46 protein-coding genes and 1 riboswitch (1 of these 47 running past the window's edge) are annotated in these 45563 nt (G+C 54.3%); of the genes, 11 read left to right on the plus strand and 35 right to left on the minus strand.

The features are described from left to right. On the plus strand, positions 1 to 881 hold the 3' portion of the coding sequence (locus ACFSW5_RS02625; protein WP_379269452.1) for a LysR family transcriptional regulator. The gene continues 16 nt to the left of window position 1, outside the view; the window shows 881 of its 897 coding nt (coding positions 17-897); its start codon lies beyond the left edge, outside the window; its stop codon occupies positions 879 to 881. A gap of 110 nt (positions 882 to 991) precedes the next feature. Here the strand turns inward: ACFSW5_RS02625 and ACFSW5_RS02630 are convergent, their stop codons facing one another. After that, positions 992 to 1657 carry a potassium channel family protein gene (locus ACFSW5_RS02630; protein ID WP_379269454.1) on the minus strand — a complete coding sequence of 222 codons (666 nt, stop codon included), beginning with the start codon at positions 1655 to 1657 and terminating at the stop codon, positions 992 to 994. A gap of 13 nt (positions 1658 to 1670) precedes the next feature. After that, a complete protein-coding gene (locus ACFSW5_RS02635; protein ID WP_379269456.1) occupies positions 1671 to 3023 on the minus strand; it encodes a TrkH family potassium uptake protein in 1353 nt (450 codons plus the stop codon). Between the two features lie 140 nt (positions 3024 to 3163). Next, positions 3164 to 3372: riboswitch (cyclic di-AMP (ydaO/yuaA leader) on the minus strand. 243 nt (positions 3373 to 3615) lie between these two features. Here ACFSW5_RS02635 and ACFSW5_RS02640 point away from each other — a divergent pair. Then, on the plus strand, positions 3616 to 5223 hold the full coding sequence (locus ACFSW5_RS02640; RefSeq protein ID WP_379269459.1) for a CPBP family intramembrane glutamic endopeptidase: 1608 nt from the start codon (positions 3616 to 3618) through the stop codon (positions 5221 to 5223). Between the two features lie 32 nt (positions 5224 to 5255). Here ACFSW5_RS02640 and uvrC read toward each other — a convergent pair whose 3' ends face one another. Further along, entirely contained in the window at positions 5256 to 7115 is a 1860-nt protein-coding gene (gene uvrC, locus ACFSW5_RS02645) for an excinuclease ABC subunit UvrC (RefSeq protein ID WP_379269462.1), read from the minus strand. Between the two features lie 187 nt (positions 7116 to 7302). On the opposite strand from uvrC, the gene ACFSW5_RS02650 reads away from it, so the two are divergent. Further along, complete coding sequence (locus ACFSW5_RS02650) at positions 7303 to 7455, plus strand: YqzM family protein (protein WP_379269464.1); 153 nt, start codon at positions 7303 to 7305, stop codon at positions 7453 to 7455. Positions 7456 to 7568: 113 nt separating this feature from the next. Here ACFSW5_RS02650 and ACFSW5_RS02655 read toward each other — a convergent pair whose 3' ends face one another. From ACFSW5_RS02655 to ACFSW5_RS02735, 17 genes are all read right to left on the minus strand, one after another. Next, entirely contained in the window at positions 7569 to 7793 is a 225-nt protein-coding gene (locus ACFSW5_RS02655) for a YezD family protein (protein ID WP_379269466.1), read from the minus strand. A 157-nt stretch (positions 7794 to 7950) separates the two neighbouring features. After that, positions 7951 to 8817 (minus strand): sulfate ABC transporter permease subunit CysW, encoded by an 867-nt coding sequence (gene cysW / locus ACFSW5_RS02660; protein ID WP_379269468.1) that lies wholly within the window; start codon positions 8815 to 8817, stop codon positions 7951 to 7953. Between the two features lie 11 nt (positions 8818 to 8828). Beyond that, on the minus strand, positions 8829 to 9677 hold the full coding sequence (gene cysT, locus ACFSW5_RS02665) for a sulfate ABC transporter permease subunit CysT (RefSeq protein ID WP_379269470.1): 849 nt from the start codon (positions 9675 to 9677) through the stop codon (positions 8829 to 8831). A gap of 31 nt (positions 9678 to 9708) precedes the next feature. Next, entirely contained in the window at positions 9709 to 10824 is a 1116-nt protein-coding gene (locus ACFSW5_RS02670; RefSeq protein WP_379269472.1) for a sulfate ABC transporter substrate-binding protein, read from the minus strand. Positions 10825 to 11092: 268 nt separating this feature from the next. After that, a complete protein-coding gene (locus tag ACFSW5_RS02675) occupies positions 11093 to 12058 on the minus strand; it encodes an ABC transporter ATP-binding protein (protein ID WP_379269474.1) in 966 nt (321 codons plus the stop codon). Next, positions 12059 to 13045, minus strand: coding sequence for an ABC transporter ATP-binding protein (locus ACFSW5_RS02680; RefSeq protein WP_379269476.1), 987 nt, complete (start codon positions 13043 to 13045; stop codon positions 12059 to 12061). Between the two features lie 24 nt (positions 13046 to 13069). Continuing rightward, on the minus strand, positions 13070 to 13993 hold the full coding sequence (gene opp4C, locus ACFSW5_RS02685) for an oligopeptide ABC transporter permease (RefSeq protein WP_379269478.1): 924 nt from the start codon (positions 13991 to 13993) through the stop codon (positions 13070 to 13072). Between the two features lie 13 nt (positions 13994 to 14006). Continuing rightward, positions 14007 to 14969, minus strand: a complete 963-nt coding sequence (locus ACFSW5_RS02690) for an ABC transporter permease (RefSeq protein WP_379269480.1) — start codon at positions 14967 to 14969, stop codon at positions 14007 to 14009. A gap of 176 nt (positions 14970 to 15145) precedes the next feature. Beyond that, positions 15146 to 16915, minus strand: coding sequence for an ABC transporter substrate-binding protein (locus ACFSW5_RS02695; RefSeq protein WP_379269482.1), 1770 nt, complete (start codon positions 16913 to 16915; stop codon positions 15146 to 15148). Positions 16916 to 17345: 430 nt separating this feature from the next. Next, on the minus strand, positions 17346 to 18305 hold the full coding sequence (dnaI, locus tag ACFSW5_RS02700; RefSeq protein WP_379269484.1) for a primosomal protein DnaI: 960 nt from the start codon (positions 18303 to 18305) through the stop codon (positions 17346 to 17348). A gap of 58 nt (positions 18306 to 18363) precedes the next feature. After that, the gene (locus tag ACFSW5_RS02705; protein ID WP_379269486.1) at positions 18364 to 19878 is read right to left on the minus strand and encodes a helicase DnaB; all 1515 of its coding nucleotides are present in this window, start codon (positions 19876 to 19878) and stop codon (positions 18364 to 18366) included. A gap of 133 nt (positions 19879 to 20011) precedes the next feature. Then, positions 20012 to 20728, minus strand: a complete 717-nt coding sequence (locus ACFSW5_RS02710; protein ID WP_379269489.1) for a GntR family transcriptional regulator — start codon at positions 20726 to 20728, stop codon at positions 20012 to 20014. 9 nt (positions 20729 to 20737) lie between these two features. Then, the gene (locus ACFSW5_RS02715; RefSeq protein ID WP_379269491.1) at positions 20738 to 21754 is read right to left on the minus strand and encodes a sugar kinase; all 1017 of its coding nucleotides are present in this window, start codon (positions 21752 to 21754) and stop codon (positions 20738 to 20740) included. Further along, positions 21747 to 22502 carry a 2-dehydro-3-deoxy-phosphogluconate aldolase gene (gene dagF / locus ACFSW5_RS02720; protein WP_379269493.1) on the minus strand — a complete coding sequence of 252 codons (756 nt, stop codon included), beginning with the start codon at positions 22500 to 22502 and terminating at the stop codon, positions 21747 to 21749. Before dagF ends, ACFSW5_RS02715 begins: the two co-directional genes overlap by 8 nt. A 1-nt stretch (position 22503) precedes the next feature. Further along, positions 22504 to 23607 (minus strand): DgaE family pyridoxal phosphate-dependent ammonia lyase, encoded by a 1104-nt coding sequence (locus tag ACFSW5_RS02725; protein ID WP_379269496.1) that lies wholly within the window; start codon positions 23605 to 23607, stop codon positions 22504 to 22506. Then, positions 23585 to 24688, minus strand: coding sequence for an amidohydrolase/deacetylase family metallohydrolase (locus tag ACFSW5_RS02730; RefSeq protein ID WP_379269498.1), 1104 nt, complete (start codon positions 24686 to 24688; stop codon positions 23585 to 23587). Before ACFSW5_RS02730 ends, ACFSW5_RS02725 begins: the two co-directional genes overlap by 23 nt. A 462-nt stretch (positions 24689 to 25150) precedes the next feature. Beyond that, complete coding sequence (locus ACFSW5_RS02735) at positions 25151 to 25438, minus strand: YuiB family protein (RefSeq protein ID WP_379269500.1); 288 nt, start codon at positions 25436 to 25438, stop codon at positions 25151 to 25153. 174 nt (positions 25439 to 25612) lie between these two features. On the opposite strand from ACFSW5_RS02735, the gene hemQ reads away from it, so the two are divergent. After that, positions 25613 to 26356 carry a hydrogen peroxide-dependent heme synthase gene (gene hemQ, locus ACFSW5_RS02740; protein WP_379269502.1) on the plus strand — a complete coding sequence of 248 codons (744 nt, stop codon included), beginning with the start codon at positions 25613 to 25615 and terminating at the stop codon, positions 26354 to 26356. A gap of 147 nt (positions 26357 to 26503) precedes the next feature. Here hemQ and ACFSW5_RS02745 read toward each other — a convergent pair whose 3' ends face one another. The 3 genes from ACFSW5_RS02745 to ACFSW5_RS02755 form a co-directional block, all read right to left on the minus strand. Next, on the minus strand, positions 26504 to 28342 hold the full coding sequence (locus ACFSW5_RS02745) for a PAS domain S-box protein (RefSeq protein ID WP_379269504.1): 1839 nt from the start codon (positions 28340 to 28342) through the stop codon (positions 26504 to 26506). 179 nt (positions 28343 to 28521) lie between these two features. Next, positions 28522 to 28791 (minus strand): hypothetical protein, encoded by a 270-nt coding sequence (locus ACFSW5_RS02750; protein WP_379269506.1) that lies wholly within the window; start codon positions 28789 to 28791, stop codon positions 28522 to 28524. Next, positions 28791 to 29984, minus strand: a complete 1194-nt coding sequence (locus ACFSW5_RS02755) for an NAD(P)/FAD-dependent oxidoreductase (protein WP_379269508.1) — start codon at positions 29982 to 29984, stop codon at positions 28791 to 28793. The genes ACFSW5_RS02750 and ACFSW5_RS02755 overlap by 1 nt, the downstream gene beginning before the upstream one ends. Before the next feature lie 386 nt (positions 29985 to 30370). Here ACFSW5_RS02755 and ACFSW5_RS02760 point away from each other — a divergent pair, with 386 nt between their 5' ends. Together ACFSW5_RS02760 and ACFSW5_RS02765 are read left to right on the plus strand one after the other, a co-directional pair. After that, positions 30371 to 31345, plus strand: a complete 975-nt coding sequence (locus ACFSW5_RS02760) for an NAD(P)/FAD-dependent oxidoreductase (RefSeq protein WP_379269831.1) — start codon at positions 30371 to 30373, stop codon at positions 31343 to 31345. A 135-nt stretch (positions 31346 to 31480) separates the two neighbouring features. Then, entirely contained in the window at positions 31481 to 31720 is a 240-nt protein-coding gene (locus ACFSW5_RS02765; RefSeq protein ID WP_379269510.1) for a hypothetical protein, read from the plus strand. Positions 31721 to 31757: 37 nt separating this feature from the next. Here ACFSW5_RS02765 and sda read toward each other — a convergent pair whose 3' ends face one another. From sda to ACFSW5_RS02780, 3 genes are all read right to left on the minus strand, one after another. Beyond that, entirely contained in the window at positions 31758 to 31919 is a 162-nt protein-coding gene (gene sda / locus ACFSW5_RS02770; protein ID WP_379269512.1) for a sporulation histidine kinase inhibitor Sda, read from the minus strand. 269 nt (positions 31920 to 32188) lie between these two features. Next, entirely contained in the window at positions 32189 to 32860 is a 672-nt protein-coding gene (locus tag ACFSW5_RS02775; RefSeq protein WP_379269514.1) for a YheC/YheD family protein, read from the minus strand. A gap of 321 nt (positions 32861 to 33181) precedes the next feature. After that, positions 33182 to 35329 (minus strand): DNA topoisomerase III, encoded by a 2148-nt coding sequence (locus ACFSW5_RS02780; protein ID WP_379269517.1) that lies wholly within the window; start codon positions 35327 to 35329, stop codon positions 33182 to 33184. Between the two features lie 274 nt (positions 35330 to 35603). On the opposite strand from ACFSW5_RS02780, the gene ACFSW5_RS02785 reads away from it, so the two are divergent. Continuing rightward, complete coding sequence (locus ACFSW5_RS02785; protein WP_379269519.1) at positions 35604 to 36767, plus strand: metallophosphoesterase; 1164 nt, start codon at positions 35604 to 35606, stop codon at positions 36765 to 36767. A 32-nt stretch (positions 36768 to 36799) separates the two neighbouring features. Here the strand turns inward: ACFSW5_RS02785 and ACFSW5_RS02790 are convergent, their stop codons facing one another. From ACFSW5_RS02790 to ACFSW5_RS02800, 3 genes are all read right to left on the minus strand, one after another. Then, the gene (locus ACFSW5_RS02790) at positions 36800 to 37036 is read right to left on the minus strand and encodes a hypothetical protein (protein ID WP_379269521.1); all 237 of its coding nucleotides are present in this window, start codon (positions 37034 to 37036) and stop codon (positions 36800 to 36802) included. Next, the gene (locus tag ACFSW5_RS02795; protein ID WP_379269523.1) at positions 37033 to 37221 is read right to left on the minus strand and encodes a hypothetical protein; all 189 of its coding nucleotides are present in this window, start codon (positions 37219 to 37221) and stop codon (positions 37033 to 37035) included. The genes ACFSW5_RS02790 and ACFSW5_RS02795 overlap by 4 nt, the downstream gene beginning before the upstream one ends. Before the next feature lie 127 nt (positions 37222 to 37348). Beyond that, positions 37349 to 37600, minus strand: a complete 252-nt coding sequence (locus tag ACFSW5_RS02800) for a hypothetical protein (RefSeq protein WP_379269525.1) — start codon at positions 37598 to 37600, stop codon at positions 37349 to 37351. A 557-nt stretch (positions 37601 to 38157) separates the two neighbouring features. Here ACFSW5_RS02800 and ACFSW5_RS02805 point away from each other — a divergent pair. Further along, the gene (locus ACFSW5_RS02805; protein ID WP_379269527.1) at positions 38158 to 38424 is read left to right on the plus strand and encodes a hypothetical protein; all 267 of its coding nucleotides are present in this window, start codon (positions 38158 to 38160) and stop codon (positions 38422 to 38424) included. 89 nt (positions 38425 to 38513) lie between these two features. Here ACFSW5_RS02805 and ACFSW5_RS02810 read toward each other — a convergent pair whose 3' ends face one another. The 3 genes from ACFSW5_RS02810 to erpA all read right to left on the minus strand — a co-directional run bounded on the left by ACFSW5_RS02810 (position 38514) and on the right by erpA (position 40449). Beyond that, on the minus strand, positions 38514 to 39326 hold the full coding sequence (locus tag ACFSW5_RS02810; protein WP_379269529.1) for an alpha/beta hydrolase: 813 nt from the start codon (positions 39324 to 39326) through the stop codon (positions 38514 to 38516). Between the two features lie 187 nt (positions 39327 to 39513). Then, positions 39514 to 40014: a hypothetical protein gene (locus ACFSW5_RS02815; protein WP_379269531.1), complete on the minus strand. Its 501-nt coding sequence runs from the start codon at positions 40012 to 40014 to the stop codon at positions 39514 to 39516. Between the two features lie 78 nt (positions 40015 to 40092). Beyond that, positions 40093 to 40449 (minus strand): iron-sulfur cluster insertion protein ErpA, encoded by a 357-nt coding sequence (gene erpA / locus ACFSW5_RS02820; protein WP_379269533.1) that lies wholly within the window; start codon positions 40447 to 40449, stop codon positions 40093 to 40095. A gap of 243 nt (positions 40450 to 40692) precedes the next feature. On the opposite strand from erpA, the gene mqnE reads away from it, so the two are divergent. Together mqnE and ACFSW5_RS02830 are read left to right on the plus strand one after the other, a co-directional pair. Next, on the plus strand, positions 40693 to 41796 hold the full coding sequence (gene mqnE, locus ACFSW5_RS02825) for an aminofutalosine synthase MqnE (RefSeq protein WP_379269535.1): 1104 nt from the start codon (positions 40693 to 40695) through the stop codon (positions 41794 to 41796). A gap of 233 nt (positions 41797 to 42029) precedes the next feature. Beyond that, a complete protein-coding gene (locus tag ACFSW5_RS02830; protein ID WP_379269537.1) occupies positions 42030 to 43097 on the plus strand; it encodes an NAD(P)/FAD-dependent oxidoreductase in 1068 nt (355 codons plus the stop codon). Positions 43098 to 43129: 32 nt separating this feature from the next. Here ACFSW5_RS02830 and ACFSW5_RS02835 read toward each other — a convergent pair whose 3' ends face one another. Continuing rightward, positions 43130 to 43399, minus strand: a complete 270-nt coding sequence (locus ACFSW5_RS02835; protein WP_379269833.1) for a YuzB family protein — start codon at positions 43397 to 43399, stop codon at positions 43130 to 43132. 90 nt (positions 43400 to 43489) lie between these two features. Between ACFSW5_RS02835 and ACFSW5_RS02840 the strand changes: the two genes are divergently transcribed. Then, the gene (locus ACFSW5_RS02840; protein ID WP_379269539.1) at positions 43490 to 43732 is read left to right on the plus strand and encodes a NifU family protein; all 243 of its coding nucleotides are present in this window, start codon (positions 43490 to 43492) and stop codon (positions 43730 to 43732) included. Positions 43733 to 43872: 140 nt separating this feature from the next. Here the strand turns inward: ACFSW5_RS02840 and ACFSW5_RS02845 are convergent, their stop codons facing one another. Continuing rightward, the gene (locus ACFSW5_RS02845; RefSeq protein ID WP_379269541.1) at positions 43873 to 44676 is read right to left on the minus strand and encodes an SDR family oxidoreductase; all 804 of its coding nucleotides are present in this window, start codon (positions 44674 to 44676) and stop codon (positions 43873 to 43875) included. Between the two features lie 19 nt (positions 44677 to 44695). Then, on the minus strand, positions 44696 to 45406 hold the full coding sequence (locus tag ACFSW5_RS02850) for a Cthe_2314 family HEPN domain-containing protein (RefSeq protein ID WP_379269544.1): 711 nt from the start codon (positions 45404 to 45406) through the stop codon (positions 44696 to 44698). Between the last annotated feature and the right edge of the window lie 157 nt (positions 45407 to 45563).

The raw sequence follows: 45563 nt of genomic DNA on the forward strand, positions 1-45563 counted from the left end.
CCGTATTTACCGCCGTTGTCGAGCAGTCCAGCATGAACAAGGCTGCAGCCCTGCTCAACTTGTCCCAGCCCGCCTTGTCCCGCAAAATCGCCAAGCTCGAAGAAGAGCTGGGCGTAGAGCTGTTCCGCCGCATCGGCAAACGGCTGGAGCTGACGCGGGTCGGGCAGTTGACTTACGACTACGCGATTGAAATGCGCCAGCTTCATCATAAATATTTGCAAACGCTGTCGGAATATGTGAAGGCCGGCCGGACATCCGTCACGATCGGAGCGAGCCTGACGACGCTCCAGACGACGCTGCCCGATTTCATCCAATCGCTGACGCAAAGCCATCCGGAATTCGACATCAAGGCCGTGACGGGCAAAACGCACGAAATCGTGACGCTCGTCCGCGAAGGCAGAGCCGACGTCGGACTTGTCGCTTCGCGCATTGCGGATCCGCAGCTGCATTGCGTCCCGCTGTTCAACGACCATCTGCTTCTCGTGCTTCCCAAAAGCATGATGCTCATGAGCGACAAAGATCCGGTCGACATTCATGTACTGGACGGCTTGCCGATGATTTTGTTCTCGAAAGGAACGTGGTACCGGATTTTGACCGACGAGCTGTTCTCGAAGCACAACCTGCAGCCGGACGTACGGATGGAAATCGATTCGTTCGAAGCGATCCTTCGCTTGCTGCATACGTGCCGCGCCGGAACGCTGCTGCCCAAATCGTATATGCGAGAGCAGCTGCTGGCCGACAACGAGCTGCAGATCGTACCGATCCGCGAGCTGGAGGAAACGAAACGGACGACCTCGATTATTTATAACGATCCGAGCAGTCTCCATCCTTCGATCCGAGCTTGGATCAAGCAGCTGTCGCAAGGCAAGCCGCAATATTGAGAATGAATCTCATATATAATAGAAGAAACACAAAAGGACAGCCTTGCGGCTGTCCCTAGTTTCACCCAATGTATGCCAATCCATGCCGGCTGGCAGGCGTTATTTATACGCTACTTCGCTACCGCATGCTCGAATTTGTCGATCTGGTCGTTCGTCCCGATCACGACGAGGACGTCCCTCTCGCGCAGCACCTCGCCCGCCGTCGGAGCTATAATGACGCCGCTTGTTTTGTTGATCGCGACGATGCTGCAGCCGTATTTCGCCCTCGGATTGATTTCCTGCAACGATTTGCCGTCCAGTCCCCTCGGCACGGTCAGCTCCGCGATCGAATAATCGGCCGACAATTCGATATAATCCAGCAAGTTCGGCGATACAAGCTGATGCGCCACCCGAATGCCCATGTCCCGCTCCGGATAAACGACCCGGTCTACGCCCAGCTTCTCCAGCACCCGGCCGTGAAGCTCGCTGATCGCCTTGGCGACCACCTTCTTCACCCCGAGATCCTTCAGCTGTATCGTCGTCAGGATGCTGGCCTGAATGTCGTCCCCGATCGCCACTACGCCGCAATCGAAATTACGGACGCCAAGCGATCGCAGCACTTCCTCGTCCGTACATTCCGCCACGACGGCATGCGTCAGAATGTCGCTCATCTCCTGCACCGCTTCCTCGTCCTTGTCGATGCCCAGCACCTCGTAGCCCAGCTTCATGAGCTCTTTCCCCAAGCTCGAGCCGAAACGCCCAAGTCCGATAATGACATAGCCGTTCGCTTTCAACATGTGATAATTTCCCCTATCCGATCGTAATTTTGCCTTCCGGGTAACGGAAAAGCTCTTTTTCTGTTTTTGGACCAAGCGCATATGCCAGCGTTAACGGACCGAGCCGCCCCGCAAACATGGTGAACGCGATGATGATTTTGCCGATATCGGTTAATTCCGGCGTCAGGCCCAGCGACAATCCTACCGTGCCGAACGCGGACGTCACCTCGAATAAAATTTTTATAAATTGCTGATCCTCCGTCGTCGCCAGCACCATCGTCACAAGAATGACGAGGGACAGCGACAGCATCGTAATGGTCAACGCCTTGAAGATGCGGTCTTTCGCAAGCCTGTGCCGGAAAAATACGATATCTTCCCGCCCGCGGATCATCGCGATAACGGCGCCGATCAGCGTCGTAAAAGTCGTCGTCTTGATCCCGCCGCCGGTCGAACCCGGCGAAGCGCCGATAAACATAAGCATGATCGTAAAAAACACCGTCGCCTGCCGAAGCGCCGTATAGTCAAGCGTGTTGGCGCCCGCCGTCCGGGGCGTAACGGACTGGAACATCGACGCCCATATTTTGCCGCCCCAGTCGAGCGAACCCAAAGTCTTCGCATTGGAATACTCGAATATGAATATGACGATCGTTCCGACCGCAAGCAACACTCCCGTCGTCGTCAATACGACTTTGCTATGCAGCGACAGCTTTCGAAGCTTCCGATACCCGATAATGTCGGACAATACTACGAAGCCCAAGCCGCCGAGAACGATAAGACCCATGGCCGTTATATTGACGACAGGATCGCCGACGTACAGCGTCAAGCTGCGAAATTCGCCGAATATATCGAAGCCGGCGTTGTTGAAAAGTGAAATCGCATGGAAAATGCCGAAGTAAGCCGCTTTGCCCGGCGGCATGTCAAACGCGAACCGCAAAGCGAACAAGACCGCCCCGATAAGCTCGACCGCGACGGAATAGATCAGCACCTTGCGGATAAGGCGCACGATTCCTTCCATGCTGCTTTGGTTCATCGCTTCCTGCAGCAGAAGCCGCTCCCTGAGCGATATCCGTTTCTTCAGCACGAGCGCAAACAACGTTGCCATCGTCATGAAGCCAAGGCCGCCTACCTGAATGAGAACAAGCAAGATGATTTGTCCCCAGACGGAAAAATAAGTGCCCGTGTCCACTACGACAAGTCCGGTCACGCAGGTGGCGGAAGTGGCCGTAAACAAGGCGTCGATAAACGGCAGCCGCTCCCCGCTGCTCGAAGCGAACGGCTGGCTCAGCAGAACGGCGCCAAGCAAAATGATACAGGCGAAGCCGGCGACCAAAATGCGCGGCGGAGACCATTGCCCTATGCGCAAGCCGTTCCAATTCCATTTCGTCACTTTCCAATTCCTCTCTTTCATTACGGATGCCGCAAGCCGGAACGACTATTTTGAACATAAGCCCGCATCCTTCGCAAAACCGAAAAACGAATTTCCGGGCACAAAAAAAAGCACTGGACATCCAATGCTGTTCGCGAATGAGTCCTGTTCCATGCTGCCTACGAGGTTAGCTGTCGGATTCGGGCCTGGACAGGCAGCCCTATTCGGCAAAGCCGCGGCGTCAGCGCGAGACTTCGTCGAAATTCACCCCTTGCCCGTCCCCTGCATCCAAGCCGCTGCGCAGCGGCCTAAAGCGGGACGAACGGTTGGTTCCCCCGTTTTCTTTTCAGAAATTCGGCAATCGATATGATTGTTATGACGTAACTGATTATAGCTTTATTCCATGGCAAGCACAAAACGCAGATGAGCGATAATCCGGCGTTATTTGTCCAAATAAGGGCGGGAACGGCTAGCAATTGGCATTGCGCTCGCCGCGAGTCGTTATTTCTCTTTTTTGTACGGCCGCGCTGCTTTTTTGTGAAGGTTAACCATCTGTGATATTGTAATGCTAACCGGACTTTTTCGAAAAAAAGAAACCTTCAGGAGGTGAACGATGATCCACACGATTCAAGCGGGAGAGTGGAAGCGGTTCGGCTTGGCCGCCGTTCTGTGCGCCGCCGTCTTTATCGTCATCCAGCTGCTCCCGATGGCTGCCGAGATGCCGGAAGCGCCGGCAGCGCAAGTATTGGAGAAAAGCAAAGCCGAGAAGCTGGCGCTCGATTTCGCCGCCGAGCAGTTCAAGCTTCCGGCCGCGGCGGCCCATACCGTCCATCAATCCGACAGCCTGCTGTACGGCTATTTGTCCAAATCGGAGCTGCTGACGGAATACGGATCGCAATACGGTTTATTGTTCCCAACCGACACGTACCAGACGGAAATCGAACTAAACGGCGGTTACACGGCGTACGTCTATACCCACATGGAAACGGGCCGCGTCGTCGCCTGGCATGTCCTTGGCGCCGCTCCCGCCGAACCGATGGACGACGAGGAAGCGTCCAAGCTGGCGGCCGAGCGCGGACTGGCGGACGGCTCCCTTACCGGAGGAACCCCGGGCGATAACGGCGAAACCATCTATTATCCGAAAGGATATGCAATCGGCGACGCCAAGCTTGCGCTTACGATCGCTGCGGGATATTTGGACGGGACGGAAGAAGCCGTCACGGCTTACATTCCCCGGTTCGTCGTACCGGCCGGTTACGAAACGTACGTCAACGAACAACAGCAGCTCGCCGGTCAATTGTCGACTTACGGCTTCCTCTTGATGAGCGGCGTAATGTTTATATTGGCCATCGTATATTCCATTTTGTATGCCAGACATACTTCGTTCCGCCGCGGATTGCTGCTATCGGCCATTTTTCTCGTTTTTTATTTGTACAACAATTACAATACGATCGGCGGGATCCGGGCGTCGATCGGAGAAGCGGCGAATGCCGACGTTTATGTCGCCGTCATGTTCGTCATCTCCACGATCTTGTCCGTACTGCTTGGCCTTTCCGTTTATTTCTCGCTCGTGGCGGGGGACGGCATGTGGCGGGCCAAGCTGAAGCCGCTTTGGCCCCGCTTCGGGGACAAAGGCTACGGGGAATACATATGGCGCAGCGTAGGCCTCGGCTATTTGTTTGCGGTGATCATACTGGGCATTCAGTCGGTCGTGCTGCTCGCTCTTCAGCTTATGACGGGAGCTTGGTCGACCACGGACGTCTCGCAGTCGGCGTACAACATGGTTTCTCCGCTGCTGCTGCCGGTCATGGCTTGGTGCGCGGCGATCTCCGAGGAAGCGGTATACCGAATGTTCGGCATCGCGCTCGTCGAGCGTCTTGTGAAAAACCGGTTTGTCGCCATTCTTGTTCCGACGGTCATCTGGGCGTTCGGCCACGTGTCCTACCCGATATTCCCGTCGACGACAAGGCTGTTCGAATTAATCGTGATCGGCTTTGTATTTGCGGCCATCTTCTTGCGTTACGGCTTCATTACGGCCGTCTTCGCGCACGCGATTTTCGACTCCATCCTGATGAGCTCGTCGCTCATGCTGATGGGCGGATCGCTCAACATTGCCGCCGGCTTGTTTTATATCGCGCTTCCGGCGCTGATCGCATGGCTTATCCGCTGGCGTCACCGCCGATGGGCCGCATCGGGCGGAAGCCTGCCAAGGCTAAGCTGACAACGAAAGAAAAGGAATGAACCTCTCAAGGCTCATTCCTTTTCTTCGTTTAACGCGTCCAAAATTTGCCGTGCCAGCTTCTCGCCGATCGAAAGCGGCTTGAAGTCCTCGACGGACGCTTCTTTTATTTTTTTGAGCGAGCCGAAGTGCTTCAATAGCGCTTTCCGGCGCTTCTCCCCGACGCCCGGAATGGAGTCCAGCCGGGAGGCGACCATCGATTTCGCGCGCTGCTCGCGGTGGAACGTAATCGCAAACCGGTGCACTTCCTCCTGAATGCGCTGGAGCAAATAAAACTCCTGGCTGTCCCGGGGCAGCGGCACGATTTCCGGGGGCTCCCCGATCATCAGCTGCGCGGTTTTATGCTTCTCGTCCTTGACTAGGCCGCAAACCGGTATATCAAGCCCCAGCTCGTTCTCCAAAATATCGATGGCCGCGGAAATTTGCCCTTTGCCGCCGTCCACCACGATCAGATCGGGCCGCGGCAAATTTTCCTTCAGCACCCGCTCGTACCGTCTCCGGATCACCTCGCGCATCGTCTCGTAATCGTCCGGCCCTTGCACGGTCCGCACTTTATATTTCCGGTATTCCTTCCGGTCCGGCTTGCCGTCCGTGAACACGACCATCGCCGATACCGGATTCGTTCCTTGAATGTTCGAGTTGTCGAACGCTTCGATCCGGTGCAGCTCCGGCAGTCCAAGCCGCTTGCCGAGCCCTTCGGACGCCTTGACGCTCCGTTCCTCGTCGCGTTCGATCAGGCGGAATTTGTCTTCCAGCATAATTTTCGCGTTGTCGATCGCCATCGAGACGACTTCGCTTTTGGCCCCGCGCTGCGGCATTAACACCTTCACATGCAGCCAATCCTGCAGCATGCTTGTGATTTCGTCGAGACCCTGCATCTCCTCGCCCGCTCCCGCAGCGGGAAGCGGCAGCAGAATTTGCTTCGGCAAAGCCGGATTGTCGCTGTAATATTGCGTGACGAACGTCAGGAAATCGTCGTATTCCTCGCCGTAATAAGGAAACGTCGTCGCATGCCGCTCGATCAGCTTGCCTTTGCGCATATACAGAATTTGAACGCACATCCACCCTTTGTCCGTCGCATAGCCGAATACGTCGCGGTCGAGCGCGTCGTTCAACGTAATTTTCTGCTTCTCCATCACGGCGTCGATGGCGATGATCTGATCCCGGTATTCCTTGGCCCGCTCGAACTCGAGCTGCTCGGCCGCGGCAGCCATCTTGCTTTCGAGCTCGGCCCGGACGGCGTCGTGCCCGCCGTTCAGAAATTTCGTAATTTCCTGCACCATCTTCTCGTAAGTGCCGGGCTGCACCTCGTATTCGCACGGCGCGATGCATTGGCCGATATGATAATACAAGCACACTTTATCCGGCAGCGTCTTGCATTTGCGCAGCGGATACAGCCGGTCAAGCAGCTTCTTCGTCTGCTGCGCGGCGAAGGCGTTCGGGTACGGCCCGAAATATTTGCCCTTATCCTTGACGATCTTCCTCGTCACTTCCAGACGGGGATGCGCTTCGGCCGTTATTTTTATATAAGGGAACGTTTTGTCGTCCTTCAGCAGAACGTTGTAACGCGGATGATATTGTTTGATCAGGTTGCATTCGAGTATTAGCGCCTCGATATTGCTTCCGGTCACGATAAAATCGAAATCGCGGATTTCCGACACCAGCCGCTGCGTTTTGCCGTTATGGCTGCCGTTGAAGTAGGAGCGGACCCGGTTTTTCAGCACTTTGGCTTTGCCGACGTAAATAATGGTCCCTTCCCCGTTCTTCATCAAGTAGCAGCCGGGCTTATCCGGGAGCAGCGCCAGCTTGTTGCGTATCAACTCGTTCGCTTCCGCCCGCGATACGGCCGGGCTTCCGCTTCCATGCTCGTCCATGCTCTCCCCCCATTCCTGCATGATATAGCTATCATTTTATCATATTTGGCCCGATAAAATCAGGATGGCTTGTAACGCTTTACAGATGTTGGCTTTATTGGGTATACTATTATAAGCTTACGAAGATTATACTAGTCCATACGGGGTTACAATCTAACCTGCCATCCTTGAAGGAGGACGACAACCAATGGAGAACGTGAATGCAAGAGACCCGCGCGAGCATGTAAACGAAGAGCCCAGAAACGACCTGCAGGACGTCGTATTCGGCTTCGGCGGGATGCTTCTGTTTATGACCGTCATCTTCTTTGCAGCCGTCATCGTAAAGTTTATCATTACATAAGGGACCGGTGCTCCTGTCTCTTTGTATGTTTTTCGAATTGAACAAAGCCGGAAGGTCGATTTCGACCTTCCGGCTTTTTTGCCTGCCGCTTGTTGAATCTTCTACTGCAAGCTCTACTGCACGATCCGCAACGAATCGTCTTTGCTCGCTTGTTTATTTTTCGGCGTATCCACGTGTTGCGGTTTGGACGGCTGATCGTAACGCGTCCGCTCCGTGCGGTCGATCTGCACGATCCTTCCGTCATGCACCGTAATGACGACCGAGCCGTATTGCAGTCCCGTCGTTTGCTCGACAATCCGGTTTAACCACGTTTCATCCAATACCAAAGGTTTCGCCATCCTTAATCCCTCCTAAAGGTTTGTGTGAATTAACGCCCGATTGAGAGCGTGAAACAAAAAGCCTGCTTCGCTTGTTTTGCGGAGCCCCAATCTTTATCAATGACTCCGCAACCAAAGCTTGCCTCGGAAGCCTACGTCCGGCAATGCCGCAGGGCGGTTAAGCTTTTTTGCTCGAACGCCACTCTACAACGCTTTTGGCGATAAGCGTCAGCACCGCCAGCATCACTAATAACGAGGATACCGCAAACGCCGCCGAAAACTGGTATTCATTGTACAAAATTTCAATATGCAGCGGGAGCGTGTTCGTTTCTCCCCGAATATGGCCGGAGACGACGGACACGGCGCCGAACTCGCCCATCGCTCTCGCGTTGCATAGGACGATGCCGTACAAGAGGCCCCACTTGATATTCGGCAGCGTCACCCGCCAAAAGATTTGCCATCCCCGGGCGCCGAGGCTGGCCGCCGCCTCTTCCTCGGACACCCCTTGCGCCTGCATGAGCGGGATGAGCTCCCTTGCGACAAACGGAACCGTTACGAACACGGTAGCCAGCACGATTCCCGGCAAGGCGAAGACGATCTGAATGCCGCGGTCGTCCAGCCACGGTCCGAAATAGCCTTGCGCTCCGAACAGAAGCACAAATACGAGACCGGAAATAACCGGCGATATCGAAAACGGCAAATCGATCAGCGTAATCAGCGCGTTTTTGCCCCGGAAACGGAACTTCGTGATCGCCCAAGCCGCCGCGATGCCGAATGCCGTATTGAGCGGGACGGCGATCAGCGCCGTCGTCAGCGTCATCCGGAGCGCGGCCAACGCGTCCGGATCGGAGAGAGCCGCGGCGTATACGTCCCAGCCTTTCTTGAAAGCTTCGACAAAAACGAAAACGAGCGGGAGAAGCACGACCAGACCGAGGAACAAAACGGCGATCCCGATCAAAACGGCTTGCACGGGCCAAGCTTCCGTAATATGCTTCGGCCGTTTGGACGCTTCGCGAGACAGATGTGCGGTGATAGCTCCTGCCATATTGCCCCCTCCTATACGGCTTCCGTGCGGCGATTAACCCGCCACTGCAGGAAGTTGATAAGCAGAAGCAGCGCAAACGACAACACGAGCAAAACAAGTGCGATCGCGGTCGCTCCCGCGTTATCGTGCTGCTCCAATTTGGTCATGATCAAGAGCGGCGCGATCTCCGTCTTGAGGGGCATGTTGCCCGATATAAAAACGACCGAGCCGTATTCTCCGATTCCCCTCGCAAACGCAAGCGCGAACCCTGTCAATATCGCCGGCAGAAGCTCGGGGAATATGATTCGGCGGAACGTCCTCCATCTGCGGGCGCCCAGCATGACGGCCGCTTCTTCGACGTCTTTCTCTAAATCTTGAAGAACCGGCTGCACCGTTCGCACGACAAACGGAATGCCGATAAAAATAAGCGCGATCGTAATTCCGACGGGCGAATAAGCCGTCTTGATGCCGAGCGGTGCAAGCGCCGAGCCGATCAAGCCGTTAGGCGCGTAGATCGCCGTAAGCGCGATGCCGGCAACGGCGGTCGGCAGCGCAAACGGGAGATCCACCAGCGCATCGAGCAGCTTTTTGCCCGGAAACCGGTATCGGACGAGCACCCAGGCCACGATCAAGCCGAACACGACGTTGACCAGCGCCGCCGCAAACGCGGTCAGAAAGCTTACCCGGTAGGCAGCCAGGACGCGGACCGTCGTAACGGTATTCCAGAACTCCGTCCAGCTAAGCTCCGTCGTGCGGATAAAGACGCCGGCAAGCGGAATGAGCACGATCAAACTAAGATAAAGCAGCGTAAAACCAAGCGACAATCCGAATCCGGGAAGGACGTTTCTGCTTTTCGGCGCTTTCGGTGCGGAACCTTTCATGTGAAGTCAGCTCCAGTCTTCGGTTCCGGGCTTATTGTCCCGGAACGTAAATTTGATCGAATATGCCGCCGTCCGCAAAATGCTTCTTCTGCGCTTCCGCCCAGCCGCCGAAATCGGCTATCGTAATGAGTTCCAAATCTTTAAACGTATCTTTGTATTTCGCGGCAATCGTTTCGTTGATCGGACGGTAGTAGTTTTTCGCGGCGATTTCCTGGCCTTCGTCCGAGTACAAGTAGTCCAGATAAGCCTCGGATACTTCCCTTGTGCCGCGGTCGTCAACGTTTTTGTCTACGACCGCCACCGGCGGCTCCGCCAATATGCTCAGAGACGGGTACACGATCTCGAACTTATCCGGGCCAAGCTCCTTGAGCGACAGGAACGCTTCGTTCTCCCAGGCGAGCAGCACGTCGCCGATGCCCCGTTCGACGAACGTCGTCGTCGCGCCGCGGGCGCCCGAATCGAGAACCGGAACGTGTTTAAACAAATCGGATACGAATTGCTGCGCTTTTGCTTCGTCGTTGTTGTTTTGCTTTAAGGCATAGCCCCAAGCCGCCAAGTAATTCCAGCGGGCGCCGCCCGACGTCTTCGGATTCGGCGTAATGACTTCGACGCCGTCCTTCAGCAGGTCGCTCCAGTCTTGAATGCCCTTCGGATTGCCTTTGCGGACGAGAAAGACGATCGTCGACGTATACGGCGAACTGTTATGCTCGAATTTCGATTGCCAGTCGGCGCCGAGCAGCCCCTCCTCGGCAATGGCGTCGATATCGTAGCCAAGCGCCAGCGTGACGACGTCCGCCTTCAGCCCGTCGATAACGGCCAAGCTTTGCTTGCCCGAACCGCCGTGAGACTGCTTTACGGTTACTTCCTGCCCGGTCTTCTCTTTCCAATACTTTGCGAAAGCGGCATTGTACTCTTCGTACAGCTCGCGCGTCGGGTCATAGGAAACGTTCAGCAGCTCGACCGGCTCCTTCGGTTCCGCCGAAGGCGACGCCGCAGCTTCGCCGGATGCGGATGCCGAAGGCACCGCGGCGGGCGGCGCGGCGTTCCCGCCGTTTGCGCCGTTGCCGGAGCCCGAGCCGCAAGCGGCAAGCACAAGCGTTGTAGTCAGCAATAGTATAGCGGAACGAACAATGGATAACTTCTTCATTGGTTCAAGCACCCCTTTGTCTAATGGACAAACTTCACTTTTCGCTTCTATTGCTCCGGTGGTCCGGTCACAATTCGATTATTCCTACCTGTTTAGTGAGGTATGCTGAAATAATACCAATGCCTAACATTCCTGTCAATACAAAATTCGGAAGATTAATGGAGGGTATAAGGAATGCTTATATTTCGCTTTTTTAAACACGCCAAAAAAGCACTGGCGCTTCTTTCGAAACGCCAGTGCCGGTCGAATAGGATCAACTATTAATCTTTTATACAAAATGGCAAGCTACATAATGATCGTTGCCGACGTCCCGATACTCGGGAGCCTGCTGCTTGCAAATATCGGACGCGATCGGGCAGCGCGTATGGAATTTGCAGCCGGACGGGGGATTGGCGGGGCTCGGAATATCCCCCTTAAGGACGATTCTTTCCCGCTTCAACGTAGGGTCCGGCACGGGAATCGCCGACATAAGCGCTTTCGTGTACGGATGCAGCGGATTGCCGAACAGCTCCTCCGAGCTCGCCAGCTCGACCATCGAGCCCAAATACATGACGCCGACCCGGTTGCATAGATGCTCTACGACGCTTAAATCATGCGAGATAAAAAGATAGGTCAGCTTTTTCTCGGACTGCAGATCGCTTAGCAAATTGATGATTTGGGCCTGAATCGATACGTCGAGCGCCGAGACCGGTTCGTCGGCCACGATAAAGTCCGGATTCATAATAAGCGCCCGGGCTATCCCGATCCGCTGCCGCTGCCCGCCCGAAAATTCATGCGGATAGCGGTCGTAATGATAAGGGGCAAGGCCGCACCGCTCCATCGTTTCGATGACCCGTTCCTTCACCTGGGCGCGGTTCGTCATGCCGTGATCGAGCAAAGCTTCGCCGATCGCCTCGCCGACTTTGATCCGCGGGTTCAGCGAACTGAACGGATCTTGGAATACGATCTGGAGCTTGGGGCGCAATCGCCTCATTTGCTCCTTGGACAGATCGTAAAGGTCTTGCCCGTTGAAGACGACCTTCCCTTCGGTTTTGTCAATCAGGCGCAATATGGTACGTCCGATCGTGCTTTTGCCGCAGCCCGATTCGCCGACCAGCCCGAACGATTCTCCTCTTCTTATTTGAAACGAAACGTCGTCGACGGCTTTTACATGCCCGACCGTCCGCTGAAAAATCCCGCCCGTTACCGGAAAGTATTTTTTCAGCCGGTCCACCTGAAGCAATACTTCGCTCATTTAAGCATCCCCCTCTTTCTCGTAGAGCCAGCATGCTGTTTTATGCTTCTCGTTGCCATGCGAGCGGAACGGAGGCTGCTTCTGGCGGCATATGTCCATCGCAAATTCGCACCGGTCGTGGAAATGACAGTTCGCTTCCAGCTCAATCGGGTTCGGAACTTGCCCGGGAATGGAATATAGCCGTTCTGTCTTCTTGTTAATGACCGGCTTGGCCTTTAATAACCCTTTCGTATACGGATGCCGGGGATCTTTAAAGAGCTCCAGCACCGGCGCTTCTTCGATCACTTTCCCGGCGTACATGACGACGACGTAATCGGCCATTTCGGCAACGACGCCAAGATCGTGCGTAATCAGCATAATGGCCGTATTGAGCTTCTGCTTCAAATCCCGCATCAGATCGAGGATTTGCGCTTGAATCGTAACGTCGAGCGCGGTAGTCGGCTCGTCCGCGATCAGCAGCTTGGGATCGCAGCTTAACGCGATGGCGATCATTATGCGCTGCCTCATTCCGCCGCTTAATTCGTGCGGGTAGGAATCGAAAATTTTTTCCGGGCGGGGAATGCCCACCATGCTGATCAATTCGATCGCCCGCTTTTTCGCTTCCTTTTTGCTCATCAGCATATGCAGCATCAACGGCTCCGTAATTTGCTCGCCGACCGTCAGCACCGGGTTAAGCGAGGACATCGGCTCCTGGAATATAATCGAAATGTCGTTGCCGCGGATGCGCGCCATTTCCCGTTTGCTCAGCTTAAGCAAATCTTTGCCTTCGAACAAAATTTCTCCTCCGGCAATTTTCCCCGGCGGCGTCTCGACAAGGCGCATGAGCGACATCGCCGTAACGCTTTTGCCGCAGCCCGATTCACCGACCACGCACAGCGTCTCGCCTTCGCGGATCGAAAAGCTCACGTCGTTGACGGCTTTGACAACTCCTGAAGATGTATGGAAATGGGTCTCCAAGTTTCGGAATTGAACCAGTTCTTTAGCCATATCGCTTCCTCCGCTTAAGTCAAGTTATTTCTTTGTCTTCGGATCAAGCGCATCGCGTAGGCCGTCTCCGATCAGGTTAATCGCCACGGTCGTGATGAGAATGCACATGCCGGGAGGAATCCACAGCCAAGGCCTTTTGCGGAAATCGATCAAGCTGTTCGCCTCCGAAATCATATTCCCCCACGACGGTGTTGGCGGCACGACTCCGATCCCGAGATAGCTCATTGCCGATTCGTACAAAATAGCTCCGGCTACGGTCAATGTTGCCGACACGATAATAATCGGCACCGTATTTGGAAGCAAATGTCGAAAAATTTTGCGCCGGTCCTTTAGTCCGAGCGCGTCCGTCGCTTGCATGAACTCTTGCTCGCGGAGCGTTAATATTTGGCCGCGAACCAGCCTTGCAAGCGTGGTCCAGTTAATAATCCCGATGATCAGCATCAGCAAATAAATCCGCTTGGACGGCTGAACCTTCAAATCGGACAAAACGGCGCCTAAAATGATGAGAATCGGAAGCGTCGGCAGCGCCATGAAAATATCCGCTATCCGCATAATGAGCGAATCGACGTATTTCCGGTAGAAGCCCGCAAGCGCGCCTAGCGTGGCGCCGATAATGACGGTCACGACCGTGGCGACGATTCCGACCATCAGCGATATGCGGCCGGCAAGCATGACACGGAGAAGAATGTCGCGTCCCAGCTTGTCCGTTCCGAGCCAATACTTGGCATTCGGCGGCAAGTTTCGGTCCTTAAGGGAGTAATCGAGCAGGCTGTAGGGCGATAACCAAGGTCCGACAATACAAATGAGCGCCATAAGCACTAATATGACAAGCCCTGCAACCGCAAGCCGGTTGCGGGTAAATCTGCGAAGCGCTATTCTCCAGGGCGAATCTGCATGTTTGGACGGAGGAGCCTTCGTCTTCATATTTACGACACTCTCGGCAGCCATTCGTCTCTCCCCCTTACTTCAATCGGACTCGCGGATCCGCTACGCCGTACAGCACGTCGGAAATTAAATTGCCGATCAGTGTCAGTATGGCGGTAAAGATCGTAAATCCAAGCATAAACGGATAATCGCGCATATTGATCGAATTCAAATAAATATGGCCGATGCCGGGCCAGACGAATACTTGCTCCAATATGATTGCGCCTCCGAACAGAGCCGGCAGTTCAAATCCGAGCAGCGTAATGGCCGGAATCATCGCATTGCGAAGAGCGTGCTTGAAAATAACGGTCCGCTCCTTTAACCCCTTGGCGCGAGCCGTCCGTATATAATCCTGGCGAATCACCTCGAGCATGCTCGTACGGAAATAACGGGTCAAGCTTCCCGTGCTCAGCATCGTCAATACGAGGATCGGGAGAAAGCTGTGATAAGCGACGTCCTTGATATAAGCCCATCCTGTCGCATTCAGGCCCGCCGTCGTCATGCCGCCGACAGGGAACAGATTGAATGTCAGCGCAAATACTTTTATAAGCAGCAAGGCGATAAAGAAAGACGGCAGCGACATACAAACAAACACGAGAAGCGTAATGATTTTGTCAAAGAGAGAATATTGAAATCTGGCTGAAAAAACGCCGGTAACGATGGCGATAATCCAGCTCAAGATCAAGCTGAAAAAGGCGATAATGAACGAATTCCATACGAAGTCGTTAATTACATCCTTGACCGGCTGCTTATGCTGAAGGGAGTCGCCGAAGTTGCCCTTAATCATATTGCCGACCCAAATAAAATACCTTTGATATTCCGGCTTGTCCAAGCCATAGATGCTTCGGAGCTCCGCAGCCCTCTCTTTGGTCATGTTCGGATTGTTCTGGGCCGTAATATAATCCCCCGGAACCATTGCCGAAATGGCGAAAACAAGAATGGAGATACCGATCATCGTCGGGATCATCTGCAAGAGCCGTCGGATAATATATTCCTTCATCTCGATTCCCCCTGGCCAAGCGTAAACGGCTTTCGCCGTCCTTATGAGGCGGCAAAGCTTACGTTTCGCAGTGCAATATAAGACAGGTATAAGCAAAATAATCTTATAAAGTCTTATATTCTATAAGTGGATATGTCCAGCCCCGAGAGGGGCTGAACATATCCGTCGTCTCGCTATTATTGCGCCAGTTCAACCTGATACAGGCTGTATGCGAAATCTTTGTAAGGAGAAATATCGAAACCTTCGGTTCTTGCGCTGATCCCCCACATATTCGTTCTTTGGTACAAGAAAATGGCCGGCAGGTCTTTGTTCAATTCCTGATACATTTGTTTATAGATTTCTTTCCGTTTCTCGAGGTCAAGCTCCTTCTTGCCGGCCGCCATCAGCTCGTCGACTTTCGGATTCGAGTAGCCCATATCGTTCTGAGCCCCGTCCGTAATGTATACGGTGTTATCCGGGTCTGGCGTAAGGCCCCACGCGGCGAAGAACATTTCGAAGTCCCCGGTGTCGCTCTTATCCATAATGGCGTTGAAATCGAGCGTTTCGGAAACGACTTCGATGCCAAGATCTTTGTAGTTCGTCGTCATGATCGGCAGAAGCGCATCGACAACCGGGTTGTCGGCCGTTGCCGAGAAGTTGATCGTGAATTTCTCGCCGTCTTTCTCGCGGATGCCGTCCGAGCCGACCGTCCAGCCCGCTTCGTCCAGCAGCTGCTTCGCTTTCTCCGGATCGAACTCGTAAGGCTCGATGTTCTCGTCGGTATACGCCCACGATACGTTGGATTCCGGAATGTTAAGCACATAGGCGTAAGGTCCGTAGATGCCTTCGACAATTTCTTTGCGGTTCAGGCCATAAGTAAGCGCCTGACGAACTTTTGCGTCCTGGAATTTCTTCAGTTTGTGGTTGAACGCGATATAGCCGTACCCGTTGTTCGGAAGCACATGCACGTCCAAAAATCCGAGCATTTTCAACGCTTCAACGTTATCCTCGCTGACGGTAATATTGTCCATGTCCGTCTCGCCGGATTCCAGCATCGCGATATTCGTCGACTCCGTCGTCGTTTTGAAAATGACGTTCTTCACCTTCGGTGCGCCCCGGAAATATTGCGCGTTCGCTTCGAGCACCACCTCTTGGCCCGGCTTGTAGGAAACGAGCTTGTATTGGCCGCTGCCAAGCGGCTTGTCGTTAAGCGCCTTGACGGACTGCAAATCTCCTTGCTTGTAGCCTTTGCCGTAATAAGCTTCCGACATAAACGGAATCGATCCCAATTCGACGCGAGTAAGAGCGGACTTCTCCGTAACCGTCACTTCGACCGTATGATCGTCGATCACTTTAACGCCGGAAATTTCGGAAGCTTTGCCGTCATGATACTCCTGCCCGCCGACGATATTATAGCTGAGCGGATCGGACGGACCGTCGTAAGAGGCGTCCAGCATCAATTTCAGCGTGAACAGATAGTCTTTAACCGTCACCGGGCTTCCGTCCGTATAGGTGACGCCCGGCTTCAAATGAAACGTGTACTTAAGTCCGTCTTCGGAAATATCAAGCTTTTCGGCGAGGCTTTCGATGTATGTACCGTCGGCCGCAACCTCCAGGAAGGTATCGAAAATTGCATTATTCACGTAATTGTCATAAACGGTTTCGCCAAAGATCGGACTGAATACGCCTTTCGGATCGGTCATGCCAACGATCAGCGTATCGGTCCGGTTTTTCGCTATCGCCGGTACCAGGTTGGCATCCGTCGCTTCGAAGACGCCAATGGCATCTTCCGCTCCGGTACCCGCCGTCGGTTCTGCCGATGGATCCGCGCTCGCGCTTTCTACGGGCGATGCGCTCGGCGATTCGGATTCCTCCGGCGTGTTGTTGCTGGACGAACAAGCTGCCAATAAGACCCCTACCAATACAATACTTAGCGATACAGATAACCATTTCTTGACAACTGCCACTCCACATTCCTCCTTTGGTTTCAAAAAGCTATGATTCGGAATAAAGCCAATTATACCATATTTTTCATATTTGAAAATACTGAAATTATGCATTTTTCAGACAAATTTAACACTGAGTTTACACATTTCGTCAAATTCATCTAAAAAATACGCATGATTATTTAGAAGGTTGAATAAAAATTCTTATTTATTGCTTTAAAACGATAAAATAAGCCATATTATGTCTAACGTCCTGGAAGTCGATAAGTAAAGGGGAAAAAGGAGGGTGTATAACCGATTCAAGTATTGTATTCGCCAAACCGCAGACATATCCTTCCACATGTTTTGAATTTGTAAAAAAAGTTCTATCGAGATCCTTCGAGGTAAAAAAAGATCCTTCTCTTGATAGAGAAGGATCTTTCGGATATTCTATCATTCCATTGCATACGTCCTACTGCATTCGGCCGCGCTTGTTCGTTCCGCTAACAAGGACGGTTTCGACGTATGGGCGGATCCGGTTCATAAGCCGCTCTCCCTTGTGCCGTTCGTCTCCGTCCTTGGCCGTAAAGCTGAAGTGCTGCTCAAGCGCGTCCAGGTCGTAGTTCGACGTGTAGAACGTCGGCTTGCGGTTCATCCGGTAGTTCAGAATCGATCCGAGCACATGGTCTCTGACCCAAGGATTCAAATTTTCCGCGCCGATATCGTCGAAAACGAGCAAGTCCGTCTCCTTCATCAGGTCGACCGTTTCCTTCAGCTTGCCCGGCTCGTGCAGCATCGCCTTCAAATCTTCGACAAAATCCGGCATATATACGATGACTCCGGAGTAGCCGGCTTTCGCCAATTCATGGAGCATATACCCCATCAGAAACGTCTTGCCCGTGCCGAAGCTGCCGGTCAAGTAGAGGCCTTCGGTCTGCAGCCCTTGCTCAATCGTACGGGTCATATAACGCAGCACCTGGCCGACCGCCTTGATCCGTTCGGGATCCTTGTCCAAAATTTCGCTTGTCGAATATCCGCCGTTCAAAGCTCTCTCGTCCACGTAAAAGCTCCGGATCCGGCTCCGCACCTGTTCTTCGTTGCGGCGGGCGATAAACTTTTTGCAAGACACTTTCCGGTCGTACAACTGCACCGAATCTCCCGACGTCTCGCAGGCAAGCAGCGTGTAATGGCCTTCGAAGTCGTTCGGGCAGCGGTCCAGTCCCGGACAGTTCTCGCAGTTCCGGTATTCCGTCACGTATTGGTAAACGCGGTTCAAATTGATGCGCAGCGTCTCCTCGTCAAGCTGCGGATGCTTCTCTCGAAGCCGCTCGACCAGCGGATCCGCCAGCAGCTCGGCCATTTTGCGCTCGGCTTGTTTCTGGATTGACGCGCCTTGCGGCCAGCTTTTCAACAATTCGCCTAACGATTCCATGTACGCTTACACTCCTTTCTTGCCGCATCGATGTTGTTTGTCTCTTGCCGGCATCGGACTATGACTTGCCGTCCAGCTCGCGGGCGAGGCGCCGCAGCTCCTCCAGCTCCTCCGGCGATACCGAGCCTCCTTTAAGGCTGCTCGTTACGACCGGGATAGCCGGCTTGCGCGAAGCGCCCCGGCTTCCGCCGTAACGGGAGGTTCTCGACGAGGCTCTTCCCCCCTCCGCCTGGCCGGCGGAAGTGCGTTTGTCCGTCTCGATGCGCTCCTGCTCCCTTACGTAATCGATCGCTTTCTCGAACGTATCGACCTGCTTCACGAGCATATTGGCGGCTACCGCTTCGACGAACGTGCGGGACAGCCGCTTGGCGTCGTTCGTGCCGATCACGTAATGGACCAGCACGTTAATAACCGGCTCCGGCAGCCGGTAGTTCAAGTCGATGCGCTCGAACAGCCGGTCGATCGCATCCGGCACCGCTCCGGGAAAGAAGCGGGCCAGGAAGCGGGTGCGCGGCTCGTTGCGCATCAGCATATTGTATTGCGCCGTGTCGCACCGCCCCGCAAGCTGCGGCGGCACCGGCAAATAATATTCCTCAAGAACCGGATGCTCCTCGGCCGGCTCTTCTTCCCCGGCTGCGTCTTGCTCCATCGCCTGCACGCGAGCGATGACGCGCTGCCGTTCGGCGCTTCGCTTGCGGTCCTGCCGGTACAGCTGGCCGGCCCGAAGCTGCAGCTCGTCGGCAACCAGACGCCCGTCCTCCCCAAACACGCCGTCCTCGTCCAGCAAATGGCATATATCCGTAACGGACAATTCGTATTTGTAGGCCGCATAATTGACGATGGCCAGCCCTTCCTTGTCGGTTCTTAGCCGTTCGACATGCTTCCGGTTGGCCGACGTCCGCGGGAAACGCATAATAATTTCGCCGTACGAGATGGCGGCGGTTTCCATATTCGGCCGCTGCGCCGCTTGGCGGGAAGGAGCGACCTCGGCAAGCGCCTGCTCCAGCTCGTTGTCGTACGAGCGCGAATTGAGCCGGAACAGCTCGTAGAACGGCACGGATATATTCTCCTTCTCCAGCTGCGATTCGGCCAGCTCGTCCGGCTCCTTCGAGCCGAACGACTCCCTGAGCGCGATAAGCGGATAGTTGCCGATCTTGTCCCGCAGCAGCATCGTCAAATGCAAATTGCGGAAAAACTCGCCCGGCGACAGCGGCTCCAGCAGCTCGTATTCGTACACCAGCTCCGACTGCTCGGGGACGCCCACGCGCGACGTCTGCATCAATCCGACCGCTTCGAGCAGCGAGCACAAATCGGCAAGCTCCCTGCGGCCTTTTTCGTTCATTTCGAGCCCCAGCCCCAGCAGCAGCTTGCGCTGCGCTTCAAGGGGGGAATATCCTGCGCGGCCTTCCGGCACCTCGTAATAAAGCTGAAGGTACAACGCGACGGCCATTCCCCCTATCATCGGCTGGTAGACTTGCGACAGCATTTTATGATCAAGGCCGCTTAGCGAAAAATCTCGAAATATGTAGTATCGGTGGTTTTCCGTATATTGCAAAAAGTTCCCGATGCGCATCGCATCTACTCCATCCTCTTTCGAACTTTCTACTATTTTATCATAAAAAAAGAGGACAGGCGCATTATTCGCAAATAGAAAAAAGAGGAGACTTCCGTTCGTCTCCCCTTCTCCCGGCCTAACGTCCGCGCCTTTAAATGTCGTAACTGACGATGTAATGCTGCATTTCCGTATTGTAATGTCCGACGCTGTACTCGACGATGCGCCCTTCCTCGTCGTAGGAATGGCGCAGTCGCTTCAGCAGCGAGCCGCCCGGGCTTACTTCAAGCAGCTCCGCCAATTTCCCGTCGGCCGCCGCCGTCGTGAAGCGGTCCCGGAAATGGTCGAGCTTCACCTGCTTTTCTTCGATCAGGTCGTACAGCGACTGATTTTCGAAATCGCCCCGCTCCGCTCCCGCGAACACGTCCGCCCGAAGATAATGGGCGTAATGAATATACGGCTTGCCGTCCAGCAAATAAAGACGTTCGATGCGGAAGCAGCGCTGGCCGAACATGGCGTAAAGGTCCGATTGGGCGTCGTTTGCGACAAGCTCCGTCGACAAATGCCGCTTGGCGATTTGATGGCCTTCTTCGACGAGAAGCTCGGTAAACCGTTTCCCTTTGGACAGCTTGGAGAGCGACGTGTTACGGATGACCCGCGTCCCGATGCCGCTCCGTTTCTCCACATATCCTTCCTGGGCCAACTCCTGAATGGCGTTGCGAACCGTCATCTTGCTCACTTGGAATTCGCTTTCGAGCTGCGGCTCGGAAGGGATAATGGAGCCTAACGGATAAACGCCGTGCAGAATCCGCTCTTTTATAATTTTTTTGATCTGGAGGTACAGCGGCCCCTTTTTCCGCGTAATCGCCATCCGCTACCACTACCTTTCGACATCAAGCATAAGGCCCTCCATCGCCTGAAGCACGTCCGCCTCGGCCGCAAGCGGCGTATCGCCCGTAACCGTATGCGCAAGCAGCGCGGCCGCCGCGGCGAAATTCACCGTACGTCCGGCTTCATAGCCCGTCATATCGCCGTGGATAATGCCGCTCGCATAGGCGTCGCCGGCTCCGATCCGGTCGTGAACGGCGAAACGGAGCGGCCTTGAGAAAACAAATTCGCCGTTCTTGTACAAATATCCTGTCAACGAATGCGTATTGTCGCCGTTTACGGCCCGATGGGTGCCGGCGGACGCGGCAACGCCGTACCGGGCGGCGACTTGCGGAATCAGCTCCATGAGCTGCCCGGAGCGGTCCGTCTGTTCGGTCCGATAGCCCAGCACATGGATGGCGTCCTTCTCGTTCATCATCACGATGTCCGCCAGCTCCAGCATTTCCTCGTAATGCGGCTTGGCCGCCGCATAACCGTCAGCCCCCCACAAGGATGCGCGATAGTTGCAATCGAATACGACTTTTACGCCTTGCCGCTTCGCCTCGCGCGCGAACGCCTTCATCTGCCGTCTGACTGTATCGTTCATCGCAAGGGCGATTCCGCAAAAATGAACGTAATCGAGCTGGCCGGCAATATCGGCGAACGGATAACCGTCCTCCGGCGCCGTATTAAAGCTGCTGCCGAGCCTATCCGCATAAGTGACCCGCCCCGGTCTTGCGCCAAAGCCGTTCTCCAGAAAATACATGCCGATATATTTGCCGTCCCGCCGCACGAAATCATCCGATATGCCGAGCTTGCGCAGATGGGCGAGCGCCGCGTCCCCCAGCGGCGTGCGGGGCAGCGTCGTCACCAGATAGCCTTTATGGCCGAACCGCGCGAGCGCGGATGCGACGTTCACTCCGGTACCCGAGAACGAATAGCGGAGCCGGTTCGCCTGCGCCAACGTCTCGAAGCCCGGAACCTCGAGGCGCATCATCACTTCGCCGAACGCCGCGATCCGCTTAGCCATGGCGGTCTACCAGCCGCGCAAGGGCGGCGAACAGACGCTTCACGTCGTCAACGTTCGTTCTTCCGGTCGTCTTGTCGATAATCGAAGAGTATACATGCGGAATGACGACCGGAACTCCCGCTCCCAGCGCGATATCCGCAATCCGCTCGAAGTTGTCGGGATCGATGCCGCCCGTAGGCTCAAGCGCGAATCCTTCTTCGCCGCACGCCTTCGCCACCGCGCGGTATTCCTCCTCCAGCTCCAGCCCTTGCATCGGGAAATACTTCAGCGCGTTGCCGCCCATATCCCGGACGAGCGCGATCGCCGCTTTGACCGGCACGCTCGCATGCTCCGGCTGCGCCGCACTCGCCGGCCCCGTGGAAATATTGACGTAGCCCGGGCGCCCGCAAGGCGAGACGAGGCTGTTGATCCAGCTTTTACGATCGCCGAGATTGGCGCGCGTCGCGCCGACCGCCGTAAACACCTGATTGATATGCGCGCCCTCGTAGCTTTTGACGATTTCGGCCACGACCGCAGCCTGACGGTTATCCCCGGCGCCCAGCCCGATCGATACGGCGCCTTCGATCGCTTCGCCGTATTGCTTCATCGCCTCCGCGGCCCTGGCTGCGTCCGGATAGTTTTTGGACAATACGCCGACAAGAACATGGCCCTCCGCCGCTTCGAACACCTCGCGCGCATTGTCGATGCCGCCTGCAAGCACGTTAAGCGCCGCCCTTTGTTTATATAAACGTTTCTCTATCGCCGCCATATTATTCCCCTCCTGCGACGGCGCGAATTCGCGCCGCGATGACATGGATATCGTCGCCCGTCAGCGGGCGCGGATCAATATCGAAATAACCTTGGCGGACGCCGTAATCGCGGGTATAAATCGCAATCTCGCCTTCCCTCAGCGCGTCGTTCACCTGTTTCGCCGATAAGCCGGCCGATTGCTCGTCGATCTGAATGCGTCCGCGGTAAATCGCCCTTCCCGCTTCGTCCTGGACGATCGTCACTTTCACGCCCGGAATGCCGTTCAAGGGCATAAGCGCTTCAAGCGACGCTTTCTCCTCGGCGCTCCTGTCTTCCTTCGCCGTGTATTCGTCGAGCGCCTGCAGCAGGCCGAACGTCGTTTCTTTGCCTACTTTCATACTGCGCCCGATCCCGTGCAGCTGCACCTTGAGCCATTCGATATACTGCCGCTTGCCGCCGACGATGCCGGAGGTCGGCCCTTCGACCGCTTTGGAGCCGCTGTAGATGGCCAGATCGGATACTTTCACGTATTTCCGCAGATCTTCCTCGGCCGCCGCGTCCACGATAAGCGGAATGCTGCGGCGCTGCGCGATTTCCCATGCTTCTTCCACCGAAATCATGTTTTTCTGCACGCAATGATGCGACTTGACGTACAAGATGGCCGCCGTAAATTCGGTAATCGCATCCTCGATATGCTCCTTGCGTCCCTCGTTGGCATACCCGGCCTCCACAAGGCGGCCGCCGCCGAGCGCAACCATCGTTTCGACAGGCGCGCCGTATTGGACGTTATGACCCTTCAGCATAATGATTTCGTTTTTGGCGATGGGCTCCTGATGAAGCTTTTCGCTCCTGCGGCGGTTTCCTTCCGTCACGACGGCCGCGACCGACAGCGCGATGCCGCTGGATGCGGAGTTGACGACGACCGCGGCTTCCGAGCCGATGATGCGGGCGATATAATCGCCGGCCTTGTCGACGAGATCGGCGATTTCGACATATTGCTGTCCCCCGATTCTCATCGCTTCCATCACCGTATCCGTCGGGGCGGACACGCCGAGTATGCTCATTCTGCCGCTTGCGTTGATCACCCGCTTTAACCCGTATTTAGCATTCAATGAATTCGCCATCTACAATCGCTCCTTTAGGTTGAAGGGAAATATCGGCTTCGCGCCGCTCGCCCTCGGAATCGACAAGCACGGCTCTACCCCGCTTCAATGCAAACAATGTCAGGTTCGCTTTGTCGCCCTCCTGGATCCGCCCCAGCTCGGGGCGGCCGAGCCACTCGGCAGGCTTGGCGGTAACGGCGCCGATCACGTCCTCCAGACTGTAGCCAAGATGCAGAAATTTGGTCAACACGCTTGCCAGGCTGAAGACAGGTCCCCGCAGCCGGTTGCCGCGGTAAATATCGGTGCTGATCGTGTCGAACGAGATGCCGCACGCTTTGGCGTATTCCGCGGTACGGAACGAGAAGCTGGCGGTCCCGTGCCCGACGTCCAGCTTTACGCCGCGCCGAACGGCCGATAGCAGCTCGGGTTTGGGCTTGCCGTCGTCCGTAAACAGGCTGTTCGCTTTGCCGTGCAAATAATGCGTGACGATATCGTTCTTTTCGAGCAGGCCCAGCACTTCTTCGACGCGGGGCGGCGCCGAGCCGATGTGCACCATCAGCGGCAGCGAGGTTTCGTCGGACATCAAGCGGGCCAGAACAAGCGGCCGGATGCCGCTATCCTTGACGACGCTCCGGCTCATTCTCGCCTTCAGCCCGACGATAAAATCCGGGAACATGCGGACCGCTTCGGCCGCTTTGTCCCGGCGAATCCATTCCGGATTCGACAGCTCATCGACGCGTTCCAAGCCAATGGAAGAAATATTTAAAAAGGCAAACACTTTCGTCTTGGCCTTGCCCGAATGCGCAGCCAGGTCGGCAATCCGATCGGCGCCGCAGCTGCCGGCGTCCACGATGACGGTCACCCCCTGCTTGACGCCAATCTCGTCCGTATCGTCGCCGTAAGGCTGGAACTCGGAGAAAGCATGAACATGCATATCGATCCAGCCGCTCGACACGTACATTCCTCTACCGTCGAAGCCGTCCTCTCCTTCAACGGTGCCGGCTTCGGCAATCCGCCGGATATAACCGTCCTCGATTACGATATCGACGGCGGACGTCCGTCCGACAGGCAGCACATGCCGCACAACGATCCGTTGCTTCATTTCGGCCTCACCTCCCGCATTCCCTCTTGGACCTAACAATACAGTTAGCATAGCACAACGCTGGAGAATAGTAAATATAACGTTATAATGTTTATAAATCCAACCTTTTAGAAGGACTCTCCCCTAAATCCCCCTTGTCGTAAGGGGGACCCCAAGGGGCTTTGCCCCTGAAGGCCACCCCAAAAGGAAATAACGATACCCGCTTCCGAGACGCCCGTCCAGCCTTGCGTGCAATGAGCGCTTTCGTCCCTGCGGGACACGCTGCAAGTTTGACTGACGACAAGAAGTAATCCTGAGCTCAGTTCTCCTGAGCATATGGGATACTACCGGTAAGGTTGGAAAAACCCGGAAAATGAAACGCCCGAAGAACCGACTCTTTAAAATCTCGTATTTTTAAACAAAAAAAACGGCCCGTCTGCCCCGCAGCAGTCTTTAAGCCGTTTTCTCCCGAGTTCGTTATTCCTAAAACATTTTGTAGCCGCCGCGGCGCAACGCCCGAATCGCCCAGCCGCTTACGTAAGCGCCGATCAAAGCCCCGAACGCCGGCAGCAGATCGACGATCGTAAAAGCGGTAAAGTTGGCGGTTACCGACGCCGAGTCGTCCCAGGTCCACCAGATGCCCAGAGGGACAAGCACAATGATAAACAGATAAATTGGAAACCATGTCGTCTTCAGCAGCATATTGAGAATAAAGCCGATGCCGAACATCATGACAAAAAACAAAACCATGGCTACGATAAGTTGAATCATTTCCGCGTTAGTCCCCTTTCCAGCTTTAGAAAATAGTTTAAATAATGGAATAACGGAAGTCAATTCCTCGCGGCAGCGCTTTCGTCTTTTGTCACAAGACCGCCATTTGCTCTTATCGGAACGGTTACGATACAATTAGGATAGATATGACAGAATGAAAGGCGGGATTATACGATGAGTGAAGCAGCACAAACATTGGAAGGCTGGTACGCCTTGCACGATTTCCGCGCAATCGACTGGCAAGCCTGGCGCGAAGCCGACGACGACGTCCGCGCCCATGCGTTGGACGAGCTGAGCGGCTTCCTGCGGGAATGGGCTCAAACGGAGGAAAACAAGCAAGGAAGCACCGCCGTTTATTCCATTGTCGGACAGAAGGCCGACTTCGTCTTTATGCATTTGCGCGAAACGCTCGAAGAGCTTAACGATATGGAGACCGCATTCAACAAGACGCTGTTTGCCGGGTTTACGAAACCGGCTTATTCCTACGTAAGCGTAGTGGAGCTTAGCAATTATATGGGAGGCAGCGGCGACCCGATGGAAAATCCCGAGGTTGTCGCGCGTCTTAAGCCGATTCTGCCGAAAGCGAGCCATATTTGCTTCTATCCGATGAACAAGCGCAGGGAAGGAAGCGACAATTGGTATATGCTCGGCATGGAAGAGCGCCGCGCCATGATGAGAAGCCACGGCATGATCGGCCGCAAATACGCCGGCAAGGTGAAGCAGATTATTACTGGCTCGGTCGGCTTTGACAATTGGGAATGGGGCGTTACGTTGTTTGCCGACGATCCGCTCCAATTCAAAAAGCTCGTTTATGAAATGCGATTTGACGAAGTAAGCGCCCGTTACGGCGATTTCGGCGACTTCTATGTCGGCAATCTGCTGGACGAGAGCAAATTCGCGGCCATGCTGAAGCTGTAATCGATCCGGCCGCCAACGGCGCATGCGGATGATCATTGTACAAGCCCGGGCTGTAGCAAGCGAAGGAATTCATTTGTTTGCACAGCCCGGGCTTTATGTAGTGACCGGACAACGACAAATACCGTTTAGCAAATTATGTAAACGCATTCATATTTTATGGGAGGGCAACACGATTTCGACTCTCGTCCCTTCTTTTTCGCCGCTCGTAATCCGCATGCCGCCATGATGCGCTTCAACAATCCGGTTGCATATCATAAGGCCAAGCCCGGTTCCCTTTTCCTTCGTCGTCAGAAACGGTTCGCCGATTTTCGAAAGCAGCTCCGGCGGAATGCCGGTTCCGGTATCTTGGACGGCGATCAGAACGCGATTTCCCTCCATGTTTTTGACGGACAAAGTAACGCTCCCTCCGTGCGGCATCGCTTCGATGGCGTTTTTGACCAGATTGACGATGACCTGCTTAATCTGGTTCTCGTCGCACAATATCGCGGGAAGGCCGCTTTCCAGCTCCAGCCGGATCTCGACGCCGGCCATAATCGCTTGCGACTCGAGCAGCGAGTAGACGCCGGACACGATATGTTCGGCGCGGCTTTGTTTAAACTCGGCCGGCTGAGGCTTCGCCAGCGACATAAATTCGTCCACGATAAGGCTGATCCGGTCAAGCTCGTTCATCATGATGTCGAAATAATGCTTGTCGTCTGTCCGGTTCCGCGATTTCAACAATTGGGTAAAGCCTTTGAGCGCCGTAAGCGGATTGCGGATTTCATGCGCCACGCCTGCGGCCATTTGGCCGATCAGCGACAGCTTCTCGGATCGAACGAGCATCTCTTCCGATTTTTTCCGCTCCGTCAAATCGCGGATAACGGTAAGCAATACCGTCTTCCCCATGTAGTTGCGAATGCGGATCGTGGACATTTCCGCTTCGATCATTCGTCCGTCCTTGCATTTCAGCCGCCTCTCGAGGAAAGGCGAAGGCATGTCCGTTTCCATAATGCTCTTCATCATCGCGTCGGTTAAAACATGATCGTCTTCGTGCATGAAAGAGAAGATCGATTGGCCGAGCCACTCTTCTTCGCCGGAAAGACCCAACAGCTCGGCTGCCGAATTGTTGGCATAAAGAATAAAGCCCTGATCGGTCAGCACGATCGGCTCGGGTATAAATTTGATCAGCCGCTGATACATTTTGGACGACTCGAGCAGCTCGTTCTCCCGTTCTTTCTTGAACGTTACGTCGTGAAGCGTCCCGAGAATGGCAGGCTCCCCGTTGAACGTTACCAGCGTAAAGCTGCCTTCCAGATCGATAAATCGCTTGTCTTTCGTAATCCCCCTGCCGTTGAAGCTTACCTTCAGGTTTGGGCTGCCGTTGAATAACCGTTCCTTTAAATGAAGGAACTCCTCCTCCGCAAGGAATTCAAGAGGCCGCAATTGGAGAAAATGTTCGAGCGTATATCCGAGCACGTTCACCAAATAAGGATTGGCGTACAGTATTTTGTGCTCGTGTGCAAGAAAAACCCCCGCAACCGTGTTTTCAAGCAAATGATGGTATAAATTTTCCGTTTCGACAAGCGTTTTCTCGATTTTGTTGCGTTTGGATACATCCCGGATAATGAGTTGGACTGCCTTCTGTCCGTCGTATTTAATGATGCCGGCCGTCGCTTCGATATCTACCGGCTGACGGTCGAATCGAATAAGCTGCTGGTGATACAGCCTAAACGGGTCGTGCCCCTCCATCAAACCGTCGACCATCTCGAACATTGCCGGCAAAGTTTCGGGACGCAGAAACTGCATGATGGATTTGCCGATCAGATCCATGGGGCTGAAGGCCCCTATCAATTTTGCAGCCGAAGAGTTAGCGTACAGGATATGATAATCCGCGAAGACCACAAGAGCGTCAGGCAAAAGCTCGATCAAATGCCGGTAGCGCTCCTCGCTCTCCTGCAAACGGCTGAACGCCTGCTGCGTGCCGTGGATATTCATCCTCCTAATCACGATATCCCCTCCTTTTTTGCCCATAATTATCCATATAAAAACAGTTCCACGCTTGTTTCCCAACACCTTCTTGCCGCAAAAAGTTTACAAAAATTTATGTCAAACCGCCTTTGGCGGCAATAACAAAAGAACAAAAAACTTCCGCGCAGCTTAGGCCTGACACGGAAGTTCTCTCGGTATTATTCGTTTTCGTCCTCATCTTCGTCCATCTGAAGCGCAAGCCGCTTCTCTTCCAGATAACGCTCCGTAGCGCGGTCGCGCTCCCGGCCCTTCTCCTTCAAGCGTTCGATTGCCGGCTGAATGAGCAAATCGACTTCTTTCTGAACGATATAGGAAAGATCGTACCTCGACTGCGATTCCAAAAAAGAGCCGACCTCCATCAAGGCGTTATAGCGGTCAAGCTCCTCCCTCGTCAGCAACCCGCGAACTTGTACGCTGCAGTGCCGCATTAGAAAAACTTCCCTTTGCGCAGCACAAGCGGTATGCCGCCGATAATAAACAGATACCGGAGGTCGATCAGTTTTTTCAGCCAAGCCGCCGTGCGGCCTTTATATTTCTTTCCGAACGCAATGCCGATCGCTTCGCCTTTGCCAAGCGACGCAACAGTTCCTTTATTGCTGAACGCAAACGCTTTAAGCGGTTGATTGCGGATCGAAGCGACCAGATTGTGGGCGCATGTTACGCCCTGCTGCATCGCGATTTGCGCCGTCGGCGGGTATGGCCGCCCTTCCGGTCCGAATACGAGCGAATTATCGCCCAATACGTAAATATTGTCCATGCCCGGAACGCGCAAATGCTCGTCGACTTTAACGCGCCCGCGCATCGTCTCGATACCCGCTTCCTCGATCAGCCGGTTGCCGCGAATGCCGCCCGTCCAAATCACGGTGGCGGACTTGATCTCTTCGCCTTCGCCCACGACAACCCCGTCGGGCTTGCATTCTTTGATCGCCGTTCCGATTCGGAACGTAACGCCTTTCTTCGTCAGCACCTGCATGGCGTATTCGACCAGCTCGGAATCGAAACCGGGCAAAGCCGTAGGCGCGGCTTCGATATTATAAAGCTTCACCAGCGTCGGGTCGACGTCGAACTGCTTGCAAAGCTGCGGCAAGCGGTCCGAAAGCTCGCCAACGAACTCGATTCCGGTGAACCCGGCTCCGCCGACGACAAAGGTCAAATAATCCGTCCGATGCGGCTCTCTTTTGTACCGGGCAAATTGATATTCGATATGCTCGCGGATAAGGCGAACCGAGTTGATGCTGCGGATGTTCATCGCATAATCGCTAAGTCCCGGAATGCCGAACGTTTCCGGTTCCCCGCCAAGGCCGATGACCAAGTAATCGTAAGAGAGCGTTCCGTCCTCCAGAATCACCTTCCGGTCTTGCGGACGAATCTGAATGACGGTCGACTTTACGAAGTCGATCTTGAATTCGTCGATCAATTTGGAAATATTGACGCGCGCATTTTCCGGGTTATCCGTTCCCGCCGCCGGCATATGCAGATGCGTCGTAATATAATGATAGTCATGCTTATTGACAAGCGTTACGTCCGCTTCATTATAATTAAGCTCCTTCTGCAGCCGAAGTGCTGTAAGTATGCCGCCGTAGCCGGCTCCCAAGATTACAATTTTCGGTATGTTGCTCATTCCATGATCCCATCCAATCGTCTGCTTATTTCATCAGCCTCAATATGTGAAAAATCACACAAAACCAGCTAAACGATTGAGTCGGCATTTAGCAAGAATGTGTTGATGATATGATCCAATATAAAGATTTATAAAACGGCCGTCCTTTAAAAAGGCGAATAAGCCGTCTCCGTTTTCTTTCTATTATTTGGAGAAAAACGGGTATCCCGTTGTTACATCAGAATATTACCTATTTTTCTTTAAAAGTTCAAGGGTAAAATATACGAAAAAGTTTAGAGCCGTCTACAAACGGGAGGCTTTTTTCTTCGGGGCTTTAGGCTTATAATGAGAAAGAAAATCACATAACGGAGGTGCCTTTTTTGTCTAACATAGATTCTTCGCAAAATATGACGGACATTATCATTATCGGAGGAGGGCCGGCAGGCCTGTTTGCCGCTTTCTACGGCGGGATGCGCCATGCGTCGGTAAAAATCATCGAAAGCATGCCGCAGCTGGGCGGACAGCTCGCTGCGCTTTATCCCGAAAAATACATTTACGACGTTGCCGGTTTCCCGAAAGTAACGGCCCAGGAGCTGGTCGACCGGCTAAAAGAGCAGCTGAAGCTGTTCCAGCCCGAAGTTTGCTTGGAAGAAAAGGTGCTTCAAGTTAACAAAAAAGAGGAGCGGCTGTTCGAAGTTGTAACCGACCGCGGAACCCATTACGCCAAAGCCGTGATCATAACGGCCGGCGTAGGCGCGTTTGAGCCGCGCAGATTGGAAATTCCGGGCGCTTCCGATTACGAGAAGCAGAACCTCCATTATTTTGTCAGCGATCTGGGGCAATTCAAAGGGCAAAAAGTATTGATCAGCGGGGGAGGAGACTCCGCCGTCGACTGGGCGCTTATGCTGGAGCCGATCGCCGAAAGCGTAACGCTCGTCCATCGCCGCGACAAGTTCCGGGCGCATGAGCATAGCGTGGACAACTTGATGAAATCGTCGGTCAAGATCATTACGCCTGTCGAAATTACGGCGCTTCATGGAGAAGGCAAGATCGAGCAAGTGACGCTCACTCATGTGAAGACGCAAGAGGAAACGGTTGTCGACGTCGATGCGGTTATCGTTAACTTCGGCTTCGTTTCTTCCCTCGGACCGATATCGGAATGGGGAATTACGATCGAAGGCGGCTCTATCGTCGTCGATACAAGAATGGAAACGAATATTCCCGGCATCTTTGCCGCCGGCGACATTACGACCTATCCGGGCAAGCTGAAGCTTATCGCCGTCGGGTTCGGGGAAGCGCCGACCGCAATCAACAACGCGAAAGTGTATATCGATCCGACCGCGAAGCTGTCTCCGGGACATAGCAGCAACTTGAAGCTGTAGCTTGCAGCCGTTTGGCTTGAGACGTTTATAATACGGGTATAAAAGAAAACTTAAGGGTATCCTAAACTCGGCGATAATGGATAGCGCTGCTGCAATCGATGCAGCCTGGAAATTTGCTGTGGGAGGGACACCCTTATGTTTTGCCCGGTATGCAACGGAATGGAGCCGTTGACGGCGGTTTGCGCCAAATGCGGCAATACGGCCGACGATCTGGGGCGGATTACCGATTTAAAAGGACCTTATTCGCCTTACGAGCCGATTTCGGTCATGATGCACATCATGTTGGAAGGCGAGTGTGAGGGCATATGCAGGCATGTGTGCAGCTGCTCCCGCTGCCGCGATGTCTTTGAGGTCAATGTAGCGGAATGGCATTAGAAGCGCAGGCAATTCATGGAACGGCGAACGCTTGTCGTTAACGCTTAACCAGAACCGAGCGCTTAATGCTGAGCGCTTCAAGATTGATCTGCCGGCGTTTTAGTTCGGTTTGCAGCATTTGAATAAATTCGGGGTCTAGCTTGTATTGTACGGCTGCAAAGTACGTATCGACAAGCAGCTCGTCAGAAAGCAAATCCATCATCCACACATCCTTTCTCTCTAGTACTCCTCGTTACCTTCCTCATATTAACATGCAGCCAAAATATATAACAACTATGCAAATATTCACATCCAACTGTGGATAGCATGTGCATGATTTGTGAATATGAGTCGAATGTTGAGGAAAAAACGGTGTGGACGATGTGGATATCCTTATACACACCCAATTGCGCAACGCTCTCTATAAAAAACTTTAATTGCCCTCTATGAATCTATCAAACGAATATTTTAATGCCGTTAGCTATCGTTTCATTGAGGCCTCGTGTTCACTTCAAAAATCCATATTTTCCCGGATTTGTCGATGCCGTAATCGAATCCTAACTGGCCGATGCCGGGGTACCGCTGCTCAAGCACTTGCGTAGCCGTTTCCGTCAATCGCCGCATTTCCCGTTTTTTCGGATAAACTTGAGACGGCGACAGCGATCTTCGTATCCCTTCCGCCCCTTTCACCAGCGTCCCGCCTCGGCACAAGTTCGTAACAAACAACCCCTGGCGGGCGATGCGTCCTACGATGGCGCGATAACGCCAGCCGTCCCCCGTCTTCACGTACTTGACCCGGTAATCGATCGGCCGTCCGTTCACTTTCGCGAGCTCGATTCCTTTCTGAATCAAGTAGCTTTTTCCTTTGCGCAGCTTGTCAAGCGACGCTTTAAGCGCATGGAAGCTGCCGAACGATCTGCGGGCGGAATAATAAACATAGCTGTAAAGGCCGCCGCTTTTCAGCACTTTAATGACGCCGTGCCCGCCTGCTCCGACGATCGGCTTGATCACCACGGTCCCGTACTTATCCAGCATCGACTTCAGCGAAGCTCCCGAATAACGCTCCGTCGGAGGAATATGCGGCGCCAGTTCGGGATGCGAAAGCAGCGCGTTCGTTTTGGCCCATTTGCTGGCCAGCTGCCTGCTATGAAGCTCGACCATCTCTATCACGCTCCTTATCTGTATTGCTAGTAATAACATATGACAGAGAGACAGTTGTCTCTTGGATGATTGACGGTGGCTAGCAGCCTTAATTTAATAGGAACCGAGAGTTATCCCCACCGGACACCCCGAAAGGGCATAACTGTCACGCAGCCGTCTTCGACGACCAGTCGTGCGATCCCCCGTTCCGGTGCCCCTCCGCTCCTGAACAAAAGGGATATCGACCTAAAGCTCAACCTTAACGATGTTCTTCCTTCTACGGCTAAAGCCATTCCAATCACAAAAGCCGTTCCTTCGCCTCAAAGGAACGGCTTTTTTCGTTTAATCCTCGTTTTGCTTGGTCAATGCCGCTTTTAGTGCGTCGCCAAGGCTGTTCGAAAGGGTGACGTTATCGCTGTATTGGTCGATCAGCCGTTTTTGCTGGTGGCGGCTTATCCGTCCGCCGGATTTTTTGTCCTCCAGCATCTCGATCACGTTGCACGGACGGCATTGCGCATATTTGCCCGCCTTGCCGGTATGAATTTCCATCTTCTTGCGGCATTGCGGACAGCGCTTGTTCGACAGAACCGGCTCCGCCGCCCGGCGGTAGCCGCATTCGCGGTCGCTGCATACGAGCGATTTGCCCCGTTTGCCCTTCACCTCGAGCAGCGGCTTGCCGCATTCCGGGCAACGGGAATGCGTGACGTTATGCGGCTTGTATTCCTTCGTCTCGCGTTTCACTTCTTCCACCCATTTTATCGCCTGCTCGCGAATGCCGGACATAAACGCCGCCGGATTACCTTTGCCTTTTGCGATGCGCTCGAGCTCCCGCTCCCATTCGGCGGTCAGCTCCGGCCTTTGCAGCTCGTCCACCACGAGCTCGATAAGCTGCTTGCCTTTGCCGGTCGGCACGAGCCGGTTCTGCTGCCGTTCGATGGTCTCGGTTCCGAGCAGCTTCTCGATAATATCCGCCCGGGTCGCCGGGGTGCCCAGTCCGTGCTTCTCCATGCGCGTAAGCAGCGCAGCCTCCGTATAACGGGCCGGAGGGGTCGTTTGAAGCTCCTTCAGCTGCACCTTCCCTTCCGGCAGAGAGTCCCCTTCCCGAAGCTCGGGAAGCAGCTGCTCCGGCTCGCGTTCGGACTCCTCTTCGTCCTCCTCGAAGTCCGCGCTCCCCGCCGGTCCCCCGGCGTACGCCTCTTTCCAGCCAAGCTCCTTCTGCATGCGCCCCTTCGCATGGAGACGTTCGGAGCCGGCCGCGACCGTTACGGTTGTTTCGGCATATCGGTACGGCGGATAAAACAAGGCGATAAAACGGCGAACGATCAAATCGTACAGCTTGCGCTCGTCGGCGCTTAGAGCGGTCAGGTTGACGAATTGCTCCGTCGGAATAATGGCATGGTGATCGCTCACCTTGCTGTCGTCCACGAGCCGCTTCGTAATCGGCAGCGAACCCCGGAGCAGCTTGCGCGCGAGCGGCGCGTAAGGGCCGACCGCGACGCTTTCGAGCCGCCCTTTCAAAGTCGGCACCATATCGCTTGGCAAATAACGCGAATCGGTCCGCGGATAAGTGACCAGCTTATGCTGCTCGTACAGCCTTTGCAGCACGCTTGACGTCTGTTTGGCGGAGAAGCCGAGCCGCTTGTTAGCGTCCCGCTGCAGCTCCGTCAAGTCGTAGGCCAGCGGATGCGGCTCTTCTTTCTCGACGGTGCGAAGCTTCTCGACCTTCGCCGGCCGTCCTTTCAGCCGCGAGACGACCGCGTCGGCTTCCTCCCGGCTCCACAGCCGGCCGTCCGGCGACGTTTCCGAACGCCACCGGGCGGTCAGGCTCCCGTACGAAGCTTGGATCGTCCAATAAGGCTTCGGCCGGAATTGGCTGATCTCCCGCTCGCGCTCCATCAGAATAGCCAGCGTAGGCGTCTGTACCCGTCCGGCAGCCAGCTGCGCATTGTATTTCACCGTTAACGCCCTCGTAACGTTAAGGCCGATCAGCCAATCCGCTTCGGCGCGGCAAACGGCGGAAGCATACAGATGATCGAACTCGTTGCCGGGCCGCAGGGCGTTAAAGCCGTCGCGGATCGCCTTGTCCGTCTGGGACGAAATCCACAGCCGCTTGAACGGCTTCCGCCAATGAACGAGCTCCATAATCCATCTCGCGACAAGCTCTCCTTCGCGGCCGGCATCCGTCGCGATAATAAGCTCGCCGATATCCTTGCGTCGGCACAGATCGGCTACCGCCCGATATTGATGGGAAGTTTCCTTCAGCACCTTCAAATTCATCTTGGGCGGCAGGATCGGAAGATCTTCCAGGCTCCACGTTTTGTATTTGCCGTCGTAATCTTCGGGTTCGGCCAGCGTAACCAGATGGCCCAGCGCCCAAGTGACGACATATCGGGGACCTTCGATATAGCTTTTATGTTTTTGCCCGCAGCCAAGCACGCGCGCGATTTCTTTGGCGACGCTCGGCTTTTCGGCTAATACCAGCGATTTCATCTATTAACCTCTCCATTTCCATAGCAAACTGAACCGATTCTCGATGTCCTGTCAAAAGACGAACCGTTCCGGAGCATTTCAGTATCGATCCTATTATTTCAAAAAAACGCAAAAAAACTGTTCCCGTTTGCTATCCATTATCCCGCGAACCGCCGCCAAAAGTCAAAGCCGGCCGTCTTGTCCCGTTTTCACAATAACATCATTTTACCGCCTTTAAGACGGTGTGTTATAGTAATCTGCGTCAAAGTCATTTCGAACATAAGGAGGCTTGCCTATGTTGAAGCCCAAATTAGCCGGCATGATCGCTTCGTTCCTGATCGCATACGGACTGCTGGTCTGGTATATCGGCTGGAACGGCTGGGTCTACCTGAACACGCTGTTCGAGCTTGAGAATCGGGGAGTTTACGCCGCGGTTATCGTCCTTATCGCCATTTCCTATTTAATCGGCCGGGCGGGCCAATCCGTATCCGGTTTTGGCATCGGCCTTGCCGCAAGAGTATTCAAATTAATCGGCTCGTATTGGTTCGCCGTGCTGGAATATGCGCTGCTGCTCCTTCCGGTCGCCAACATCGCCGCCCTTATACTCAAGACGCTTGGCGTAACGTCACGGCAATACGTCATCGTAGTCGGCACGATCGTCATTCTAATGCTTGGCGCGCTGCTAATCCGGGGTTCGTGGAACGCCTGGACGCCGGCGGTGCAAACGTACCGCGTAACCGTCAATAAGGATGCGGGCGGCCGGAAAAAGCTGCGAATCGCCGTCGCGTCCGACATTCATCTCGGCACGATCGTCGGCAACCGGCATTTGAAGCGGCTCCTGAAGGAGCTCGACCGCATGAAGCCCGACCTGATTTTGCTGCCGGGGGACGTTATCGACGACGATATCGAGCCCTATATCCGCAACAACATGTCCGAATACATGCGCAAGCTTAAAGCTCCGCTGGGCGTATACGCCGTTCTCGGCAACCATGAATATATCGGAGGGCACATCCCCCGTTACGTCGAAGAGATGAAGGCGATCGGGATTCGGGTGCTGATGGACGAAAGCGTCCTCGTAGACGACAGCTTCTATATTATCGGACGCAAAGACTTGTCCGCCGGCCGCACGCCGGAGGGACGTCTCTCGACCGCCGAGCTTGCAGCCGGGCTTGACGAAAGCCGCCCGCTAATCCTGATGGATCATCAGCCGTCCGATTTGGACGAATACGCCGAAGCCGGCATCGATATTTCGTTATCCGGCCATACGCACCGGGGACAATTCGCTCCCAATCACTGGATTACGAGGCGGCTCTTCGAGCTTGACCACGGCTATCTCCATAAGGGAAGCCTGCATGCGATCGTATCCTCCGGCTTCGGCACCTGGGGACCTCCGGTAAGAATCGCCAGCCGGTCCGAAATCGTGCAGGTCGAAGTAACGTTTGAACCGCCGGCTCCATGACCCGTTCCGCTCAAGGCCCGGAGCCGCGCATATTAGCTTGAACGAATGCCCCGCGCCCGCAGCATGTTTTGGATGGCGGGCAAATTCCCTTCCCGTATCGCTGCCGACAGCTTCCTTGCAAAGGCCGGCTGCGCGGCGGCAGCGAGGAACAGCTTGCGGGACTCTTCCGGCGTCAGCCGGAGCGTCAGGCTGTACGGGTCGGGAAACACGCGGTCGGCCTTAACGGAAACGACGTCCTTCCGAAGCGAAGGACGTTTTTTTTGATTCATGTCAATACCGCCTTTATCGAATTCAAATCGACTCGGAGAAATAAGCTCCCGCCCACCAAAAATATCGCCGTATTGCCGATTAACCCTTCAAACTTCGCGAACAGAAATCCGGAAGAGTCGAACCATACGAACATGTTGGTCCCCGGCGGCACGCCTTGCAAAATGGAGCTTGGCATCGGCTGCAAAAGCCATCACCCTTTTGCCCGTTATAGTTCCATACTATGCAGTCGTTAGCCTAGCCGTCCCTTCCCGGACGCAAGATTATGTAAGAAGCCGCCTGAAGCAGGGCGGCATTCGGTTACTGCTTGACATTTAGATGCTTACAGAATTAATGGAAGTTAAACGGATACGCGTAATCCCGGCAATGGTTGTACCTCCAGCGTTAACTACATTTGTAAAGAGCGCGTTCCCGAGTGTGTCCACGCCTTGAAAAGTCCCTTGCCATAACCCTAATACCCCGCCACCGTCAAATTGAAATGCAACTGGAGTCCCTGGATTAAGAGTAAGCAAAAATGCAGCGGCAGTGTTTAAAACGGTTCTAATATGACCTGAGTCTTTGTTCATTTGTGTGCCTCCTCCCTCTTACAGATAGTACTAGTTTATTATTTTCCGAGATTGACTGTTTGGACGAATAGATTAGTATATTCGCATAATCTTGCGCTTTTGCCGGGACGTGAAGTTGCGCTTTCGGGCTTGCCTGATAGGGAAACCGGCTCTCTGAAATATGCGATTGACCGTAACGGAATATCATCGGAATTAATAGAATAATAGTGTTCAGGAGCGACTGACATTGCTTCACCTTATTCCGCTGAAGTGGACGATGCGGATGCATAACGCGAACAGGGGCAAAAAAACGATGGAATCAAACGGGATATCCATAACGTTCATTAACGGGTCATCGATCGTAACCGAGTCCTCCTGGACGCCAAACTGCAGTCCGAATGCCGCCCGCCCGCTTTATGCCTTATTTCATCGGTTCCGCCTTCCTTGTCCCTGGATCACCGACTGACTTTAAGGGACAACCGATCTTTGAAGTATTGCAATTGGAGAAGGAGTCTATAGCATGTCCCGCTCTATTTGCATACGATATTATTACTTGAATAGAAAGGAGTGGAACGCGAATGGATATAGTGTCATTCCTGCAGTCGCGTGCCGAAAGCTTGCTTCCTGTTACAATTGAAAGAGCCGATAACAACCGAGTTATTTGCGGAACAGTTGCCTTTGTCGCCGGCACGTCTACTGGTACCACGACTGGACTCATTAACGCAGGCACAACAACCAATGGACTCATTAATGCAGGGAACAACACAGGAAATGCTTCCGTGGGAATCGCGTATGACGGCCGCATCGTTATCATTCCGATTGACAAGATTAATCAAGTCTATTAATCATCCGAAGCAACCCCGCAAGAAAAAAGACCACGTTCTGTAAAATACAGCCGCGGTCTTTTTTGCTATTATGAAACGGTTTTCTTGTATCAGCCGGAATAAGAATCGATAAATCCGCGTCTGCGCAGCCAACGCTCGCACAACATGGGCCAGGTGCTCGTCTCCGGCTCGGCTTCGGCCAATCCCAGGCCGTGGCGTCCGCTTTCGTAGACATGCAGCTCATGGGGCACGCGGTTTCGGCTTAAAGCCGCCGCAAACATCAAACTGTTCTCGACAGGAACGGCTCCGTCGTCCGCGGTATGCCACAAAAAAGCGGGCGGCGTATCGGCCGCAACCTGCTTTTCGTTCGAAAGCAGCTCCACAAGCTCTTCGGGAGCGTCCTCGCCGAGCAGATTGACGCGCGATCCGTCGTGCCGGTATTCGCCCAATGTGATAACCGGATAACAAAGCACCATTAAATCCGGCCGGCTGCTGAATCTTTCCAACGGATCGGCGCTTTCGGCGTCCCCCGGGTCATGATGCGTTCCGACTGTCGATGCAAGGTGTCCTCCCGCCGAAAAACCGAGAATGCCTACCCGGCCCGGATCGACGCCGAATTCGGCGGCTCTGCTCCGGACAAGCCGGACGGCTCGCTTCGCGTCGTTCATCGGAACCGGATGCTTGTGAGGCGCAACGCGATAGTCCAGCACGAAAGCTTGAATGCCGATTCGGTTCAGCCATTCGGCAATCGGCTTGCCTTCATGCTCGGCCCTCATCCCGTAGCCGCCGCCCGGGAAGACGATAACGGCGGAAAGCGGCTTGTCCGCCTGCAGCAAATACGGCGTAACCGTTGCTTTTTCCCCGTTGAGCGATTCCCCGTTTGGATGCCCCTCCGGCCATATTTCGATCGGTTTACGATTCATCGCGAAAATTCCCTCTTCCTTTTATATATGTAATAATGTTTGCGCTTACTTTCTTATTTCGGCGTCCGCCCGGTTAAGTCCTTTCGCATAATGTACCAGCCACTGTGAGACTCCCCTTCCGGCAAATTGCGCGCAGCGGCCGCTTCGCCAGCCGCAGGCAAGAACCGTGCCCCCGAGGGACTCCTCCTTAAGCTTCGATAAATTGCCCTTCGTTCGCACGGACATAACCGTTCATGGCCTCGATCATCGCGGTCGATTCCGTTCGATAGCGCTCGTATAACGAAACGATCGTTTGCCGCAATACGGGGTCAGCGTCCAAATCCGACGCTGTCGCTTTACGCCATCCGTCTGCGGCCGGCCCGTTTACGGCCCTTACCGCCTCCTCCAGCCCCTCGTACACCCGGCACAGCTCCGGACGGTTGAAAAACAAGCTTGCTTTTTTGATCTCGTCCCAAGCCGGAAGCTCCGCGATGAAGTAATACGCGAACCAATAGCATTCGGCCTCGGAACGGGCATGATTATGATAAATGTAAAACATCCACAGCGCTTTTTGCCCTTCATTCAGGTTCCGATAGACGGACGCCTTTTGGGCCTCGCTTTTTCCCCGCAGCGGTTCAAGAAACGGGGCCACGCATAACCAAGAGAGCCTGCTGTCGTTTAAATCCGAGCCGTCAAGCCGTACCCGCACCTTGCACCTCCTTTCCGTCAGCAAAAAAAGGCATACAAAGTCCATTCACTTTGCATGCCTTCCCTCCGTTGTGTTCGATTAGCAATCGCTGTCCGGTTTGCCCGCAGCCGTGGCCGTGCGGAACGACGAGCCGCAGCCGCAAGTCGCGATCGCGTTCGGGTTGTTCATCGTAAAGCCGCCGCCCATCGCGGATTCCTTCCAGTCGATCTCGAGGCCGACCAAATATTTGCTGCTTTCTTCGTCGACGACGACTTTTACGCCGTTCATCTCGAACGATTGGTCTCCCGCTTGCAGCTCGTCGTCAAAGCCCATGCCGTAGGAAAAACCGGTGCAGCCGCCTTCCTTCACGCCGATACGCAGGAACAGGGCCGGGTCTCCTTCCTGCTCCAGCATTTCTTTTATTTTATCGGATGCCGATTCACTGATCGTGATCATGCGTATCCCTCCTCATCGTCATGCTTGGTTTCAGTATACTCCTATTCGTCCGGCCGCTCAAGAGACGGGCGTCAATGCCATTTAAAATTGCTTGCCGAATTTTTAGAGCGAGGTTTATAATAGGGAGCGAACTTCATACTTGCGGGATGTATATGTTACTTTTTTCACAAAGTCTTAAAAATTGCTCGGATTCGGGAACGCGACAATGGTTCAAATACCGGAACAAGGAGGGTGTTGCTTGAGATGAACATAATCGTGCCCACGGCGGACAGCCGGATGCTTGCCATTAAGGAGAAAGTCCGGAACGGCGAGCGGCTTACTTTAGAGGACGGCGTTTTCTTATATCAGTCGGACGATCTTCTTAGCATCGGACAAATGGCCAATGAAGTAAACCTGAAAAAGAACGGAAAAAAGGTTTATTTTATAGAAAACATGAGCTTGTATTTCACCAACGTGTGCGAAGCCCACTGCGCTTTCTGCAATTTTCGCAAGGATGAGGGGCAGGAAGGCGCCTACACGTTAAGCGGACAGCAGATGGTCGAGTACGTCAGCCAGCATTATCATCCCGGCGTCCGCGAATTTCATATCGTCGGCGGTCATAATCCGCATGTGCCGTTCCAATATTACATCGATTCGCTTAAAGCGCTCAAGGAGGCGTTCCCGGAAGTTACGCTTAAGGCTTACACCGCTGCGGAAATCGATTTTTATTCCCGCATCAGCGGGCTGAGCTACCGCGAAGTGCTGCAGGAGCTGATGAAGGCCGGTCTGGAGTCGCTCACGGGCGGCGGAGCAGAAATATTATCCGACCATTACCGCAAAAAAATGCGCGTCGAAAAAGCGGACGTCTCCCAATATTTGCAGGTGCACCGCACCGCCCACGAGCTTGGCTTAAAGACGCATACGACCATGCTCTACGGCGCGATCGAGACTCATGAAGACCGGATTCGCCATATGATGCAAATCCGGGAGCTGCAGGACGAAACGGGCGGCTTCCTGGTCTTCATCCCGTTGTCGATGCAGCCGATAAATCCTAGAGCGGGCATTCGCCGCCGCAATTCCGCATTTGAAGATTTAAAAACGATCGCGATCAGCCGTTTGATGCTTGACAATTTCAATCACATTAAAGCGTACTTCATTAACATCGGCACGCAGCTGACGCAGGTGTCCTTGACGATGGGGGCATCCGACGTTCACGGTACGATCGTCAAAGAACGGATCAGCCACTCGGCGGGCGCTTTGACTCCCGAAGGCATTACGCGCGAAGATTTGGTATGGCTCGTCAAAGGCGCGGGCCGCATACCGGTCGAGCGGGATACGTTCTATAACGAGATCAAGGTATTTGAGTAATGTTGTACGGCGGGGGCATATTACAATAAAAGCTCCCGAACCAATATGTTAAAACCTCTGACGAGGCCATTCGAAGATGAGCGACCGCGTTTAGAGGCAGGTTTTATCGCCAAATAGAATTTATTACTCCGATATGCTCGGAAATTCTATTGTGGTGGAAAAACAGGAATATCGCCCTTGGCTTAAAGGGCGGTATTGCCATGTTAACATCCAGAGTGGAGAGGTATATAAAGATGAAGAAACTAGTTGTTTTGGGAGGCGGCTACGGCGGTCAAGCGATCGTTTCGGACCTGGTCGACAAGCTGCCGTCAGACGTCAGCATGACGCTGATCGACCGCATGCCGTTTCAAGGCTTGAAGACCGAATATTACGCGCTTGCCGCGGGAACGGCTTCCGACAAGGAGCTTCGCGTCTCCTTCCCGAAAGACCCGCGCCTTACGCTTGCTTTCGGCGAAGTGACGGGAGTGGATCTGGAGAACAAGCTCGTCATACTGGAAGATCAGGATCCGATATCCTACGATTGGCTTGTTATCGGCCTCGGCTGCACGGACAATTACCATGGAATCGAAGGGGCGGAGCAATATTCGACAAGCATCCAGACCTTCTCTTCGGCGCGCAAAACGTATCAATTGCTTAACGATTTGAAACCCTATGGTCAAGTATCCGTAATCGGCGGCGGCTTGAGCGGCGTCGAAATCGCGGCGGAGCTCCGGGAAAGCCGGCCCGACCTCAATATCCGCATCATCGACCGCGGACCAAGCGTCATGTCGGCATTCCCGGGCAAGCTTCAGCATTTCGTGGCCGAATGGTTCCGCCAGCACGACGTCGAGATGCGCGGACATATTTCGCTATACAAGCTGGAAGACGGCATTTTGCATGACGCCAACAATCCGTCGACCCCGATTTATACGGACGTCACGGTATGGACGGCGGGCATCCAGCCGGTTAAGCTCGTTCAGGACATGAATCTGCCGAAGGACAAGCAAGGACGCCTGATCATCAACGAATACCATCAGCTTCCGAGCCATAACGACGTTTATATCGTCGGCGACTGCGCTTCCCTGCCGTTCTCGCCAAGCGGCCAGGTAGCCGGCGTGCAAGGCAAGCAAATCGCCGAAGTGCTGCATGCGATCTGGAACGACCGGACGCCGAAGCTCGGCAAGATTCATTTGAAAGGCACGATGGGTTCGCTCGGCAAAAAATGCGGCTTCGGCTTAATGGGCGACTTGACGATGAAAGGCAGAATTCCTCGCTTGATCAAAAGCGGTGTGCTCTGGAAATCGAAACGCCACTTCGGTTAATGCGGGAGGCTTCAAGCTTTCGGACAATCGGCTTATAGATCGTCAAGCAGCTTGTCCAAAGCTTCGTTCTGCTCCTGCTGCCGTTTCACGGTCGCGATAATATTGTCCAGCAATTGCTCCGGCGTTTCGGCCGAGACGATTTCGCCTTCGACGATCGCGTAAGGCATCATGTAGCATTCGCCGCAGTTACCGAGGCAGCCGTATTCGATCACGTCATATTTGTCGTCTTGTTCCAGCAGCTTCACGATTTTATCCGTGCCGTGATGCATATTGCTTGCGCAAAACTCGATTAACGGTTTAATCATTTGGATCACCTTGCTTTTTCTTAAGTTGATATCCATTTTCAATTGACTTACTTTGTACTATAATAGGGGAGAAAGGAGATGAATGCAATGAGTGATCAATCCCAAGTCATGTACGATGAAGTATTGGACGTACTCGATAAGCTTCGCCCGTTCCTTCAGCGCGACGGCGGAGACGTTGAACTGGTCGACGTCGAAGACGGCATCGTCAAGCTTCGCCTGATGGGCGCTTGCGGCAGCTGCCCAAGCTCCACGATTACGCTCAAAGCGGGTATCGAACGCGCCCTTTTTGAAGAAGTGGAAGGCATACAGGAAGTTGTACAAGTATTTTAATGTGAAATACTTTTTTGCGGTATACCGGAAGAGTCTTGCCGACAGCCGAAAAGGTTGCGGGCAAGACTCTTTTTGTTGTTATGGCTCGATCCAAGCGCAGACGGCTTCCGCCGTCCTATTTTTAAAAAAACCTCTGTTCTCTACCGGGGGCGGAACAACGCCTGATTGGCCGCTTCATGAATATTGGGCCGGATCGGGTCGTATCCTCCCGTCACGTCGATTACGCTGCCCGTTATAAAATCCGAGCGCATGCCGCATAAAAACAACACGACCCGCGCGATATCCTCGCCCGTTCCCGGGCGCCCGGCGGACCCTTCCAAGCCGGCGGCTGCCACGTCGTCAATGCCTTGCTCCTTATGCAATCCCCGGATATCGCCCGGGCCGATCATATTGACGGTGATGCCGTTCGGGGCTTCTTCCGCCGCAAGCGACTTCGTAAACGAAACAAGCCCCGTCTTGGCCGCCGCATAAACTGCGCGGTGCGGCCAAGCTCTTGCCTCGCCCGCATGGCCGAAGCCAAAGTGGATGATTCGCCCCCATCTGCGCCGGCGCATCTCCGGCAGGACGCGCCGGTCAAGCAGCATGGCGCCAAGCAAATTGCCGTTTACAAGCCTCGCGATTTCGGCGGTTTCGTAATCGGCGAACAGAAGACGCTCCCGCACGAACGGTCCGGCGTTGTTGATCAGAATATCGATGCCTCCCGACCAAGCGAGCGCTTCGTCCGAAAGCTTCTCGGCCCCTTCCGCGCTTGCGATATCGCCTTGCACGGCGGCAGCCCGTACGCCCATCCGCTCCAGCCGCTCTTGCAGGTCAAGCGCCTCCCGTTTGCTCGAGTTGTAGTTGAGAACGATATTAGCCCCTTGCGCCGCGAGCATAAGCGCTACGCGTTTCCCTAAGCCTGACGCGCTTCCCGTTATAAGCGCGGTCTTCCCCATCAGCTCCAAAGGCCGCTCCCTCCCCATGCTATTGCCGGGTACGAAGCCAGTCGCATGCGAACCGAAAACAGATGATGAGCGAATCCACGACGAGCTCCATCCCTACACTCAAATCATAGGCCTGAGCGGAAATATTTTCAAGCTTCGGTTCTTCCTCCGGCAGCCGGCGTCTGAACGCCAAATCGTCGACCATCTCCGCGTTCATATAATGAATTTCCGTATTCCGCCGTTTCCGAAGCCGGTTCGTGGCGTCCTTCGTCCGGATTTTCACTTCGTCGAGAAGCTTCGTCAGCTCGGGGTGTACATTCCGGTCTCTCATGTTGCGCAGCACGGTAAAATATGAAAAATGCGGCTTGATCCGCTCGGTATGAAGCTCCAGCATATCGTTGAGCAGCGTCCCCAGCTTGTCCAAAATGGCAAACAACCGGATGAAGCCGTTTTTGTCGAAATAAAGATACCGATGATAATCGTCCAGCTCCTGCTCGCTCATCTCGCTTACGGAGGCCGAACGGATGCGCTCCTTGAACCGAAGAGCCGCATAATGGCTTTGCTCCAGCTCGTCCAGCGATACGATCAGCCCTTGCGTCCATATTTCGTATTTGCGAAGCGCAAGATCCTTATCTTGTCCGTTATCCGCCCGTTCGCCGGCCAAGCTTGCAAACCGCTCCATGAGCCGATAGGCTTCCAGCAGCTTGCCGCCCGCCTCCCGCTTCGGTTCGCCGAACATAAATCGAAGCATTCGACCACATCCTTCATCGAGATTCGCTTCTCCCAATTATGGCCGTTTCCGGGCTGGACCATGCTCGAATGCCGCTTATCTTGCAAAGGCTCCGAAAGAGGTTGTGCCAAAGTACTCGTTCCACCGCTTGTCGACCAGCTGCACGATATCTTCGCGC

The sequence above is a fragment of the Paenibacillus thailandensis genome, assembly GCF_042685365.1.
Lineage (GTDB): Bacteria > Bacillota > Bacilli > Paenibacillales > Paenibacillaceae > Paenibacillus_AP > Paenibacillus_AP thailandensis.

What these genes read in the sequence shown, in the direction of transcription:
- ACFSW5_RS02760 (WP_379269831.1), top strand. Translation starts at nt 30,371, where the DNA reads ATGACGGACATTATCATTATCGGAGGAGGGCCGGCAGGCCTGTTTGCC.
- ACFSW5_RS02640 (WP_379269459.1), top strand. Translation starts at nt 3,616, where the DNA reads ATGATCCACACGATTCAAGCGGGAGAGTGGAAGCGGTTCGGCTTGGCC.
- ACFSW5_RS02805 (WP_379269527.1), top strand. Translation starts at nt 38,158, where the DNA reads ATGGATATAGTGTCATTCCTGCAGTCGCGTGCCGAAAGCTTGCTTCCT.
- opp4C (WP_379269478.1), bottom strand. Translation starts at nt 13,993, where the DNA reads ATGGCTGCCGAGAGTGTCGTAAATATGAAGACGAAGGCTCCTCCGTCC.
- ACFSW5_RS02710 (WP_379269489.1), bottom strand. Translation starts at nt 20,728, where the DNA reads ATGGCGATTACGCGGAAAAAGGGGCCGCTGTACCTCCAGATCAAAAAA.
- dagF (WP_379269493.1), bottom strand. Translation starts at nt 22,502, where the DNA reads ATGGCGGCGATAGAGAAACGTTTATATAAACAAAGGGCGGCGCTTAAC.
- hemQ (WP_379269502.1), top strand. Translation starts at nt 25,613, where the DNA reads ATGAGTGAAGCAGCACAAACATTGGAAGGCTGGTACGCCTTGCACGAT.
- ACFSW5_RS02690 (WP_379269480.1), bottom strand. Translation starts at nt 14,969, where the DNA reads ATGAAGGAATATATTATCCGACGGCTCTTGCAGATGATCCCGACGATG.
- erpA (WP_379269533.1), bottom strand. Translation starts at nt 40,449, where the DNA reads ATGATCACGATCAGTGAATCGGCATCCGATAAAATAAAAGAAATGCTG.
- ACFSW5_RS02780 (WP_379269517.1), bottom strand. Translation starts at nt 35,329, where the DNA reads ATGAAATCGCTGGTATTAGCCGAAAAGCCGAGCGTCGCCAAAGAAATC.
- ACFSW5_RS02675 (WP_379269474.1), bottom strand. Translation starts at nt 12,058, where the DNA reads ATGAGCGAAGTATTGCTTCAGGTGGACCGGCTGAAAAAATACTTTCCG.
- cysW (WP_379269468.1), bottom strand. Translation starts at nt 8,817, where the DNA reads ATGGCAGGAGCTATCACCGCACATCTGTCTCGCGAAGCGTCCAAACGG.
- dnaI (WP_379269484.1), bottom strand. Translation starts at nt 18,305, where the DNA reads ATGGAATCGTTAGGCGAATTGTTGAAAAGCTGGCCGCAAGGCGCGTCA.
- ACFSW5_RS02840 (WP_379269539.1), top strand. Translation starts at nt 43,490, where the DNA reads ATGAGTGATCAATCCCAAGTCATGTACGATGAAGTATTGGACGTACTC.
- ACFSW5_RS02790 (WP_379269521.1), bottom strand. Translation starts at nt 37,036, where the DNA reads ATGAATCAAAAAAAACGTCCTTCGCTTCGGAAGGACGTCGTTTCCGTT.
- ACFSW5_RS02705 (WP_379269486.1), bottom strand. Translation starts at nt 19,878, where the DNA reads ATGCGCATCGGGAACTTTTTGCAATATACGGAAAACCACCGATACTAC.
- ACFSW5_RS02750 (WP_379269506.1), bottom strand. Translation starts at nt 28,791, where the DNA reads ATGCGGCACTGCAGCGTACAAGTTCGCGGGTTGCTGACGAGGGAGGAG.
- ACFSW5_RS02725 (WP_379269496.1), bottom strand. Translation starts at nt 23,607, where the DNA reads ATGGCGAATTCATTGAATGCTAAATACGGGTTAAAGCGGGTGATCAAC.
- ACFSW5_RS02735 (WP_379269500.1), bottom strand. Translation starts at nt 25,438, where the DNA reads ATGATTCAACTTATCGTAGCCATGGTTTTGTTTTTTGTCATGATGTTC.
- ACFSW5_RS02680 (WP_379269476.1), bottom strand. Translation starts at nt 13,045, where the DNA reads ATGGCTAAAGAACTGGTTCAATTCCGAAACTTGGAGACCCATTTCCAT.
- ACFSW5_RS02715 (WP_379269491.1), bottom strand. Translation starts at nt 21,754, where the DNA reads ATGGCTAAGCGGATCGCGGCGTTCGGCGAAGTGATGATGCGCCTCGAG.
- ACFSW5_RS02755 (WP_379269508.1), bottom strand. Translation starts at nt 29,984, where the DNA reads ATGAGCAACATACCGAAAATTGTAATCTTGGGAGCCGGCTACGGCGGC.
- ACFSW5_RS02765 (WP_379269510.1), top strand. Translation starts at nt 31,481, where the DNA reads ATGTTTTGCCCGGTATGCAACGGAATGGAGCCGTTGACGGCGGTTTGC.
- ACFSW5_RS02850 (WP_379269544.1), bottom strand. Translation starts at nt 45,406, where the DNA reads ATGCTTCGATTTATGTTCGGCGAACCGAAGCGGGAGGCGGGCGGCAAG.
- ACFSW5_RS02655 (WP_379269466.1), bottom strand. Translation starts at nt 7,793, where the DNA reads ATGGCGAAACCTTTGGTATTGGATGAAACGTGGTTAAACCGGATTGTC.
- mqnE (WP_379269535.1), top strand. Translation starts at nt 40,693, where the DNA reads ATGAACATAATCGTGCCCACGGCGGACAGCCGGATGCTTGCCATTAAG.
- ACFSW5_RS02670 (WP_379269472.1), bottom strand. Translation starts at nt 10,824, where the DNA reads ATGAAGAAGTTATCCATTGTTCGTTCCGCTATACTATTGCTGACTACA.
- ACFSW5_RS02785 (WP_379269519.1), top strand. Translation starts at nt 35,604, where the DNA reads ATGTTGAAGCCCAAATTAGCCGGCATGATCGCTTCGTTCCTGATCGCA.
- ACFSW5_RS02775 (WP_379269514.1), bottom strand. Translation starts at nt 32,860, where the DNA reads ATGGTCGAGCTTCATAGCAGGCAGCTGGCCAGCAAATGGGCCAAAACG.
- cysT (WP_379269470.1), bottom strand. Translation starts at nt 9,677, where the DNA reads ATGAAAGGTTCCGCACCGAAAGCGCCGAAAAGCAGAAACGTCCTTCCC.
- ACFSW5_RS02800 (WP_379269525.1), bottom strand. Translation starts at nt 37,600, where the DNA reads ATGAACAAAGACTCAGGTCATATTAGAACCGTTTTAAACACTGCCGCT.
- sda (WP_379269512.1), bottom strand. Translation starts at nt 31,919, where the DNA reads ATGGATTTGCTTTCTGACGAGCTGCTTGTCGATACGTACTTTGCAGCC.
- ACFSW5_RS02830 (WP_379269537.1), top strand. Translation starts at nt 42,030, where the DNA reads ATGAAGAAACTAGTTGTTTTGGGAGGCGGCTACGGCGGTCAAGCGATC.
- ACFSW5_RS02810 (WP_379269529.1), bottom strand. Translation starts at nt 39,326, where the DNA reads ATGAATCGTAAACCGATCGAAATATGGCCGGAGGGGCATCCAAACGGG.
- ACFSW5_RS02730 (WP_379269498.1), bottom strand. Translation starts at nt 24,688, where the DNA reads ATGAAGCAACGGATCGTTGTGCGGCATGTGCTGCCTGTCGGACGGACG.
- ACFSW5_RS02630 (WP_379269454.1), bottom strand. Translation starts at nt 1,657, where the DNA reads ATGTTGAAAGCGAACGGCTATGTCATTATCGGACTTGGGCGTTTCGGC.
- uvrC (WP_379269462.1), bottom strand. Translation starts at nt 7,115, where the DNA reads ATGGACGAGCATGGAAGCGGAAGCCCGGCCGTATCGCGGGCGGAAGCG.
- ACFSW5_RS02650 (WP_379269464.1), top strand. Translation starts at nt 7,303, where the DNA reads ATGGAGAACGTGAATGCAAGAGACCCGCGCGAGCATGTAAACGAAGAG.